51 protein-coding genes (1 of these 51 running past the window's edge) are annotated in these 57,671 nt (G+C 38.7%); 25 read left to right on the top strand and 26 right to left on the bottom strand.

The genetic code is table 11. The features are described from left to right. Window positions 1-211, bottom strand: partial view of an RNA polymerase sigma factor gene (locus AC27E9_RS16360; RefSeq protein WP_487132021.1) — the beginning only. 281 nt of this gene lie to the left of the window's left edge; the window shows 211 of its 492 coding nt (coding positions 1-211); the start codon lies at window positions 209-211; its stop codon lies beyond the left edge, outside the window. A 103-nt stretch (window positions 212-314) separates the two neighbouring features. Continuing rightward, entirely contained in the window at window positions 315-1,046 is a 732-nt protein-coding gene (locus AC27E9_RS16355; protein WP_487132019.1) for an SDR family oxidoreductase, read from the bottom strand. 262 nt (window positions 1,047-1,308) lie between these two features. Between AC27E9_RS16355 and AC27E9_RS16350 the strand changes: the two genes are divergently transcribed. From AC27E9_RS16350 to AC27E9_RS16325, 6 genes are all read left to right on the top strand, one after another. Beyond that, window positions 1,309-1,770 carry a c-type cytochrome biogenesis protein CcmI/CycH gene (locus AC27E9_RS16350; protein WP_487132017.1) on the top strand — a complete coding sequence of 154 codons (462 nt, stop codon included), beginning with the start codon at window positions 1,309-1,311 and terminating at the stop codon, window positions 1,768-1,770. 160 nt (window positions 1,771-1,930) lie between these two features. After that, window positions 1,931-3,277 carry a TolC family protein gene (locus AC27E9_RS16345; protein ID WP_487132016.1) on the top strand — a complete coding sequence of 449 codons (1,347 nt, stop codon included), beginning with the start codon at window positions 1,931-1,933 and terminating at the stop codon, window positions 3,275-3,277. Window positions 3,278-3,279: 2 nt separating this feature from the next. Continuing rightward, the gene (locus tag AC27E9_RS16340; protein WP_487132014.1) at window positions 3,280-4,452 is read left to right on the top strand and encodes an efflux RND transporter periplasmic adaptor subunit; all 1,173 of its coding nucleotides are present in this window, start codon (window positions 3,280-3,282) and stop codon (window positions 4,450-4,452) included. Continuing rightward, on the top strand, window positions 4,452-7,616 hold the full coding sequence (locus AC27E9_RS16335; protein ID WP_487132012.1) for an efflux RND transporter permease subunit: 3,165 nt from the start codon (window positions 4,452-4,454) through the stop codon (window positions 7,614-7,616). The genes AC27E9_RS16340 and AC27E9_RS16335 overlap by 1 nt, the downstream gene beginning before the upstream one ends. Then, window positions 7,606-8,283 carry a response regulator transcription factor gene (locus AC27E9_RS16330; RefSeq protein ID WP_487132011.1) on the top strand — a complete coding sequence of 226 codons (678 nt, stop codon included), beginning with the start codon at window positions 7,606-7,608 and terminating at the stop codon, window positions 8,281-8,283. The genes AC27E9_RS16335 and AC27E9_RS16330 overlap by 11 nt, the downstream gene beginning before the upstream one ends. A gap of 17 nt (window positions 8,284-8,300) precedes the next feature. Beyond that, window positions 8,301-9,572 carry a sensor histidine kinase gene (locus AC27E9_RS16325; protein ID WP_487132009.1) on the top strand — a complete coding sequence of 424 codons (1,272 nt, stop codon included), beginning with the start codon at window positions 8,301-8,303 and terminating at the stop codon, window positions 9,570-9,572. A gap of 58 nt (window positions 9,573-9,630) precedes the next feature. Here AC27E9_RS16325 and AC27E9_RS16320 read toward each other — a convergent pair whose 3' ends face one another. From AC27E9_RS16320 to AC27E9_RS16300, 5 genes are all read right to left on the bottom strand, one after another. Beyond that, window positions 9,631-9,975, bottom strand: coding sequence for a hypothetical protein (locus AC27E9_RS16320; RefSeq protein ID WP_487132007.1), 345 nt, complete (start codon window positions 9,973-9,975; stop codon window positions 9,631-9,633). Window positions 9,976-10,097: 122 nt separating this feature from the next. Further along, complete coding sequence (locus tag AC27E9_RS16315) at window positions 10,098-11,585, bottom strand: methyl-accepting chemotaxis protein (protein ID WP_487132005.1); 1,488 nt, start codon at window positions 11,583-11,585, stop codon at window positions 10,098-10,100. A gap of 268 nt (window positions 11,586-11,853) precedes the next feature. Next, window positions 11,854-12,519 (bottom strand): esterase/lipase family protein, encoded by a 666-nt coding sequence (locus tag AC27E9_RS16310; RefSeq protein WP_487132003.1) that lies wholly within the window; start codon window positions 12,517-12,519, stop codon window positions 11,854-11,856. Window positions 12,520-12,543: 24 nt separating this feature from the next. After that, window positions 12,544-14,115: a phospholipase D family protein gene (locus AC27E9_RS16305; RefSeq protein WP_487132001.1), complete on the bottom strand. Its 1,572-nt coding sequence runs from the start codon at window positions 14,113-14,115 to the stop codon at window positions 12,544-12,546. 31 nt (window positions 14,116-14,146) lie between these two features. Beyond that, a complete protein-coding gene (locus AC27E9_RS16300; protein ID WP_487131999.1) occupies window positions 14,147-14,884 on the bottom strand; it encodes a helix-turn-helix domain-containing protein in 738 nt (245 codons plus the stop codon). Window positions 14,885-15,012: 128 nt separating this feature from the next. On the opposite strand from AC27E9_RS16300, the gene AC27E9_RS16295 reads away from it, so the two are divergent. Both AC27E9_RS16295 and AC27E9_RS16290 read left to right on the top strand, forming a co-directional pair. Further along, the gene (locus AC27E9_RS16295) at window positions 15,013-15,345 is read left to right on the top strand and encodes a hypothetical protein (protein ID WP_487131997.1); all 333 of its coding nucleotides are present in this window, start codon (window positions 15,013-15,015) and stop codon (window positions 15,343-15,345) included. A 1-nt stretch (window position 15,346) separates the two neighbouring features. After that, window positions 15,347-16,150, top strand: a complete 804-nt coding sequence (locus AC27E9_RS16290; protein ID WP_487131995.1) for a DUF2145 domain-containing protein — start codon at window positions 15,347-15,349, stop codon at window positions 16,148-16,150. Between the two features lie 43 nt (window positions 16,151-16,193). Here the strand turns inward: AC27E9_RS16290 and AC27E9_RS16285 are convergent, their stop codons facing one another. Beyond that, complete coding sequence (locus tag AC27E9_RS16285; RefSeq protein ID WP_487131993.1) at window positions 16,194-17,159, bottom strand: carbon-nitrogen hydrolase family protein; 966 nt, start codon at window positions 17,157-17,159, stop codon at window positions 16,194-16,196. Between the two features lie 87 nt (window positions 17,160-17,246). Next, window positions 17,247-18,203, bottom strand: a complete 957-nt coding sequence (locus AC27E9_RS16280) for a catalase (RefSeq protein WP_487131991.1) — start codon at window positions 18,201-18,203, stop codon at window positions 17,247-17,249. Window positions 18,204-18,345: 142 nt separating this feature from the next. On the opposite strand from AC27E9_RS16280, the gene AC27E9_RS16275 reads away from it, so the two are divergent. Further along, window positions 18,346-18,771, top strand: coding sequence for a MarR family winged helix-turn-helix transcriptional regulator (locus tag AC27E9_RS16275; RefSeq protein WP_487131989.1), 426 nt, complete (start codon window positions 18,346-18,348; stop codon window positions 18,769-18,771). A gap of 99 nt (window positions 18,772-18,870) precedes the next feature. Then, window positions 18,871-19,101, top strand: a complete 231-nt coding sequence (locus AC27E9_RS16270; RefSeq protein WP_487131987.1) for a hexameric tyrosine-coordinated heme protein — start codon at window positions 18,871-18,873, stop codon at window positions 19,099-19,101. A gap of 71 nt (window positions 19,102-19,172) precedes the next feature. On the opposite strand, the gene AC27E9_RS16265 is transcribed toward AC27E9_RS16270, so the two are convergent. Beyond that, complete coding sequence (locus AC27E9_RS16265; protein WP_487131985.1) at window positions 19,173-20,072, bottom strand: endonuclease/exonuclease/phosphatase family protein; 900 nt, start codon at window positions 20,070-20,072, stop codon at window positions 19,173-19,175. A 174-nt stretch (window positions 20,073-20,246) separates the two neighbouring features. Between AC27E9_RS16265 and AC27E9_RS16260 the strand changes: the two genes are divergently transcribed. The 5 genes from AC27E9_RS16260 (at window position 20,247) to AC27E9_RS16240 (ending at window position 25,081) form a co-directional block, all read left to right on the top strand. Continuing rightward, window positions 20,247-20,522 (top strand): hypothetical protein, encoded by a 276-nt coding sequence (locus AC27E9_RS16260; protein WP_487131983.1) that lies wholly within the window; start codon window positions 20,247-20,249, stop codon window positions 20,520-20,522. A gap of 337 nt (window positions 20,523-20,859) precedes the next feature. Continuing rightward, window positions 20,860-21,474 (top strand): TonB family protein, encoded by a 615-nt coding sequence (locus AC27E9_RS16255; RefSeq protein ID WP_487131981.1) that lies wholly within the window; start codon window positions 20,860-20,862, stop codon window positions 21,472-21,474. Window positions 21,475-21,504: 30 nt separating this feature from the next. Next, a complete protein-coding gene (locus AC27E9_RS16250) occupies window positions 21,505-22,071 on the top strand; it encodes a sigma-70 family RNA polymerase sigma factor (RefSeq protein ID WP_487131979.1) in 567 nt (188 codons plus the stop codon). Next, window positions 22,068-22,781 carry a TonB family protein gene (locus AC27E9_RS16245; protein WP_487131977.1) on the top strand — a complete coding sequence of 238 codons (714 nt, stop codon included), beginning with the start codon at window positions 22,068-22,070 and terminating at the stop codon, window positions 22,779-22,781. Before AC27E9_RS16250 ends, AC27E9_RS16245 begins: the two co-directional genes overlap by 4 nt. Window positions 22,782-23,047: 266 nt before the next feature. After that, window positions 23,048-25,081, top strand: coding sequence for a M13 family metallopeptidase (locus AC27E9_RS16240; RefSeq protein ID WP_487131975.1), 2,034 nt, complete (start codon window positions 23,048-23,050; stop codon window positions 25,079-25,081). Between the two features lie 118 nt (window positions 25,082-25,199). Here AC27E9_RS16240 and AC27E9_RS16235 read toward each other — a convergent pair whose 3' ends face one another. From AC27E9_RS16235 to AC27E9_RS16190, 10 genes are all read right to left on the bottom strand, one after another. After that, window positions 25,200-26,717: a serine hydrolase domain-containing protein gene (locus AC27E9_RS16235; RefSeq protein ID WP_487131973.1), complete on the bottom strand. Its 1,518-nt coding sequence runs from the start codon at window positions 26,715-26,717 to the stop codon at window positions 25,200-25,202. 75 nt (window positions 26,718-26,792) lie between these two features. Then, window positions 26,793-27,098 carry a hypothetical protein gene (locus tag AC27E9_RS16230; protein WP_487131971.1) on the bottom strand — a complete coding sequence of 102 codons (306 nt, stop codon included), beginning with the start codon at window positions 27,096-27,098 and terminating at the stop codon, window positions 26,793-26,795. After that, window positions 27,091-27,636, bottom strand: coding sequence for an RNA polymerase sigma factor (locus AC27E9_RS16225; protein ID WP_487131969.1), 546 nt, complete (start codon window positions 27,634-27,636; stop codon window positions 27,091-27,093). Before AC27E9_RS16225 ends, AC27E9_RS16230 begins: the two co-directional genes overlap by 8 nt. Beyond that, window positions 27,636-28,001 (bottom strand): DUF6249 domain-containing protein, encoded by a 366-nt coding sequence (locus tag AC27E9_RS16220; RefSeq protein ID WP_487131967.1) that lies wholly within the window; start codon window positions 27,999-28,001, stop codon window positions 27,636-27,638. Before AC27E9_RS16220 ends, AC27E9_RS16225 begins: the two co-directional genes overlap by 1 nt. Before the next feature lie 192 nt (window positions 28,002-28,193). Next, complete coding sequence (locus AC27E9_RS16215; RefSeq protein WP_487131966.1) at window positions 28,194-28,922, bottom strand: PepSY domain-containing protein; 729 nt, start codon at window positions 28,920-28,922, stop codon at window positions 28,194-28,196. Next, window positions 28,919-29,722 carry a PepSY domain-containing protein gene (locus tag AC27E9_RS16210; RefSeq protein ID WP_487131964.1) on the bottom strand — a complete coding sequence of 268 codons (804 nt, stop codon included), beginning with the start codon at window positions 29,720-29,722 and terminating at the stop codon, window positions 28,919-28,921. Before AC27E9_RS16210 ends, AC27E9_RS16215 begins: the two co-directional genes overlap by 4 nt. Further along, window positions 29,695-32,817 carry an efflux RND transporter permease subunit gene (locus tag AC27E9_RS16205; RefSeq protein WP_487131962.1) on the bottom strand — a complete coding sequence of 1,041 codons (3,123 nt, stop codon included), beginning with the start codon at window positions 32,815-32,817 and terminating at the stop codon, window positions 29,695-29,697. Before AC27E9_RS16205 ends, AC27E9_RS16210 begins: the two co-directional genes overlap by 28 nt. 21 nt (window positions 32,818-32,838) lie before the next feature. Then, complete coding sequence (locus AC27E9_RS16200; RefSeq protein WP_487131961.1) at window positions 32,839-34,380, bottom strand: efflux RND transporter periplasmic adaptor subunit; 1,542 nt, start codon at window positions 34,378-34,380, stop codon at window positions 32,839-32,841. A gap of 15 nt (window positions 34,381-34,395) precedes the next feature. Continuing rightward, entirely contained in the window at window positions 34,396-35,847 is a 1,452-nt protein-coding gene (locus AC27E9_RS16195) for a TolC family protein (RefSeq protein WP_487131959.1), read from the bottom strand. Window positions 35,848-35,983: 136 nt separating this feature from the next. Continuing rightward, the gene (locus tag AC27E9_RS16190; protein ID WP_487131958.1) at window positions 35,984-36,364 is read right to left on the bottom strand and encodes a hypothetical protein; all 381 of its coding nucleotides are present in this window, start codon (window positions 36,362-36,364) and stop codon (window positions 35,984-35,986) included. 197 nt (window positions 36,365-36,561) lie between these two features. On the opposite strand from AC27E9_RS16190, the gene AC27E9_RS16185 reads away from it, so the two are divergent. The 3 genes from AC27E9_RS16185 to AC27E9_RS16175 all read left to right on the top strand — a co-directional run bounded on the left by AC27E9_RS16185 (window position 36,562) and on the right by AC27E9_RS16175 (window position 40,047). Further along, window positions 36,562-36,984, top strand: a complete 423-nt coding sequence (locus tag AC27E9_RS16185; protein ID WP_487131956.1) for a hypothetical protein — start codon at window positions 36,562-36,564, stop codon at window positions 36,982-36,984. A gap of 501 nt (window positions 36,985-37,485) precedes the next feature. Beyond that, the gene (locus tag AC27E9_RS16180) at window positions 37,486-39,546 is read left to right on the top strand and encodes a CapA family protein (protein WP_487131954.1); all 2,061 of its coding nucleotides are present in this window, start codon (window positions 37,486-37,488) and stop codon (window positions 39,544-39,546) included. A gap of 36 nt (window positions 39,547-39,582) precedes the next feature. After that, entirely contained in the window at window positions 39,583-40,047 is a 465-nt protein-coding gene (locus AC27E9_RS16175) for an arginine repressor (protein WP_487131953.1), read from the top strand. Between the two features lie 160 nt (window positions 40,048-40,207). Here AC27E9_RS16175 and dgcA read toward each other — a convergent pair whose 3' ends face one another. The 4 genes from dgcA to gltS all read right to left on the bottom strand — a co-directional run bounded on the left by dgcA (window position 40,208) and on the right by gltS (window position 44,494). Then, complete coding sequence (dgcA, locus tag AC27E9_RS16170; RefSeq protein ID WP_487131951.1) at window positions 40,208-41,230, bottom strand: N-acetyl-D-Glu racemase DgcA; 1,023 nt, start codon at window positions 41,228-41,230, stop codon at window positions 40,208-40,210. 11 nt (window positions 41,231-41,241) lie between these two features. Beyond that, window positions 41,242-42,240, bottom strand: coding sequence for an N-acetyltransferase DgcN (gene dgcN, locus AC27E9_RS16165; RefSeq protein ID WP_487131949.1), 999 nt, complete (start codon window positions 42,238-42,240; stop codon window positions 41,242-41,244). Window positions 42,241-42,363: 123 nt separating this feature from the next. Then, window positions 42,364-43,248 (bottom strand): LysR family transcriptional regulator, encoded by an 885-nt coding sequence (locus tag AC27E9_RS16160; RefSeq protein WP_487131947.1) that lies wholly within the window; start codon window positions 43,246-43,248, stop codon window positions 42,364-42,366. 31 nt (window positions 43,249-43,279) lie between these two features. Continuing rightward, entirely contained in the window at window positions 43,280-44,494 is a 1,215-nt protein-coding gene (gene gltS / locus AC27E9_RS16155) for a sodium/glutamate symporter (RefSeq protein WP_487131946.1), read from the bottom strand. A gap of 402 nt (window positions 44,495-44,896) precedes the next feature. Between gltS and AC27E9_RS16150 the strand changes: the two genes are divergently transcribed. The 4 genes from AC27E9_RS16150 to AC27E9_RS16135 all read left to right on the top strand — a co-directional run bounded on the left by AC27E9_RS16150 (window position 44,897) and on the right by AC27E9_RS16135 (window position 51,433). Beyond that, entirely contained in the window at window positions 44,897-47,746 is a 2,850-nt protein-coding gene (locus AC27E9_RS16150) for a TonB-dependent receptor domain-containing protein (protein WP_487131944.1), read from the top strand. A gap of 93 nt (window positions 47,747-47,839) precedes the next feature. Beyond that, window positions 47,840-49,024, top strand: coding sequence for a M14 family metallopeptidase (locus tag AC27E9_RS16145; protein ID WP_487131942.1), 1,185 nt, complete (start codon window positions 47,840-47,842; stop codon window positions 49,022-49,024). A gap of 8 nt (window positions 49,025-49,032) precedes the next feature. Further along, window positions 49,033-50,616 (top strand): N-acyl-D-amino-acid deacylase family protein, encoded by a 1,584-nt coding sequence (locus tag AC27E9_RS16140; RefSeq protein WP_487131941.1) that lies wholly within the window; start codon window positions 49,033-49,035, stop codon window positions 50,614-50,616. 70 nt (window positions 50,617-50,686) lie between these two features. Beyond that, window positions 50,687-51,433 (top strand): substrate-binding periplasmic protein, encoded by a 747-nt coding sequence (locus tag AC27E9_RS16135; RefSeq protein WP_487131939.1) that lies wholly within the window; start codon window positions 50,687-50,689, stop codon window positions 51,431-51,433. Between the two features lie 42 nt (window positions 51,434-51,475). Here the strand turns inward: AC27E9_RS16135 and AC27E9_RS16130 are convergent, their stop codons facing one another. Then, window positions 51,476-51,655, bottom strand: coding sequence for a hypothetical protein (locus AC27E9_RS16130; RefSeq protein WP_487131937.1), 180 nt, complete (start codon window positions 51,653-51,655; stop codon window positions 51,476-51,478). Window positions 51,656-51,887: 232 nt separating this feature from the next. On the opposite strand from AC27E9_RS16130, the gene ahpC reads away from it, so the two are divergent. Continuing rightward, window positions 51,888-52,457, top strand: a complete 570-nt coding sequence (ahpC, locus tag AC27E9_RS16125) for an alkyl hydroperoxide reductase subunit C (RefSeq protein WP_487131936.1) — start codon at window positions 51,888-51,890, stop codon at window positions 52,455-52,457. 101 nt (window positions 52,458-52,558) lie between these two features. Then, window positions 52,559-54,160 (top strand): alkyl hydroperoxide reductase subunit F, encoded by a 1,602-nt coding sequence (ahpF, locus tag AC27E9_RS16120; protein ID WP_487131934.1) that lies wholly within the window; start codon window positions 52,559-52,561, stop codon window positions 54,158-54,160. A gap of 93 nt (window positions 54,161-54,253) precedes the next feature. Here ahpF and oxyR read toward each other — a convergent pair whose 3' ends face one another. Next, window positions 54,254-55,156 carry a DNA-binding transcriptional regulator OxyR gene (gene oxyR / locus AC27E9_RS16115; protein WP_487131932.1) on the bottom strand — a complete coding sequence of 301 codons (903 nt, stop codon included), beginning with the start codon at window positions 55,154-55,156 and terminating at the stop codon, window positions 54,254-54,256. Between the two features lie 216 nt (window positions 55,157-55,372). On the opposite strand from oxyR, the gene AC27E9_RS16110 reads away from it, so the two are divergent. Beyond that, entirely contained in the window at window positions 55,373-57,217 is a 1,845-nt protein-coding gene (locus AC27E9_RS16110; protein ID WP_487131930.1) for a methyl-accepting chemotaxis protein, read from the top strand. Window positions 57,218-57,671: the final 454 nt, after the last annotated feature.

Raw genomic sequence — 57,671 nt, 5'->3', positions numbered from 1 at the left:
AGTAGGTTAAACAAACGTTTAAGGAGATTTTATAAACCCAAGTAGACCATTGTGATTTTTCTTGAAAATTGTCGCGGCTACGCCAAATTTGCAGGCAGACCTCTTGGTAATAATCTTCAAAATCTTCTTGTGAATTGGTATATGCACGACAGATTTTAATTATAATTCCAGCATAAGGCAGTATGAATGCCGTATAAAAATCACTTCCCATGTTTTAAGTTCTCACCCTAATTCGATTGTTATTTTTACTTATAATCAGTTAGTGGTAAAAAACTGAAAACATTACACTGGCAGTGAAATTATTTTTTAATTACTTACTTGCCACCGGCGATATCGATGAATGTACCTGTGATATAAGAGGCCTCGGTAGATAGAAGCCAAGCAATACTGTTAGCAACTTCTGCTGCTGTGCCACCTCTTTTTAAAGGGATTTGTGGGCTTAGACGTTGTATTCTATTTGGTTCGCCGCCATCAGCATGCATTTCAGTATCAATAAACCCTGGTCGTACAGCATTTACACGGATATTACGTTCAGCTAATTCTAACGACAAACCCTTAGTAAGAGAGTCCATGGCTCCTTTAGAAGCGGCATAATCTATATACTCGTTCGGTGCTCCTATTCTAGATGCTGCAGATGAAACATTAACAATTGCGCCGCCACTTGGCATCTGTTTTATCGCTTCTTTACAACATAGAAAGCAGCTAGTGACATTGGTGATTAATACCTTATTAAACCGCTCGACAGATAAGTCAGCCAAGGTAGATTGGGTAAATAAAATACCGGCGTTATTCACTAAATGCGTTACCTTACCGTATTGTTTATTAATCGCTTGAAAAAGTTGGATAACTTCATTTTCTTGCGATACGTCAGCAGCAAAAGCGAATGCAGTTCCTCCTTGAGCTTCAATTTCAGCAACTACTTGCTGAGCAGTTTCAGCGTTTGTATGGTAGTTAACACAAACTTTATAATCCTGCTTTGCAAGTAATTTTGCTGTGGCAGCACCTATACCTCTTCCAGCGCCGGTAACTAATGCGACTTTGTTCATCTATTTATCCAATGAAAATATAAAGCATTAGCGTATGTGAGATTTTAATCGTTTACTAGCTTTACCGCATTTTGATAAGTGCTAAAAATTTTACAATATTGAGGTAAGTCACATTTTGTTCAGAAATGTATTGTAATACGTGGTATTTTCTTGCGCTTATTTGTTCGGCAGTTAAGAATTAGCAAAGGAAAAATTAAACAGTGCAACTCAGTTACAAGTTTAGCTTCGTTGTGATGTCAGTTACTATTTTAAGGTAATAGTTATGAGAATATGTATAAGTTTTTGTTTTCTGTTCTGGTCAATTATTGGACTCTCTACTGCGGCCAATGCACAAGAACAAACAGCGGATAAGCCAGCCAGAAAAGTAACAGTACAAGTTAATATTTCTCCTGAGTTAATGCCTAATGACGCGGATGACTGGGTGTTATATGTTTATGCATCTAAGCCTGGCGCACGTTTACCTTTGGCAAACTTTAAAGGTAAATTATCGCAGCTGCCTAGTGAAGTCGTGCTACACCAAAGCATGTACTTATTGCCACATTTAACCTTACAACAAGCTGAAAATGTGGTGATTGTTGCTAAAGCAACTAAGAGTAAAAATCCACATCAAAAAAGTTCTGATGACATCATTGGTTATTCTACACCGGTTAACTTCGCAACTGGTCCGCATCAGTCGGTAACTATGAGCATAGATCAACACGATAAAGCGCTACCGAAGAAATAACAAAGCAATAGATCGCTCAGTAAATATTGTATAGCGAGGCAAAATACTTAGCTTTGCTATGCAATAAATTGACAAAAATGAAATCTTAGCCCAGTTCTTAACCTCGCTTTAACGCCTCACTCGCTACACTTTCGCCATATTTTTAATTATGGGGCGAATTGTGAAGTTTTCACCAGTATTTATTATCTCGCTAAGTTTTTGTTTTGTTAGCGCATGTTCAACATTCGAAGATGTAACTTTTGATCAACAAGCAAGCAATCAACTAAAAGATTTAGCGCAAACTAGCATTGACGTTAGCAACGAGCCACAAGCTATCGCCTTATCTGAGTTACTTGCTATTGATGAAGCTAATGCCTTAATTGCTAGCGCTATGGCAAATAACCCGAGTTTACAACAAACCTTGTTGACCCTAAAAACCGCAGAGCAACAATTAACGGTTACTTCGTCATCGCAATGGCCAAATATTTCAGCAGGCCTAAATGCCAATAAATCTGAGGCGAGCACGGCAAACTATAGCGCTAGCGTTGATGTTGCTTGGACCCTTGATATTTGGCAGCAACTTGCTAATGCCAATAGTGCTGAACAAGCGAATGTTGCCGCCAGTGCGTATGCCTATCAAGGTGCGAAAGATTTACTTGCTGCTAATGTGATGCAAGCCTATTTAGGCTTAGTACAAACTAGCCAGTTAATCGCCATCGAGACAGCGCGCGTTAAGGCTTATCAAACCAATGAACAAGTGATTATTGATCGCTATCGCAAAGGATTAATTGAGTTAAATGAGCTTGATACCGCCAAATCGTCAACACAAAGTAGTCAAGCCACATTGGTTGATTATCAAGCACAATATCAACAAGCATTAAGAAACATCGCGCTTTTAACCGGTGTCACTGAAAATTTACTTAATTATCGTGAAGTTTACCCTGAAGTAATGATGCCGCTAGAGAAAGTTTCAGAGCAAAGCTTAGGTCGACGCCCTGATTTACAGCAGGCGTATCAAAATATTATTGCCAGCCAGTATCAACATAAAGTGGCATATAAAGCGTTATTACCTAGCTTGTCGCTAACAGGCTCTATTACCAATAGTGATGCTAACTTACACGACGCGCTTTTTGGTAGTAATGCTTGGCAATTACTTGGGCAATTATCTGCACCAATTTTTAATGCTGGCAAGCTGACCAGTGAAGTAGAAATTGCAAAGTTTTCTGCTGAAAAAAGCTACTGGAATTTCCAAGAAAAGTTACTTTCAGCGGTTAATGAGGTCGATAATGCTGTTGCTCAAGAACAAGCAGTCAGCAAACGGTTAGTGCTAACTAAATCAGCGCTTGCGAGCGCTAAGCGCAGCGAACAAACGTATACCTCACGATATCGCCAAGGCACAGTGTCGTTAATCGACCTGCTACAAATTCAGCAACAAACATTTTCATTACAAGCACAAGTTACGCAATTAACTTACGAGTTATTAAACAACCGCATTACCTTAGGGCTTGCGTTAGGCTTAGGAGTATAGGAATGCCAATTATCAATAAAAAATCACTTGCTACTGTGGCAGGGTTAATCAGTATTTTTCTTGCAATTACGATCAATGGTGCCTTGTCTGCCAATCAGCAAAAAACACCACCACCAAAAGTAGCACCACAATATCCAGTGGTGTCGGTGACAGCAGTTGCCCCTATTAGCCAACGGGCTTCTGTTACCGCTTATGGTGAAGTTAAATCACGTAACCAATTAGCATTAACTTCGCAGGTTAGTGGTCAAGTCACGTATTTATCAGACAAGTTCTTAACCGGTAACACCTTTAAAAAAGGCGAGTTGCTAGCGGAAATTGAACCTATTGTTTATCAACAAGCATTGGCAAATGCGCAAGCGAATTTGGCGGATGCTAAATTAGCCTTAGCACAAGAGCAGCTTAATAGCAGCCAAGCGGAAGAAGAATGGCAACAGTCTGGTTTAGCTGGCGAACAAGCATCAGATTTAGTACTGCGTAAGCCACAATTAGCTGCCGCGAAAGCAAAGTACACTATGTCAGTTAAAGAAATGGAAAAAGCACAATATGACTTAGCACAAACGAAACTACGTGCACCATTCGATGCCTTGGTGGTTTCTAAACAAATACAAGTGGGCAGTAATGTGCAAACAGGCACAACCCTAGCGGATCTTTATGATATTTCATTATTTGAAGTGGCTTTGCCGTTATCAGCCCAACAATGGCAATTATTGCCTAATATTCAAAATGACCCACAACAATTGACGGGTATTGAAATTCAATTAACGGATGAGTCAACACAAAAACAATGGCCAGCCTTGGTTGATCGCGTTGAACAGCATATTGACGCGCAAAGTCGTCAGCGTTCGCTGGTTGCTGTTGTTAAAAAACCAATTGCCTTAGCAGAGCCGCTATTTCCAGGTTCATTTGTTAAAGCCAGTATTCACGGGGAACAAATAGAGCAACTATGGCAATTACCCGCATCGGCATTAGTAGACAGTAATACTGTTTGGCAGGTTAATGATGAAGGCCTGCTTAATTACTTATCGGTAAAGGTGATGTTTTCACAAAACAATGCCGTTTTTGTGCAACCGATTGACACCGCAGCTATAAGTAAGTCAGCAAAAATTGTAAATCGGCCACTGGCTAGTTATTTAAAGAATATGAAGGTAGAAGCTAAAGTAGAGGAGTTACTGTAATGACACCTGCACACCACCAACGCGGTATAATCGCTTGGTTTGCTGGTAATTCAGTTGCCGCAAACTTGCTGATGTTATCCATCATCTTTCTTGGCTTAATGTCGTTTAATCAATTGCGCAAAGAGGCATTTCCACCTTGGGCGACTGACTCTATTCGTATTTCTATGACTTACGATAGTGGCGATGCCAAGCTTTCTGAGGAAGGTATTGCAATAAAAATTGAGGAAGCACTAGCGACAGTACAAGGTATCAAGCGTGTTACGTCAACTTCGAATGCTAACGGCAGTAATGTTACCGTAGAAGCAACGTCTAGCTACGATCTTGATATTTTATTGCGTGATGTAAAAGCCAAAGTAGATGCGATTTATAACTTTCCTGCGGCAGCGGAAAAGCCAAGCATAGAGAAGATGACGCAATTGAATCATGCTTATTCTATTAAGATTTTTGGCGATAGTGATCGCACAGCATTGCAAGCCATTGCCGAACGCTTAAAAGTTGATTTATTAGCACAACCTTCCATTTCAAATGTGTCGATAAAAGGCAAAGCTGAGCCGATGATGTCGATTGAGCTAGACGAGCAAAAGCTACAAGCTTATAACTTATCGTTTTCGGATGTTGCTGATGTGGTTAACAGTGAGTCAGCCACCGCCATTTCTACCAGCTTACGTAACGCAGATAAAGTGGTACGTTTAAAAGTTGCCGAACAGGCTTATCAGCAAAAAGAGTTTGCCAATATTCCCTTAGTTACTTTGGCTGATGGTAGTCAAATTCGTTTAGGTGATGTTGCGAAAGTTAACGATGATTTTGCTGATGATGTTTTTGTCGTCGGTCGTTACAACGGTAAACCTGGTATTGGTGTAGAAATTAATGTCGACGATAATGGCGATGTTTTAAAAATAGTTGAGCAGGCCAATAACATTGTCAGTAAATGGCAAGAAAGTGCATTACTACCACAAAATGTTGTGATGGAAACTTGGAACGATGGCGGCACTTTAATTCGAGATCGTTTAGCGCTATTGGTTAAAAATGCTTTATCAGGTATTGCGCTAGTTTTCATTGTTTTAGCAATATTTCTAAACTTACGCGTGGCATTTTGGGTAACAGCAGGTTTGCCTTTTATTTTCTGTGGTACGTTATTTTTCATGACCGACAGCTTTACTGGCATGACGATTAATGAAATGACTACTTTTGGTTTTATTCTCGCACTCGGTATTGTTGTAGACGATGCAGTGGTGGTCGGCGAAAGTATTTACGCAACTCGAAAAGCACAGGGCGATTCGATTAAAAGTACTGTGGTTGGCGCACAAAAAGTTGCAGTACCAACCATATTTGGTGTGTTAACCACAGTGGCGACTTTTATTGCCCTTGCTAATGTTGAAGGTGGTATGGGGCAGGTGTATTCACAATTTGCCGTTATTGTGACTATTTGTTTATTACTTTCAGTGGTGGAATCAAAGTTAATTCTACCGTCACATTTGGCACATTTAGATACTCATAGGAAAACAGGTACAGCGGGTTGGAAAAGTATTTGGCCACGTATTCAAGATGCTGCTGACAATGGTTTACAGTGGTTTAGCGATAAAGTTTACCAACCAGCAATTAAATTTGCGGTGAATTATCGCTATGGTGTGCTTTGTGGTTTTATCGCTATTTTTATTTTAGTGATTGGAATGCCGACTAATGGTGGTGTGCGGGTGGCATTCTTCCCAGATATTCCTGGTAGTGTTATTGAAGCGAATGTTTCAATGCAAAATGATGCCAGCTTTGGTCAAACCAATAAAAACCTGAATGCACTTGAACTTGCCGCGCAAAGCACCGACCAAGAGTTGATGGCGAAATATAGCCAGCAAGGGACGGGCATTGATACCATTGAAGTGATCGGCGAAAGTGACTTAGCAGGCTCTATTGTTGTTGAACTTGATGAAGCCGCACCTTATGGTTTAAATGAATTTGCTCGTGTGTGGAAAGCACAAGTGAAAATGCCAGAAGGGGTTCGAAAATTAGATATTCGTTCTGGTTTTGGTGGTGGTGATAACTTTAAAGTTGAATTGAAAGCTTGGAATACCGACACCATTCGTGCTGCAGGTCAGGAAATAAAATCGGCTATATCACAAGTGGCGGGTGTCAGTGGTATTGATGATAATTTTGACTCAGGCCAAGCACAATTGCGTTTTGAGTTAAATGAACAAGGTTTAGCGTTAGGGCTTACGACACAAGCTTTATCTCGTCAGGTGCTTCAAGCATTTGGTGGCGAAATTGTACAAAGTTATCAACGTGGTAAAGACGAAGTGAAAGTAAGAATTCGCTATCCTGAGAAGCAACGTCAAACCGTTGATGATGTAATGAAAGCCAATGTTCGATTAACTGATGGCCAAGTCGTGCCATTGGCATTAGTGGCAAAAGTAACCTCTGAATATCAACAAAATGACATTACCCGTATTTCTGGTTTACCGGCAGTATATGTCAGTGCACAAGTTGATAAAGACATTATTTCTTCTAATGAGTTAGTGCTTGAGCTGGAAAAAGAGCTTATTCCTCGCTTAGAAAATATGTACCCTGATCTGGCTATTCACTTTGCTGGTGAGGCAGAAGAGCAAGCTGAAACGACTAATTCGATGACGCGCTTATTTATTATGGCAATGGCGGCGATCTATATCTTATTGGCTATTCCATTACGTTCATACGTACAGCCTGTAATCATCATGATGGCTATCCCATTTGGCTTAGTTGGCGCTATTTTAGGTCATTGGTTAAATGATATGGTACTGAGTGTTTTATCATTTAATGGTATTGTGGCCTTAAGTGGTGTGGTGGTGAATGATAGCTTATTACTCGTTTCTCGTTTTAATGCGTTGAAGCAGCAAAAAGCTAAGGTGTCAGAAGCCATTATTGAAGCCTGTACAGGGCGATTACGTGCGGTATTGTTAACCTCAATAACAACTTATGCTGGCTTAATGCCATTGTTGAGTGAAACATCAACACAAGCGCAATTTATTATTCCTGCAGCAGCGTCATTAGGCTATGGTATTTTATTTGCGACCTTTATTACTTTGTTATTGGTGCCGTCATTATTAATGATGCATCAAGATGCAATAAACTTAATCGACCGCTTTAAACAAAAAATCAGTGGTAAACGTCGAGAGGAATTGGTGCATGAGCATTAATGTTTTATTAGTTGAAGATGATATCGATCTTGCATCGACAGTGGTTGATTACTTAGAAATTGAGAGTATTAACTGTGATCATGCCGCTAATGGGATTCAAGGTTTATCGTTAATTGAAGCTAATGATTATCAAGTTATTTTATTGGATTTGAATTTACCAAAACTTGATGGTTTATCGGTTTGCCAGAAGGTCAGAGAAAGCAGTAATGATACACCTATTTTGATGTTAACCGCGCGCGACTCACTTGGTGATAAAGTTGCAGGTTTTGACGCTGGTACAGATGATTATCTTGTTAAGCCATTTGAGATTGAAGAGCTACTGGTTCGTGTTATTGCCTTATCTAAACGACGCAGTGGCCAAGCAAGTACCTTAAATGTTGGCGAGCTAGCACTAGAGTTAAAAGCACGCAGCGCAAGTTATGCGGGTGATGCCATTAAGCTAACGCCAATCACGTTTAAGTTATTAGAAAAGTTAATGCGAGAAGCTGGGAAACCGGTCTCACGGGCAGCGTTAATGCAAGTGGTTTGGGGTGATGAGCAGCCAGATAGCAACAGTCTAAAGGTGCATATTCATCATCTGAGAAAACAACTTGAGAAGGTCGAGGCTGATTTGGCTATTGAAACAGAAACGGGTTTTGGCTTTGTTTTACGCGAAAAATCAGCTTAGGAAGTAGAGCGATAGAAATGAGTATTCGAACCTATATTTTTGCCTTACTAACCAGTTTTGTGCTGCTAATAGCGGTGATATTGTCTTATCAAAGTGCCCGGCTATTTATTGGCTCATTTGGTATGGTCATTGAAGATATGATGCTACAAATTGGTCAAGAATATCCCAACAATGGCGAAGTAGAACAAACCATTCTTGAATACCATGTCACCACCGATTGGCAAAAAGTTCCACAACCTGTCCGTAATTACTTTCCGGAAATTCCTGAGGAAACTGAAGAACTACATTCTAAATTTGTTGATTGGGCATATATTGCGCCGCCGAAAAAAATCTACTCATTGTTAGTGTTAAACAGAGATGGTAAACAGGTTTTTGTGTCACGCTTTAATGAAAATATTCATGATGAAATGGCGGCAGAGCATGAAGATGATTTTTTTATTGATCCCATGGTGATTATTATTTTGGTGGGCTTATCCGGTATCATCATTTTTATTTTAGTACTGCTTTATGTCTTTAAGAAAATTGCTGTGCCAGTTGAGTCATTGCAGGCGTGGGGGAAACAGTTAACCTTAGCTGATCTAGAAAATAACCAGCCTGATTTTAAGTTTAGAGAGTTAAATGAACTGGCTAATATTATTCATAATAATTTAGCGTCAGTGGCTGAATCAGTAAAACGTGAACAAGCTTTTTTAAGTTATGCTAGCCATGAGTTAAGAACACCTATTGCAGTATTAAGAAGTAATTCTGCTTTGCTGGAAAAAGTAAATTCGTCGCCATCAGACAAAGAGCGAGAAATTCGAAATCGTATTCAGCGGGCAAGTTTAACCATGAAGTCGATGACTGAAACATTGTTATGGTTAAGTCGAGAAGGCGATATTGATATGCCTATCGAAGATGTCAGCCTCGGCGATTTAATGCAAAATAGCCAAGCTGAATTACGTTATTTGTTAGCAGGTAAGTCAGTTGAAGTAAATATTTGTACAGACCAAAGCCTTGTTGCTATCGCTCAGGTGCCAACAATAATCGTGTTAAATAATTTAGTTCGAAATGCCTTTCAGCATACACAAAGTGGTCATGTTGATATTTTGCAGCGCGGCAATGAAGTGATTATTAACAATGTTGAACATGATACGCACGAGCTTGCAAATAGTGACGGAGAGTTAGGGTTTGGTTTAGGTATGCAGTTGGTTGAAAAACTCACCACGCAGTTTGGCTGGCCATTTACTGTTAGCCAAGGGAAAAGCGGTTACCATGTCAGCATCATTTTTGAAAACCATGTGGCTAACTGATTCAATAATCAGCTAATAATTTAGCCGATTATTGAATTATGTTACTTGCCATTTTAGATCACTTATAAGTGAAAGTTACTTTGTCCATTTCAGCAACAATGCCTTGATTTGAGGGTGTAAAAGTAACCCTTTGGGTTTTGGCAATTGCATTGACTAATATTATCTCAACATCACCCTCCATAACGGTTTTGCCTTTTTGAAAAGAGGCATGACTGGATTTTGTTGATAAATTGCCATTTGCAAAGGCAATTCTGACATTTCCCGAGTAGATATGCGATTTACTGTCTAGTGAGACTTTTTGTTCGTTGGCGGTAATTTCCATTTCATTTGCCGAGAGCTTATTGGTTAAAACAACACTTGATAAAATGACTGTGACGAGCGTTAACTGTTTAAATAATTTCATCTTGATTCCCTACCTAGATTAATTAAATACGACTTAAGCTTCATACACCATACTAAATTTATCATTGTTGGGTATAGTCAATTTTGCATTATCACAATAACTTCATAAAAATATTTCGGCGGTTATTGCGCTTTAAAGCCAATCCTAAAACCACCCCAATGTTTGCCATTAATGATGATCGGTACTGATACATCGTGCATGATTTCGCCGGTATCTCGTTTATAAGTCTGTAATAAAAATTTATTAGTATGTTGACCACAACGAATGCCTGTGGCGTCATCAAAAATTCGTTTAGTTCGATTATGAATAGTGTCTATTTCGACGTCACCAGTAAGCGGCTCTGAAAAGCAAAGGTTGTGTGTAGGGAAGTAACCATTGATATCAACAGCTCCAGCATAAATAACTTCGGAGTGATGTTGTAAAATAGGCTCTTGTATTTCAGGCAAATATTTATCAGTAAAACTGTCAAAAGGTGAATTATACTTTTGCGGGCTAGTATCAGTTATTTTGCTATAACTAAAATCAAATAATGCTTGTGTGCTTATTTCATTGCTTGCCATTTTCTCATTAAATAGAACTGAAACTTTCGTTGCAGACTCTATTGCGATAGTAGATATTTTCTCGATTAAAGAGCCGGTTTTAAATTCAGATAATTCAACAAATATTGATTCAGTATTTTGACAAAGCCCAGTGGCTTTCTTTGAGACTAAATGTGTCTCTTTACTCTTACCGACTAAAAACTCGTGTAAATTGGTAATTGCTGAAGATATTTCAGCACTAGTACTGGTTTGTTCTTGCAAAGCGCTATTAATATGATCGCTAGCATCTGCAGAGTCTGTCATTTGTTGTTTAATATCGCTAAGTGATATCGATAGTGTTCCCATACTTTCAACAATATGGCGGCTTTGTTCGACAACTTGTTCCATGACATTGGTGGTTGATTGTGATTCTTGATTAATTTGATTAAGCATGTTGCCTATTTGCTCAGTAGCTTCAGCAGTTTTTGAGGCTAAAGCTCTTACTTCATCGGCAACGACTGCAAAGCCACGTCCCTGTTCGCCAGCGCGAGCGGCTTCAATCGCGGCATTTAATGCCAGTAAATTAGTTTGTCCTGATATGCCATCGATAACATTAGTGATGTTTTGAATCTCAGCCGCTTTTTTTGAAAGCAGCGTAATCTTTTCTGCGGCACTAACAACATCGCTATTTAACTTATTAATGACGGTTACGTTATTGGTTAAATGTTGTGATCCATCAGCTGTTGCAGCCATCGCTTTGTTTGATTGTAATGACGCTATTTCTGCGTTGTCAGACATCACCTTAATGCTGTTTGACATTTGCTCTGCTGCACTAGCAAGTCTGTCAACGTCATTGCCTGATAGCTCGATTGCGTGACTCAATTTATCTAAAAAAAAGCTAACCTCCGCGGCATTAATGGCAAGTTCACTGGCTTTATTGTCGATATTTTTACCAACGGTTGCATGATGCTGTGCGTATTGATCTAGAGACTCTGCAAAAGTGCCTATGGTAGTTAATTGTAGCGAATTTGAAACTAGATTTTGTTGTCGTTGTTCACTATTTATGACCGTGTTTTTGATAAAAATCAGCAATAATATGCACGTAGTAATAAATGTTCCAAGCGCATGCCAGACCAACTGGCGAGTAAGTGATTCTAGTATGATTAAAACTATTGAGGTAATAGCTGCTAGAGTGCAGGCCGAAAGAAATAATTTTTGCTTGGAATTTAACATATGCTAACACCGCTTGTTTGTTAGAACGAATATCCGTATCGAACAATTACGGTAGTCAGCTAAGAGGGGCTTGGCAATCCTACTTTAGTCGTGAATTTAGTGATTAAACAGGCATGAGCCATTATGACTAAGTTGCATTATGTTGAAATTTTCCCTGTTGTAAATACTGAATAACTTGTGAAATTACGGCGTCATTTCGCATCATAAAAACATGAGTGGTTGGCATTTCTATATGATCATTCATACCGTCAACTTTAGTGCGTTCAACTGATACTTTACCGTCGTCAGTACTGGGGATCAACGATGATAAAACCAAGTTAATACTTTGTGTTCCTGCAATAACGCCAACGTCGAAATTAGCCTTGCCAAGTTGATTTGGTAAACTTAATGCCCCGGTACCTAACTGTGCACCAGCTTCGCCATTTACAAAACTAAAACCGGGCAGGTGACTCAGCTTATCAACAATTTCGGTGCCTTGATTAGGGGGCCCTAACATCACCACTCTATTGAGGTTATCGATACTGTGATTGCTGAGAAATTGTCGCACTAAAATACCGCCCATTGAATGAGTGACAAAGTTTACAGGTAAACCTTGGCATTGCTTTAAAGCATCTGAAATAGTTTGTTCAGCAAGCTCCTCAATAGGGTAAGATCTTGAGGGGTAATCGATATTTAGTACCTTATAGCCATGTTCAGTTAAACGAGCCGCCATCTTGTCCATTGAGTGTGCGGAACGAGCTAAACCATGCAATAAAATAACGTATTCAGATCCCTTGTTAATGTCACTAGCCATTATTCATTCCTATACGTTTAATAATTAAAGTATGCTTTTGGGTACAATGCGGCGCAGTTTTACTTTCATTCTTTTCATGAAGCCTTCTTCAGCATCAGGGTTCCAATCAAGCGTAATTCGCCAAGCATTTTCTGGCTGCATTTCTTCAAGCATGCCTTGTTTTACTTCACGGGTTATTTTCTTAGAAGGAATAATGACAAAATTTTCAGTATTTAAATTCGCGCTACGTGGGTCAACATTATAGGTGCCAATGACGGTTGTATGGTCATCAATAACCATCGATTTAGCATGTAAGCCAAAGATGGGAGCTTTAGTTAGCTGTTTATGCATAACTTCAGACATAATTTTTTGTCTTATTTGGGCATCAGGTTTAAATTCAAATACTTCCACGCCAGTGTTAAGTAGCGCTTTTCGATCACGCTGATAACCACTAAACGCTTCTAAATTATCGTTTGAGGCTAAGCTATTGGTGAGAATTTTAATATCAACACCTTTTTCGATAAGGTTGCGTAATATTGTTCGTGTTTGTTTTGTGGTTATTAAATAGGGCGTTTGTATAACAACTGATTTTTTGGCGGTATTAATGAGTTCAATAAGCTTTTCAGTGGCAATTCCGCTGCCAGCCAAAAACTTATTGGCATTATTCTTACCTGGAGCATCAGAAATATACTCGACTTTGTCTAACCATTGTAATTGTTGCTGCTTTTGAATTTCTTCAATGGCTATTGGCATATTGTTAATTTTAGCTCGAACTGAAGCCACAAAATTTTCTGGGTTGCAGGCGTATTGATGTAACGGGGTATAATCTGGCTGATAACCTTTTGGCTTACTATTTTTAACTAGGTCTTTAACATCAATACTTAGCTTACTTTGCCAGAATTGCTCGAATGAGGATTGAACTTTGTTAGTTATACCGCCAATTAGTAAAACGTCGCGGTCGCGAAAATTAAACTGATGATCATAACCAAAGTATTCATCGGCAACATTGCGGCCACCGGTTATCGTAACCTTACCGTCAACAGTAAATGTTTTGTTATGCATACGTTGATTTAACTGATGAAAGTTGGTGGTTAAATTAACAACTTTATCGATAATGTTCTTACCGATATTGGCCATCGGATTATAAATTTTGATGTCGATATTTTTATGAGCAGCTAAGGTTAATAACTCGTCACCACTAGCTTCTACCATAATGTCATCCACTAACACGCGCACTTTTACACCACGCTCGGCAGCTTTTACTAAATAATCGGTTGCGATTAAACCAATATTATCAGTAGAGAAAATAAAATATTGTACGTCGATCGTGTGTTCAGCGTGTTCGGTTAACCAAGCCCGTGAAAGCATAGCTTCAATGCCTTGCTCCAAAACATAAACACCAGTTTGATTACGCATTTTTTTAGTTACTGGCGTTAAATAATGAGAAAGCGTTTTGTTATTGGCAGTAGGAATTTCAGCACAGTAATCATGAATCGGCTCAGGTATTCGATCAGTTTGCGCACTACAGGCGAATAAGGTTGCGCTTAACATCAAGCAGCCTAAGGCTTTGCCAATAACATGCTGCGGATACTTAATAGCGATAGATAAATATGACAATGGTAAATTCCTTATAAATACATAATATGCTTTACTCAACCCGTCTGAGCTTTTGAAAAAGTGGCAGTTCCCAAGGGCGCATTGCCAATAGTAACCCAACATGTTGACGATTTTCTAACGGTAGCGCCGCATCTTCTTGATTTAACAGTGCGACTTCTTTTTTAAGCTGATTAAGTTTGCGCTTAATAATATCAATAGAAGTTTGACTATAAGTACCACGAATGTAAAAGCGAAAGCTATTTTCTTCAGTAAATGGTGTTGCAAGAAACGTTGAAATGCCGTCTTTAGTCATAAACTGCTCAAGTGGACCATGTGGGATCCATTGAAAGTCTTGTGCAATTAGCACTTTATACTGATTATTTGGCAGTAATTGAATCATCTTCAAGCGATCTAACTTTGCTAGAAGTTGAATACATTCAAATTTATCAATTTGATAATGGGTGATAATATCGTCAAAAGACCAGCCATCGCGCACGCAAGCTGCGACAAGAATCAATTTAACATCATTTACCAGCTCCAGTTCTTGCTCTACTGTTAATTGGCTGAGCTTTTTTTTCTGTTGTTCAACTAAGACAAATAAATCTGAAAGTGAAATAGTTAATACCTGACAAATCTCTTCAAGCCGAGCCAAAGTAAACTGTTTTAGTGAGAACATACGTTTTACATTGGCTTCACTCATCGCTAGTTGGCTAGCAAGTGCCTTATAGGTAATTTGCTGCTGTTTCAGTAAGCCTTTTAATGTGATGCACACGTCTTCTAACTGACTCAAAGTATTATATTCCTATACCTTTGGTATTGATTGTTAATACATTACACAGCTTGGTTTATTTATACAATCCAATGGTCATAATCAGTGTTGTTTTTAACCGATACTTTAATTGATAGGTAGGATGCAAAATGAAAACATTTAATAAAGTTTTAATGACGATATTAGCGGTTACAAGTACGCAATCTTTCGCCAATAGTGGTGCGTCGGAAAATGGTAGTGCTGCCAGTAAACATTCAACTCTCGCAGCTTCTCATGGAGCAGCGGCGAGTGCAAAAATTGGTAGCGCAGTGGTCGCAGTACCGCTGATAGTTGCTGGTTCTGTTGGTCAGGTATCTCAGCACATGGGCACTAAATTAATGGAAGCAGCAGTGAATGATGCACCATTAACAATTACCGATAAAACAATTACCGCAGCACCATCACCAAAACAGATCATGGCGGCAACACAAGAGGAGTTATAACATGCGTATGATTTATACTTTTATAATCGCTTTAAGTGCTTTGCATTGGTCAGTTGCTCATGCGGGCAGCGCACAAGATAACGCCATAAAATTGCCCATTGAGCAAGTAGAAATATTTGCCAAACAAGTTGAAAAGTTTGCCGCAGCAGAAGGTGCACGAGCTTTTATTATTGCTCGAATTGGTAGGCCTGAAAAAGAGTTACCTAAAGGCATAAGTTTTACCCATACAGCGATTGCATTATATTCGGAAATTACCTTAGACAATAGGGAAAAGGTTAATGGCTATGCTATACATAACCTTTATCAAAAGCAGAATCAGGCGGATAAAAGTGAGCTCGTGATTGATTATCCTGTTGATTTTTTTTGGGGAGTGAATGCTCTTAAGGCTGGCATAATTATCCCTACCCCAGCAGTTCAACAACGTATTATTACTGTCATTGCAAATGGCCAAGATAAGCAAATTCACAATGAAAATTACTCGGTGATAGCTAACCCGTTTAATAATACATTTCAAAACTGTACGGAGCATACTTTGAATATTATTAATGCAGGTATTTATCAAACTACGGATATTGCCGAACTAAAAAGTAATGCAAAGCAGCACTTTCAAGCACAGCGGGTGAAAATAAATCCAGTAAAACTACTCTTAGGTAACTTATTTGTTGATGATGTATCTACCAAAGATCACCGTGGAAAAGTTAAAACCACAACGTTTACGATGATTGGTAAGTATTTAAAAGAAAATGATTTATTGGCTAAAGCCGTGGTGTTGGAAAGTAATGGCGAAATTAACGAGTTGTTATAAACCAAAGCAGCGATAGTGATGCAACAATTGCTGCTTTTTACGTTTAATCTTTAATGTGAACCGTTGATTGTCGAGTTCTATCTACGTGTAATTGAGTGACATCAGGACGTGAGTAATGACCTACGGGATCAAAATTTTGCCGTTCTTCACGTACTTTTTTATGATCAATTATTGCTGTGTATAAACCTTCCTCACCAATCTGTGGTTCAATCAACCATTCACCATCGGGGCCTGCTAAGCATGACGCGCCATTAGCAAGATGCGATTTATTAATGCTAGCTAAAATTTCTTTTAAATATGGAGTATCAGCTGGAAAGTCTTCAGGGCGCATTAAACCGCTCGCAGACATTACAAAGCTGCGACCTTCTTTGGCAATAAAGCGTGTTATATCATGAGTATTATGTTCACCACCTGGCCAGATAGCGACATGTAAGTCTTCACCTTGGCCATATAATGCGGCACGAGGCAGCGGCATCCAGTTCTCCCAGCAATTTAAACCTCCTACCGTAAATTCACCGAGCGAGTGCACGCGCAAGCCATGGCCATCACCAGGTGCCCACGTTAATCTTTCTTCATAAGTCGGCATTAATTTGCGGTGCACTGAACCAATTTCACCAAGTTTATTGATATAAACCATCGAACAATACAGACTATGGCCACCACGGTCATCCGCACGTTCAATAATGCCTAAATAGATTGCGACATTAGCATTTTTTGCGGCAGTACAAATACTCTCTAAATGCCCAGAGGATATTGAAACCGCTTGCTTCATGTAGTGTGCATGCAAAGCTTTTTGGTCGGGGGCATTAAACCTTGCACCGCCCGTTAGCTCAATCCAAAAGGGATAACCAGGTAATAAGGCCTCACCAAAAGCGATTAAGTCACACTGTGCTTCACCAGCATTGGCTACTTGTTGAATTATCTTTTCAGTGGTTGCTTCGCGGTTAAGCCATACTGGCGCTATCTGTGCTAAGCCGATTTTCAATGATTCGCAATGCGCTTTTGTCATAGGAGGTGTTTCCTTGGATGAACTATGCTTGATTAAAAAATCTACTATAAATCATCGGCTAATGAAACAATTGCCTGTAGAAATAAGTTATTTCTCAGCTATGCGTCGGCCAAATGCAACAGCGTAGGCATTACGCCTTGCTTGTAAAAGTGGATCGGCGGATGGTGCAAAGCCTACTGATAAAACCAAAGGGTCAAAGTTTATTAAATCACATGTTCCGTCTTGCTCTGATTGAATACCATCTATAGTAAGTTCAGCAGCAACAATTTGCTGGTGCTTGCCTTGCCAAGCAATGGCGGCATTATTAACATCATCTTCTGGGTTTGCCACAGTAATCACCATATTCCAGCTGACAGTATTGTTAGTGAGATTTTGTTGTAAGTTTTGAAAGAAAAAATTTTGTGATGGCGTTACAACTATTGCTTGCTGACGTTGTGGTACAAAAGACCAACGAACTGCTGTTTTCTTACCTTTACTGCTAACTAAATAAAAGCTGTTTACACTATTGAATGTGTTTGCTTCATAAGGTTTAAGGTTATTAACTTTGCTTGCTTGATGAGCTTTAAAGCGCTGAAGATCCGTATTTTTACTTTTAAAAGCTTTTACTGCCGCTGAACCAGCTACTTTTGCACGCATGAGTTCTGCGAAGGCTTCTGGTGTTGCGACGGGAAAAAAGTCTAATGTGTTCATCGACATTAGATGATTTTCATTATTAGATGTAGTGATCGCTAGACCCATACCATATTCTCCAGGTTTACTATCAGCAGCCTGATGATTTCCACCTTTGTGTGATAATCGCCCAATAACCTTAGCGCTGTTTGTAAATAAATTACTGCTGCTATATTTTTGAATTTCATCACCTTTTGGCGTCAATGTTGCGCTAAAGCAAAAGCCTTTAGTGTGGTTTCGGCGCTTTCCTTCTGTTATCCCAAATAGTTGCTCAAAGCTGTTAATACCATTTTTCGCTACCTCAATATTTTCCGCAAATACAACAGGTGCTGTGGTTAATAACAACGCCAAAGTGGCTATTTTTGATTTCATCATTTTCGTTACTCTTGAGTTATAGTGGCTTTTATATTATTGTACGTACACGAACTGTTAGTCAACTAATGGTTGTCAGTGGAATAATATGCAGGCAAAATTGATAGTGCTATTAAGTGTATCTATTTTGAATTAGGAGAGTTTTTTGTCTGTAGCCCAATTAAATGAACAACTATGTTTTGCGTTGTATTCAGCGTCGAATCATCTAACCAGTATTTATCGACCTTTATTAGAGCCTCTCGGCTTAACGTATACACAGTTCATAGTACTAATGGCACTGTGGGAAAAGGACAACATTTCGATTAGTGAATTAGCTAAAAGAACAAAATTAAGTAAGGCAACAATGACGCCACTGTTGAAACGTTTAGAGCAAAAAGAGCTTATTGAAAGGCAAATGTTAGCAGGCAATGAACGACAAAAAAATATTGCCTTAACGGTAAGCGGCAGAGAGTTATCAAAGAAAAGTTTAAAGATTACCGAACAGGCGTTTTGTATGAGCAAGCTTTCAAAAGAGCAAGCACAAACAGTTATCGATATTTGCCAGCAGCTAGTCAACCCTGAGTCCGATTAATCAAGGCTTGGTATTGCTACTAACGTCAAATCGTCAGCTACTATTAATAACCTAAGTGATAGTAGATTTTACATTTCAAATAAAATAGAGGAATGAAAGATGTCAGAGCAATGGTTAACAAGCTTAATTACAAAAACGCCACAAGAAGGCTATGAACTGGCAATAAAGCTATCGAGAATGGGCGTTAAGTATACGCAACCGTCAGATGCGGTACGAAGTAAACTTAGGCCAGACTATAGTGAAAATTCAGAAAACTTAATTGCTTCTTCGCAAGTTATCGCGACTAATTTTCAAACTGTGTCTGCCGCTAATAATTATTGGCGAGACTAGATTTTTGTTAAAACAAGCCCATTATTAGTGTTCAATAATGGGCTTTATTTGATTCAATTATGCCTGTAAAACTACAGTGCTAATTCTACGGAAATAGGGCAGTGATCACTTAACTTTTGACTGATCTCACGAGTATATTTTGGCTCAAATACAATTTGGTCAAATGAATTTTCTACGTAACGAGCTCTTGCTTTAGGGTCAAAAACAATATGGTCAATATAGTCTTTATAGTAGCCACCCCAACATTTTGATTCAGCTTTAATAGTAGGTGCCCATAGAGACTCTGCACCTTCATCGTCAATAGCTTGCCATAGCCCTTGAATTTCACTGTGGTTTAATGAAATATCACGAACAAAACGACGGTTAAAATCACCTAACAGAATAAACGGAGTATCTTCTTTGGCTCGAGCATCAACCCATGCTTCTAATGGTATTGCTTGTTTTGCAAGTTCTGCACAGGCTGTTTTTGCATATACTTCTTTGTCATTACTGCTTGGCATTTTCGCAATGCTGGCTTGATCTAGTGCTTTATCAAAACAGCCTGACTTCATGTGTACAGCCAGTAATCTTAGTGATTTATCACCTTTGGTTAACGTTACATCCATACCACGACGAGCTAAACCTTGGTCAAGCTCAACGTACTCAATGGCACTGGCTTTATAGCCGCTAGTTTTTCTTACTGCGACACCAACCCGTTGTACCCAGTCTTTGGTCGTGAAAAAGTATTCATATTCATCGCCTAATACTTTCGTGGCCCACTTAGCACTTTCAACTTCTTGCAGGGCAATTACATCTGCGTTTAACTGCTTTGCGTAGCGAGTAAGGTCTTTATAATCAGCTTCATCGCGTTGGTTATACTCATGCGAGCCAAGCCATGCGATATTCCATGAAGCAACTTTTAAAGTTTCGGCAAAGGCGCTTGTAGTGATAAAGGCGGCAATTAAGGTAAATAGGCTAATTCGTTTTGTCATAACATCTTTCTTGATAATACATCGGCCAACTAGTGTAACCATTGATTGAGTGAATTCAAGTACAAAGAAAGCAATATGAGGTTAAGTCGCCTGATCTTCGCAGAAACCTGCAGATAAATAAGGTAATATATTACATGTATGTTTTATGGATTTTGACTGTGAAAAGGTAAATATATGTACAATCGCTTGCCATTAAGCAAAATCTCAATGTTTAGCGCCATAACCGGTGTAGTTATTGGCCTTATCGCATTTATTGTTAACTACAACTTTATAACGTTCTCCTTTCCCGGTTATCAAATCTTTACTGCCCCTGCGCGTTTTGCCTTAAGTTTTTTCAGTGAGGAAACAGCATTTTGGCCAAAAATGGTAATATTTCTGCTTGGGCAATTTGCTGGCTATTTTATTTTTGGTTATTTACTGAAAGTAACAATTAGCAAAATAAAACAATGAGTTAGTGTTTTTGTTGAATTCTCATAAACTATTCAAGTTGCTCAAATTAAAAAATTTAAATTTTTTTAACCCCTTTTCTAATTCCCCATCGTTTTACTAATACCAGTTCTATTAAGTTTGTGGACTTGTTGTGCATAGGAAAAACAATTCAAAGCAAAGCGCTTGATTGACCAATAGTTAGCTATTGGGATTGAGAGCAACGAAGCTTTGATGTGTTTCAATCTGCACAAGTGGGCAATAACTTAATTGAATTGGTATCGAAAGTCAGAAATTGGCCGCTGACTTAGCGTGTGATCACACCTCTTAAATCAAAACTATTGAACATTGAGGAACGACGATGAAAAAAATGATAATGATATTCTCTCTTGCAGGCACAACTACCTTTGGCTTATTTGCTTTTATGGCATTTTTGGTTAATAACGACCAAGTAGCACCGGCAGAAGCAGTACCAACGCCAGTGATTGAGTTCGCTCAAATTCCTGATGAAAAGCCAGCAGTTGAGCGAGTGCGTTTTAAGAATAATCCGCCACCAGCGCCTAAGCCAATGCCACGAACAATTGAAACACCAGTAGAAAATATTGTTGAAGGTGGCCTTCATTATGAAGCCCCAGGTATTAAAGTTGTTAGTACAAGCCCTAGCTTAAGCATGGGTAGTGGCGGGCGTGACAGTGATGCTCGGCCAATAGTGCGTATTAACCCTAAATATCCCATCGCTGCCGCACGTGATGGTATTGAAGGATGGGTAAAACTACGTTTTGATATCAATGAAATTGGTGGGGTAACTAACATAGAAGTGATTGACGCAGAGCCCAAGCGCGTATTTAATAAAGCTGCTAGACAAGCGTTAAGAAAATGGAAATATCGAGCGAAATCAGAAGACGGTAAAACTATCGTGCAACAAGGCTTAACCGTACAACTTGATTTCAATATGAATCAACAAAGCTCAATATAATTTAAGCATCAGTGTAGTTAGGATGATAATTTGCAGTTACCGTCAATGATCAAAGGCTGGTACAACCCCAACACTAGCCCAGAAAAATTGCTGGCAAGCTATATCTCAACCGGTAAAAACAAGTATTTGTCTTTGCTGGTTGAGCAATTTAATTTGTCGCTTTATCACTATTTATTGAGCCAATCGAATAAAGAGCTGGCAGAAGACGTGGTACAAACTACATGGTTAAAAGTAATGAAAACCAACGGTATCAGTCAGCAGCAAGCTAATGTTAAAAGCTGGCTATTTACCATTGCTCGCAATACTTTAATCGATGAGTTTAGACGCCAAAAAAAATGGCAAACTCAATTATTGGATGAAAATAAAATGCTGACAGTAAATTTAGAAAAATCACTGCAAGCAGCTGACAGAATTACCCAATTTAATGCCGCGCTACTACAGTTACCCTTTTTACAACGTGAAGCATTCATTTTTCAGCAAGAAGGGTTTTCAGTAAATGAAATTGCTGAATTAACTGGCGATAGTTTTGAAACCATTAAAAGTCGCTTACGTTACGCCCGTAATAATTTAAGCCATTTGTTAGGAACACCATCATGAGTGCCGATAAATTTGATAAAGAACTCGCAGATCTTTATCAACAACGTAAACAACAAATCGATGCGCCAACGGTTGATTTAGAAAATACTACTATGCCTGTAAAATCAAGTCGTTCACCATGGCACATGTTAGCTTTATTACTAACGGGTGGCGCAGCTTCATTTGGCGTCATGGCTATTATCACCTACTTTGCTGAACCGGATGTGCATGGTGCAAAGCAACAATTTAAGCAGCATTCGGTTCGTGTGGTTGAGATAACAGAAGTGAAACCTAAACAGGTTATTTTAGCGCCGCCACCACCAACACCGCCGTTACCACCAAAACCGATAAGTAATGCGCCGAAAGCGATTAGTGAAATACCTCCAGAAACAAGCAGCATTGCTAAACCTGAGCTCGCATTGAATAAGCCAACGGCTGATGCGGTAAGTGTGCCATCATTTAATCAACCTGCAACCGCTATGGAGCCGATTCATAGAGTGATGCCTGAATATCCAAAATCAGCACTTTACTCACGTAAAGCTGGTAAGGTAAAACTGCAATATCGAATTTCCTATTCAGGAAAAGTGATAGATATTAGCGGCTCAAATAACCATGCTAATCGACTGTTAGAACGCTCAGCTAAGAAGGCCTTAAGTCAATGGCGCTATCCTGAAGCAGCCGGTGGTGAAAAGTTCTTAGAAATAGAGTTTGAGTTTAATTTGGATAAATGATTATTTTTACTGAGCGGAGAGTGAGTTAGTTAGCTTGGATAAACACTCATTTCCGCTTAGTGAATTATAAAATAAATGGCCTGCTACGCCATTATTGTGATTGTTCGTTGTTTTACTTTGAGTGTTATTCATATACCACGAATAGTTGCCTATTAAGGGAGCCTTAATCATTGAAAAAATGATTAAGATTATGAGACTGTTAATCGTTATTATAGACAATCCCTTCTAATATATTACAGAAAAACAATATTAAATGGACTTATGAATTGAAGAAACTATATATATTCACAATACTAGTACTCCTACTAACAGGATGTTATGAACACACTCTTTCAACAAGTACACTTCAAAAAAAATCAGGTATTTTGATTGATGGAATGAATACATCAATCAAACCGGGTGATGATTTTGACACATATGTAAATGGTAATTGGGTTGAGCAAACAAAAATTCCAGAAGACAAATCTAAGTATGGCTTGTACACAAAACTCAAAGAAGATGCACAGGCTAACGTAAAAGTAATTATTGAGAAGTCGGCAAAAGGTAACTTTGAGAAAGGTAGTGATGAACAAAAAGTCGGTGATTTATATCTATCGTTTATGGATATAAAGACAAGAAATGCTATTGGCATCAAGCCATTAAAAAGACACTTTAAAGCTATTGATGCGGTCGAAAATCATGAGCAGTTGGCTATTCTTATTGCTAAGTTTAACGTATTGAAATACGGCGGACCTTTTGGCGTCCATCAATACGTAGACTTTAAAAATCCAAATACTTATATGATCTACAGTTGGCAAGAGGGGCTTGGTCTTCCTGATCGAGAATATTACTTTAATAAAGGTGATTCAGCGGAATACATAAGAAGTGCTTATAAACAGCACATAGAAACTATGTTGGCATTAGTAGAAATCGATACACCTAAAATTACGGCAAAAGTTATTTATGAAATAGAGGAAAAACTTGCTCAAAACCAAATGAAAAAAGAGCAGACCCTAGATTTGGCAGCCATCTATCATAAAGTCCCAATTGATAAGCTAGGCCAGGTCATGCCTGATTTTAATTGGAATGGCTATTTGAGAGAATTACAATTATCCGATTTAGATGGGTTAGTTATTACCCAAATAGAATATATGAAGGCACTGAATGATATTTTTAGATCTACGCCTATTGCAGACTGGAAGTCATACATGAAATGGCGCATAACAACTGCTAGTGCAAAGCAGTTGACGGAAGCTGTAGATGAGCTTCATTTTCAATTTTATAGTAAAATATTACATGGTGTTGAAGTACAAGAGCCGATGTGGAGGAAAGGAGTAAATATAGTTAACGAGAATATTGGTGAGATTGTTGGAAAAGTATATGTCAAAAAGCACTTCTCTAGTGTAGCGAAACAAAAGATGAAATATCTTGTCAACAATTTGCTTTTAGCTTATGAAGATTCGATTAAAAACCTTGATTGGATGACAAATGAAACCAAGATACAAGCATTAGATAAATTGTCTAAGTTGACTGCCAAAATTGGCTACCCTGAAAAATGGACAGACTATACCGCGCTCGATATAGATAAAACCGATTATTTTGGTAACTTGGAACGTTCAGCTAAAATAATGCATCAGCAAAAAATTGAAAAACTGAAAGGCCCTGTACAAAAGTATGAGTGGAGTATGAAGCCACAAACTGTAAATGCTTATTATAACCCGCCGCGTAATGAAATCGTTTTTCCTGCGGCTATATTACAACCACCATTTTTTGATTTAAACGCAGAGAATGCAATTAACTATGGCGCAATAGGTACTATTATTGGTCACGAAATTGGACATGGTTTTGATGCTACTGGTAGCGCGTTTGATGGTGATGGAGTACTTCGAAATTGGTGGACTGATAAAGATAAAAGCGAGTTTAAAAAACGAATTGCTTCTCTAGCCGACCAATATAGTTCTTTCGCGCCGTTTGATGATTTGAATGTAAATGGTGAGCTTACCCTCGACGAGAATATTGGTGATTTAAGCGGTATTAGCATTGCATTAAAAGCTTATAAGTTATCACTCAACGGAAAATCTGCACCCGTAATTGATGGTTATACTGGTGAACAACGTGTATTTATTGGTTATGCTCAAGTTTGGCGAAATAAGTATCGTGAAAAAGCCTTACGTAAAAAAATACAAACCGACGAGCATGCACCTTCAATGTATAGAATAAATGGTGCGGTAAGAAATGTACCTGAATTTTATACTGCATTTGATGTACAAGAAGGTGAAGACTTATATCTTGCACCTAAATATAGAGTTAAAATTTGGTAAAAGCTCCTTGTTTAGTAAAAGTCGACTAAGGAGCTAATTTAATGTTTACTTTGAATCTATCGCTGTTTTTTAGTGATGGTTACTAAAATAGCCTAATGATGCATTTCTTCTAGCTTTACTATTCATTGTTAACCTTAACGAACCTAATACCGCTATAAACTAATGTCGTAGGTTTACCAGCAACCATTTCAAACTGAACTTTTTGTCCGTTAGAGGGGCGAAATTTAACTCGCATTTGGTCTTTTTCTCGTAGCGGTGTTGCAATAGTTTTTAAATTTCCCCAGGTTAATTCGAACTTATCACCGTTAAAAGTAACCTTGATATCGCCAGCTAGCGGATGATGATATTTGCCAACGTAATGCTGTTTTCTAGCGCTTAACTGCCAAGGTTTTAAAGTGTAGCTCTTATCTTTGCTGACAATTTTATCGCGATACTTATATGCCATGGTCTTTAGTTTTGCCATTTTGCTATCGATTCGAGATTCAACTCCTTCTTTATTTAATAACTTACTGTAAATAAAGTCTGCGATTAGATCGGTGAGTTTGTCATTTAACATACCTTCGTTGTTTAATATCACTAAACCTAACTTTTCTTCTGGCATAAATGATAAATGTGGTCGAAAGCCGTCGAATGAACCGAAATGATGATAGGTTAAATGGTTCTTGTAGTTACCCGTGTACCAACCATATGCATAAGCATTGCGCTCAAAATCTCCACGACTACTTGAAAGTTTTGCAACTGTTTTCTGTGAGCGTTTGATCAATTTAGGCGTAATAATGTGTGAGTCGTTAGTTGCTTTGGCGTTTAATTGCAACTTTAGAAATTTCGCCATATCGTTCGATGATGAAATAACGCCACCACCTGCATGCATGGTATTGTCTTGCTTGGTTAAATATAAGGCTTTATTAGGGGTAGCGCTGAAGAATGAGTAAGGTTTAGCAATGCGCCACTTTTTATGCTCGGCTTCACTGACTATAGCGGTGCTATGACTCATGTTTAATGGCTTAAATAAGGTTTTCTCAAGCGCTTCTTGCCAAGTGATATTGAAGGTTTTTTCATACCAAATACTGACAATATTGTAGCCTAGGTTAGTGTAATCAAATTCACCGTGCTTACTTTCTTCACTGGCAAAAATGTTGGCTAACATGAGCTGTTTACTTTTTTTGTTATGAATACCAGAAGTCGAAACGGCGGTAGCTAAAAAATTATCGTCTAAGCCTGAAGTATGCGCCAGTAAGTCTTGAATCGTGATTTTGTCTGCGGGTATTTCTTTGGCGAAGTGAATTTCTGGAAACATTTCCTGTAACGATAATGATGTATCGTATTTTGAATTTTCCAACGTTTGTAAAACTGTTAAGGCAAGTAATGGTTTGGTTATTGAAGCAATATAAAAGGCGGTATCGTTGGTAGCGGGTTGTTGGTTTTCTATATCGGCATAACCAAATGATTGTTGATAAATAACATTGTCGCCTTTAACAACTGCAATAGAGGTTGCTGACTTAATCTCAAATTCTTTAATTAATGTTGACATAAAACCGTCAACACTTTGCTTGAAAGTTAATGTTTCTGAGGCTTTGGTAGAGGTGGCAATAAGAAATATTATTGTGACGAATATTTTGATTATCCTGTTAACCATGTTAATTCCCTGTGTTGTTATTATTTAAAGATATTAAGTTAGAGCGCACTAAATGGGTTTTTGGATGCAAATAATTTATTTTTCTTCGATTAATAACCAAAAACAGTTACCGACAAAGCAGAACAACAAAAGACTGACTACATAAACGGAATGCTGTGAAAATAAGGTAACAAAAGTACTTTCAAGATTTAAAAAGCTGAATAGAGCCAAAGACAGCATCATTGCAAGTATTGAGAATAGTGCGATTATTTTTTTACGTTGCTTGGCAGATTTTTCGATTTGTTGCATCAATTGTGGCGTAAAATTTTCTTGGCTCAAATCATCGTGAAATTGCAATATTGACTCGATTGATTGGCTATTGTTATTGGCTGTCTTATGCATGTTTTTCTCCGGCGATTTTTGAGCTTGCAACGAAACTTTTCAGTTTTTGTTGTGCGCGGTTTAAATGTGATTTTACTGTGCCTAATGGAAAGTCAGTCACTTGGCTGATTTCAACATGGCTCATGCCAACACTGATTGATAACGTGATGCAAGTGCGCTCAGGTAGTGAAAGTTGTTGCATGAGTTTTTCAATCACTAAGTCTTTATCTGCGTTATGTGGACTTTTTTCAAAGTCAGCAAGGTTGCATTCCGTTTGCTCATACTTTTTGTACGCTTTTTGTTGTGACTTTAAAAAGTGGTTGTAGGCAATTTTATGTAACCAAGTGTTTAGTGCTGAATCGCCACGAAATGACTTTATTTTTTTATATAAGGTGAGAAAAGTTTCTTGGGCTAGGTCATCTGCAAGGTGGTGATCGCCAGCTGTTAATCGACGCAATAGCTGCCGAATGCCTGATTGATATTTAGCGACAAGACAGCGAAATGCGTGATGATCATCACGGCTGACAATTCTGGCGATGAGTTCCGTATCATTAATCATTACTGATTATTTGCTTGTTCTTCGTTTATGCTTATTTTCCAAAGTAATAAAAATGCACTGGCGAGCGTAATAGGGAATGCTGCAATAGCAAATGCGGCATTTAGAACATTTAGTAATGAACCAGCAATAATAATGGCGATACCTAGCGCTAGTAAGGTAACTGCTCGGCGTAAATCGATGGTGTGAGCATGTTTAACAACGCCAATCTTATCCAGTACATCAGTAGATAGGTGTTCACCATTTTCGAGCGCTTTACGAATGGTCAGTTGAATTTGTGCTTTATTTTTATATTCCAGCCATAAGCGAGCAATGGCGATAACACTGATAGAAATACAAATGGTAATGGGTATCCAATAATCAGACATAGTGTTTCTCAAGTTTATGTTTAGGTTATTAAGTTAGATACTGACAGATGTTGAATTGGATGCAAATAGTAAAATATTTTTAATTTAAGTTGCAATAATCTGAATTTTAAAGGGATTTTATAGGTGTGATTTATAAGAAAAGCACCTAGTACGATGCTTTTTACGATTTATTATTAAGAAAACAGAATTACCTTAGCGAGAAGTTTTTAGCCGATATTTGCCATTTCTCAACATATACACGGTCCAAATCATGCCAGATAATGCTAACCACAATGTGACAAAGGCAAACAGCATAATTTGAATATTGTTGAAGCTTCCTTCATCGCCGTAATCCATAAAATGCAGCATAAAGAAAAAACCAGCAAAGCGTTTATCACTATTACTGTGGCCAACGATGCGGCCTGAGTCTTGTTCAACATAAACACTGGTGTCTAAATCATCACTAAAATTAACTTGCCACGTTGGGTTTTTTTGCTTGAGATAATCTGGAATATTCGTGGTGAATAGGTTTGTCGACGTTACATCTCCTGGGCCGTTGTAACTGGCTTTTGCAATGTTTAGTGCCAGTTTTTCATCAACTTTGGTTAATTCACCTGTAATCGCATTTACTAGTAAAAAGCGGTTAGTAAAGTGACGATATAAACCTTGTTCTTGTGTTAGCAAGTAATACGGTTTTGCTAACAGTTTTGTTTGCGTTAATTCAATTGTTTCAGGGTAAGCTTTTAAAATGGTTTCAACGGGCAGCAAATCTTTTTCCGCTATTAAATGTTCAGAAACGGTCGGCGCTTGACGATACGCATTGCCACGTGCCTTTTTATGGTCAATGACATTGAACACTAAGCCACTAAATACCCAAATAAATAATTGCAAACCAATCAGCAGAGAAGCCCACTTATGTATTTTCCTCACCCAGAACATCATGGTTGATCTCCGGTTGGGACATTCATTTTGGCCTGGGGTGATTGGTTATCAAAATCACTATTTTTACGTTTGCTAAACATTGGTTTAATCATTTTGTAGTAGGTTAGTACTAAACCACTGAATGCTGCGAATAATGCCAGTAGTGCAATAATAAATAAAAACCAATTGCTGACATTACCGCCGTCGTCATAGTCCATAACATGAAAACGAAACATCCAATCAAATATGCGCCAAAATTCGTGACGCTTAGTAACAACTTTGCCATTAGTAGCTGAGATATATAAAGCCGGGCTACCAAAATTATCGAAATTAACTCGCCATGTCGGTAAGTGTCGAGAACTCAATTCGAAAGGTGGATTTTCAATAATTAATTCGGCGTTAATTACTTCGCCATCATCTGCATAAAAGTGTTTTGCTACGGCGATAGCTGACTGTTCATCTATTGGTGATAGTAATTTACCGTTGCTTGCATCAAGCATAAAAGCTTGTTTATCAATATTAAAACGATAAACCTCGCGATTAACCAACATGCCAACACTTAAATCTTCAGCCTGTGGGTATTGCTGAAATAATGCTTGTGTTGGGTAGGTTAAATTTTCGGGCTTTATTTTAGTTTGATGATTAATGATCAGGCTGTCACCGTGAATATAGTCGATATCGAAAAAGACCATATAAGCACCGGTAACAGACCAAATAACAAATTGTGCACCAATAAATAACATCAGCCATTTGTGGAGTTTATGGCTGAGTTTAAATAACTTTTTTGGCTTTCTTACAGTTTTAATTGTGACTTTCTCCACAAAAGATAAACGGCTGGCAACACAAGTAAGGTTAATATTATTGCACTGACCATACCGCCGACCATAGGTGCAGCAATACGACTCATAACTTCTGAACCCGTTCCTTTGCCATATAGTATCGGCAATAATCCAATAATAACAGTGGCAACTGTCATCATTACTGGCCGAACACGCATGCCAGCGCCTTGTAGAATAGCATGAGTTAATTCCTTCATAGTAAAAGGAATATTGTTAGTTTGATGTTGCTCAATACTTTCTTTAAAAGCTTGGTTTAAATACACGAGCATTATCACGCCAATTTCTACCGCAACCCCAGCTAGAGCAATAAAACCAACGCCGACAGCAACCGAAAAATTGAAACCTTCGAGGTACATTAACCAAATGCCGCCGATCATCGCTAAAGGCAAGGTGGCAATGATAATGGCAACTTCAACCAAGTTACGAAAATTTAAGTACAACAAAATAACAATAATTGCCAAAGTTAATGGTAATACGTAAGTTAACTTGGCTTTTGCTCGTTCCATATATTCATATTGTCCCGCCCATGTAATTGAATAACCAGTAGGTAAGGTTAATTCTTCTGCTAAACGTTTTTTTGCCCGTTCAACATAGGTGCCAACATCAATACCTTCAATATCAATTAAGCTCCAGCCATTAATGCGTGCATTTTCACTTTTAATACTTGGAGGACCATCCTCAACATATACATTAGCTACGTCGGCCAATGAAATTCGTTGTCCAGTTGGTGTAACTATGGGCAGCAATTGTAACTGTTCGGGTGAGTCGCGGTAATCTTGTGGGTAGCGTAAATTAACTGGGTAACGCTCTAGGCCTTCCACTGTTTGTGTTACATTCATACCACCAATAGCAGTCGCAACCACTTGTTGGACATCAGCAATATTTAAACCATAACGCGCCGCTTTATTTCGGTTAATATCAACTTTAATATAACGACCACCAGCAACTCGCTCGGAATAAACTGAGGCCGTACCTGGTTGGTCTTTGAGAATACTTTCAATATCTAAGCCGATATTTTGAATAACCTTCAAATCACTACCAGCGATTTTTATACCGACTGGAGTTTTAATTCCTGTTGCTAGCATATCTATACGGGTTTTGATTGGCATCACCCAAGCGTTGGTTAATCCCGGAAACTTAACGATGGCATCAAGCTCTTTACGTAATTCATCGGTAGTGAGTCCAGTTCGCCATTGTGATTTTGGTTTAAGTTGAATAAAGGTTTCGATCATAGTTAATGGCGCTGGATCGGTTGCTGTTTCAGCCCGACCAACTTTACCAAAAACCGAATTTACCTCAGGAATTGTGCGAATAAGTTTATCCGTTTGTTGCAGTATTTCCCGTGCTTTACCTATTGATATGCCTGGGTAAGTGGTCGGCATATACATTAAGTCACCTTCATCAAGCGGTGGGATAAATTCACTGCCAATTTTGTTAACGGGAGAAAAGCCAATCAAAGTTACAAACAAAGCACCAAGTAGAGTGGTTTTTGGGAAGCGTAAAACGGATTTTAATAATGGCATGTAGCCTGCAATTAAAGCTCTGTTGACTGGGTTCTTACGCTCAGAAATAACTTTGCCACGAATGAAGTAGCCCATTAATACCGGCACTAAGGTAATAGCTAAACCGGCTGATGCCGCCATTGCATAGGTTTTTGTATAAGCGAGCGGACTAAACATGCGGCCTTCTTGTGCTTCTAGAATAAACACTGGCATAAAGCTTACGGTAATAATCAGCAAGCTAAAAAATAGTGCTGGGCCAACTTCAGAGGCTGATTTAGCAACAATTTGCCAACGATTTTGTTCGGTTAACGGTGTTTTCTCCATATGTTTATGCATATTTTCTATCATAACTATGGCGCCGTCAGTCATGGCTCCAATGGCAATCGCGATACCACCAAGTGACATGATGTTGGCATTAATACCTTGAAAATACATAATGATAAATGACACTAAAATACCGAGCGGTAAGCTAATTACTGCTACTATTGAAGAGCGAACATGGAATAAGAACACCACGCAAACAATGGCAACAACTGCTAATTCTTCAATAAGCTTCGACCATAGGTTATCAACGGCGCGTTCAATTAAACCAGAACGATCATAAACTGTGACAACCTCAACACCTGCAGGTAAACCTTGTTGAAGGCTTTTAAGTTTTTCTTTAACACCTGCAATAGTCTGCTGGGCATTAGCACCAAAACGCATTACTACCACACCGCCAACGGTTTCTCCTTCACCATTTAATTCGGCGATACCACGGCGCATTTGTGGCCCTAAATTTATATCGGCAACATCTTTAAGTTGTAATGGTACGCCTTTAGCATTCATTCCTAATGGGATTGCTGATAAGTCATCAATGCTTTTTATATAACCTGAAGCGGTGACCATATATTCTGCTTCGGCCATTTCTACCACAGAGGCACCTACTTCTTGATTGCCTTGTTTAATAGCGGTTTGAATTAAGCTTAATGGAATACCATAGGCGCGCAACTTATCCGGGTTGACGGAAATTTGATATTGCTTAACCATGCCGCCAATTGCGGCGACTTCAGAAACACCAGCTACGGTTTGTAGTTCAAACTTTAGAAACCAATCTTGAATTGAGCGCAGCTGACTAATGTCGTGCTGGCCGGTTTTATCAACTAATGCATAAAGGTAAACCCAACCAACTCCTGTGGCGTCTGGACCTAGCTGTGGCTTGGCATTACTTGGCAAGTCAGCAGCAACTTGTGATAAATACTCTAATACTCGGCTACGCGCCCAGTATAAGTCTGTGTCATCATCAAAAATTACATAGACATAAGAGTCGCCGAAAAATGAATAACCACGTACGGTGCGGGCACCGGGTACGGAAAGCATCGCCGTTGTTAGTGGGTAGGTGACTTGGTCTTCCACCACTTGTGGCGCTTGTCCAGGATAACTGGTTTTAATAATTACCTGTACATCCGATAAATCCGGAATGGCATCTATTGGTGTATTTTTAAAAGCGAATATACCGGCACCAACAATGAGCAAGGTGATTAGTAAGACAAAAAATCGATTAAAGACCGACCAATGAATAATACGTTCTATCATAATAAATTCCTTGGTCTGTGATTAATGTGTATCAGTCGTTGAATGAATAGTGATTACCGTGAATTCGCCATTTTCAACTGCAAAGGTGAAGTCAATTTCATCACCTACTTTGAACGGCAAAAGATCAATATTGCTGGCGATAAAGAAGTCTAAAGTAGCAGCAGGGCGTTGCCATTTCTCGATAGCACCACGGCTAATATTTATGATGCGGTTGTCTAGATCTATCTGGTTAATTATGCCGCTAACTTGCGCATGAGCAACAGCTTGAACACTATTTTCCATATCCATATCCATATCCATATCCATATCCATATCCATATCCATATCCGTATCCATATCCATGGCAGACATACGTTTGAAGTCAGAGGTTTTACTGGACTCGGAATCAAGTAGAAATTGTGCTGAAGTAACTATGGTATCGCTAGCAGTTAAACCTGAAAGTACTTCAATTTGCTTGCCATCACTGCGGCCAACATCGACAGCAATTGATTTAAATTGTCCATCCCCGATGGCGAGTACCACACGGTCTTGAGTTCCCGTACGTATTAATGCTTCTTTTGGAATAACAATGGTTTCCGCGCTAGGTTTTCCGTCAATAATGACTTGTGCAAACATATTAGGCTTTAAGGCAAGATCTTGGTTATCAAAACGTAAACGTACTTTCATGGTACGGGTTTGGCTGTCTAAAGTTGGATAAATATAATCAACATCGCCTTGCCAAATTTTGCCCGGTAAGAAATCAAGTGTCATCGCAACTTTGTCTCCAAAAAAAACAAAACCAGCTTGGCGCTCTAAAATTTCAGCTTCCACCCAAACTTCTGTCAAATCGCCAATTGAGAACAACATGGTGCCGGGTTGTACATAGAAGCCTTCACGCACGGATAAGTTTTCAACTACGCCAGATTGTGGCGCATAGAAAGTCACCTGCTGCTGTACTTCGCGACTGCGTTGCAATTCTTCAATCGCGCTTTGTGGAATATTCAGCGCCAATAAGCGGTTTTTAGCAGCATTAACTAATCGTTTATTTTTACGAGTGAGTGCCAGTACAAATTCTTCCTGTGCGTTAACCAATTCAGGAGAATATAAAGAATAGATTGCCTGCCCTTTTTCAACCGTGTCACCGACTGAATTAATATTCAATGTTTCTATCCAGCCTTTTACTCGTGGGTGAATATGCACTAATTTATCTTGATTGTAATTCACATAACCAACGGTTTTTATTTGCGTTTGTAGTTTAGAATGACGAACATTTTCTGTACGAACGCCAATGTTATTAATCACACTTGGATTTATTTTTACCGTGCCTGCTTCTGCGTCCATAGCACCATCATTTGCATATACAGGGACCAACTCCATGCCCATTGGTGAAAGGCCAGGTTTATCTTTGCGAAAGTTAGCATCCATAGGAGCCACCCAATAAAGTGGTTCATCGGCACCTGAGTCGGTCATGGTGCTATTGTTATTGTCGAGACTGTAAAAGTTCAAACTGAGCCAAGCACCGAATAAAATGCTCGGTATTGTGATAATGGCAACTTTGAAAATTTGTTTGGTATTTATTGTCATGTGTAATTCCTGTGGCTATTTAGTCAAAGTAGCTTGGTTAGTCGACGGTGCAGAATGCGCTTTGCTAAAAACGTAATTGAGTTCTAAATGTAATTTTTGTTGGGCAACTTTAATCGTTAAGTGATCAATAGTAGCGTCTAGTTCATCTATGCGGGCGCGAACAATTTCGCCAAAATCGCCGCTGTCATTGGTATAGGCGTTTAAGGCAATTTCAGCTTGTTGATGAAATTGTGGTAAAAGTTTTTCTTCGTAAAGTTTTTGGCGTTTGTTAAGTTGTAATAACCGTCCTTTAGCAGATGAAAAAGCTCCCAGAAGTTGCCGTAAGCGCAACTGTTTTTCGGTTTTAACGGCTTCGGTTTTTGATACTGCAGCTTTTAACTGTTGGTCTTGCTTGTTTTCAGTGAATAGAGGTACGTCGAAAGTTACACCAACGGAAAAAAGATCAGCTCGATTATTGTTTTGTGCGTCATTGCCGCGGTAACCATAGCTGGCATTGATACCCCATTCAGGTTGATATTGTTGCTTCGCAATAGACTGCTCAAAGCGAACCGATTTAATCTTATTGTCTAATGCGACAACACTTGGATGACTGCTGAACTTATTAACCAGTTCAGCATTGGAGTAATAGCGCTTAGCCATAACATAGGCTTTGTTTTGCAGGTCAATAATTGGCAATTCTTTGCTTAATACCAAGTTATTATTCAACCTTGTTCTTGATGTCTCTTTTTGTTGCTCTACAGCCATTAGCCATTGGTTTAATTGTCCAAGGTAAGCATTTTTTTGCTGAGAAAATTGTACTAATTTATCGTCAATTCGACTTAATTCCAGCTCGGCACGAATAATGTCTTGCTGTTGAGCTTGGCCAATAGTGGCTGAGTAACGCGCTTCTGCTACGGCAATTAGTTGTGAGAACAGGCTTTTATTTTCTTCAATGAGCGCAATACTTTGCTGCATTTGATACGCGTTGAGCCATAACATGCCAACGGTTAGTGTTACTTGTTCTCTGCGATCTTGGCGTAGAAAAGGATATTGTTCACTGTCTGATTTTAGTTGCTGCCTACGTAAGTTGAGGGTATCTCCACGTGGAAATAATTGGCTTACACCTACTTTTAGTTGCGTCATAGGCTCTTGCCCAAAACGTAATGTGTCGCTCGCTAGGTTTGCGACACCAATTGATACTTTAGGATCGGGTAAAGTATCTGCTGCAATACTCAATGACTCTAATGCACGTTGTTGATGACGATTGCCTGTTAACCATGGATCGACAGCTTGTGCTTGTTGAATCGCACTGCGTAAACTTAATGATTGGTCTGCGCTGAACTGATTGTTTGTTTGACTTGCCACCGACACAAACGTACTGATGGACAGTGAACATGTCAGCACAGCTAAAAACTTAATGACTAGTTGTTTAATAAAAACACGACTTACTTTTTGCTGATGTTGGCAAAATATAATTAAAGCTTGCATGGTTTTTCTCAAATTGTTGCTATGAAATTGCGTTTATCGGTAACAGTAAAGTGAGCCACATAGCGAGATTACTGAAGATAAACACTGAATGTTATTTGGCAGTTTGCCTAAATTTAGACGCACTGATCCTAGGAAGCTAAGAAATAGGGGGTTTGAATAGATAACTTAGAAATTGTACTTGCGGTAAGGCAATATTTAATCGAATATTTTCTTGTTGTAACGGAGCAACGGTTAATGAAGCTAAACCATTGGTGGCCGAACTAGGGTTGCAACTGGCTGTTGCACAATCACAGTTCTCTTGGCAGCAATCTGACATCATAGTTGTTGATGATTCGTCATTCATCATAGGCATGTTCATTGCCATATCGTGATCTGAAGTCATCATTTCATGTGACATTGGCATATCAGACATATTCATCATATCGCAAGACATCATCATGCTGGCAGATGATTGGCCAATAAGGCTAAACATTACCATAATGATTAATATAAATTGTTTGCTGAAAAATGATTTCACAATAATTCTAAAATACCTAATTAATACGACAATACTACTTTATGTATGCGTTTGCTAGCTTAAGCAATAACCTTCAAAATGCAAGCCATTAGCCGAGTAAATCGCGATTGAACTGTATTATACAAGGCTTTAATATTAGTAAGTATACTACATTTTCTTTTCGTGAAAACGCGGTACCTATCGCAAAGGTTGCATCTATGGACATTATGACCGAACAACTGCCTATTTCTATTCATGTCAGTGATAGTTTAGTTAGCCAAATTAAAAATATTGCCGCTATAACTAATAAACTTGAAGCACAGTTAAATTTTCACACTATGACTGCTAACTGGTATGGGGAAGAAGAAAATATATTGTTGACTAATTTTTATCTTGTGTGCGGTGCCGAGTTTGATAGTAGTAATGAAAGTGAAGAGCAGGCAGTTAAAAAAGACTTTCTCGCTGACGATGTTTTTTTACTTTCGTCAGCAAACAATTTATTAAATTGCCATGTAGCGATAACGGCGTCGGAATTATTACTTTTGCAGCAAACGCCAAAGTTGCTATCAGGGTATCTTGGCAAAAAGTTAACCAAAGTATTAAATTTAATTGCTAATCAACAAGGCTTTGAAAATATTTAACTGATTTATATTTGCTTGTAGAGTACTGAATTTGGGGGTTCTAAATAGTTTTTAAATTTTATCTCAATTAATTTTAAATAAAATTGAACTAACAACTACGAAGGCACTCATACTTAGCAAGAGATTCTCCCTCGGTTTTTGTTTTATTAAATTGCATTTTATTTATGTTATACGCTCCTCAATTGAGGGGCGTTTTTTTTGTCTGCAAATTCTGCTGAGCTACGGCTAAAAATTATTTGATATTTTTCAAAACAAATTTGAACTTATTGTAAATACAAGGCTCTGACTTAATAAGAGATTCTCCCCCTCGGTTTTGTTTTAAAAGTTTTTATGTTTTGTTTTATATTTTGTATGTGCTCCTCAAATGAGGGGCATTTTTTTTGCCCGTAATTAAGTAATTTTAAAGCCATACCTTGAAGTTATACTTGCCATCTATTTAGGAATGAAAATAGTTTTAGGAAAGCGATATACTGGAACAAATACTTTGGATTTGGATACCTTATGTTGCGGACGTTTCTTTGTGCTTTTTTGGTTTTTTGTAGTCATCATGTTATTGCGTTTGAGCAATATACCTTGCAAGGTAAAATTACTAACGAACAGGCCGTGGCTTTAACTGAGGCTACAATTGTCGTTAATGGCACAACTCAGCATACAGACGCGAGTGGTCAGTTCACCATTGAACTGCCAGTGGCAGATATTTACCAATTAACGATCAGCAAAAAAGGTTACTTTCCTACCATCCAAACATTTAGTCATTATGAACTTTCACAAAATGCGGCGACTATTGCGGATATAACACTAGTTAAAAAGACTAAGAAACGCGTGATGCTAGCGTTTGGTGGTGATGTCATGATGGGGCGCCGCTACTATAAACCTTACTTTGGTGATGATGTACTTATTGAGCCGGAAGATAAACTTACCGGTAGTAAAGCCATTGTAGAGCACATTAAGCCTTATATGAGTTTGGCTGATTACGCTGCGGTAAATTTAGAAACGCAAATAGCGGAAGAAAAGCCAACTGAGCGTGCGCCAAAGTCAGTGACTTTCTACTCGCAGCCGGAAACATTAGATGCGTTAACGTGGGCAGGTATTGATTATGTGTCTTTAGGGAATAATCACACTTATGATTATATGGATTCGGGTCTGCATTCCACATTAGCATTTTTAGATGATAGTCCTTTAGCGTATTCAGGTGCGGGCGTTAACGAAGAAACTGCGTTAAAAGCACATACTGAAACAATCAAAGGCACCGACTTTTCAATGTTAGGTTATGTTGGTTGGGAAGGAAGTGCTAATCCAACACAAACTGCTAATCACCAGCATGGTGGTGCGGCTTATGGTTCGATGGAAAATATCCTCAGCTCTGTTGCTAAACAAGTTGAAGAAGACAAGGTTAGCATAGTGCAATATCATGGCAGCCAGGAATATGCCAACAACCCAACGGGTGTTACAGAGCAAAGGTTAAAGTCAGCACTTGATGCTGGCGCTGCACTGGCAATAGCGCATCATCCTCATGTTACCCAAGGGTTAGAGCTATATGACAATAAGCTTATTGCCTATTCGATGGGTAATTTTATTTTTGACCAAAATTTTAGTGCTACACAGCATAGTTTAATACTTTACGTATGGCTTGATGATGGAAAGTTTCATCGTGCTGAAATTGTGCCTTTATATGTGAAAGGATACAAACCAACGCCAGCGACAGGAACCAATCGTTATACCGTTATGAAACGCTTAACAGAGCTATCTAAACAACGTAATACTAAAATTACCATGTCGGGTGGTCACGGTGTTATTCAAGCTGAAGATTCCGCAACAAAATCAGTGGCTGATAACAAGAAAGTTACTCTGGCAATCGACATTGCCGATAATGAAAAAGTCACGCCGCTTTATCAATTGCCGTGGCATAAAACCATTCAGCAGATAAATATGTCAAATACTGATGTCTCATATCGCTTGGGTACCAATCTCATTAATGGTAGTGATTTTGAGAGCTTTGCGCTTTTTAATAGCCCTGAACGTGGTTGGTTATTTGATAGAGCAGCAACGTCTTTAAATGATTTTGGCGCAAGTGGTCGCCATAGTTTAGCAGTGAAATTAACCGCTGACACCGTGAGCACCTTTGGTATGCAAAGCTTTAGACGCGTGTATAAGCCAAGCAGTGCAATGACCATTAAAGCGAAATTCAATGTTGAAGAGCCAGTAAAAGTTAGCTTTTTTTGGCAAGGACGAAAGAAGCGTCAAAAGCTGTTTGATGCTTTTAAAAATAGTCCAAAGCATTTAATTGATAGCATTGAGTTATCGCCAAATAGCGACTGGCAAAATGTTGAACTTGATTTTAATTCACCGCGTATTGGCTATAAGAGTTTTCGCGTATTAGCAGAATTAGAGTCACTCAATGGTGAAGTTACTACGGTTAACATTGATGATTTTGCTCTGGTTGAATGGCAAAGTGCATTTAGTAAAAACCTTAAACCTAATTTTTATAATACCTTGAGTTATCAAGCAGCATATTTAGGTGTAAACAAAGCCGTTTCGAAGCCAGTTATGCTGACATTCTAATAATAGCCAATATGTTGATAGGAAGTGATTAAGTAAATGAGTGTTGCTGAACCTGAATTGATAGATACTTTTAAATCATTATTGCAAGACCAGCGATTTGGTTCGCAATTGCAACTAGCAAGAGCACTGTCGCTGCGTGGTTTTGAAAATGTTACCCAAACGCGTGTTTCGCGCATGCTAAATAAGGTAGGAGCAATAAAAATTCGCAATCATAATAATGATGCTGTTTATCGTTTACCTGAGAAACAGCACATTCCTAGAGGACAGCAGGCGATTGATTCAGTTGTTCTTGATGTAAAACACAATCATATGCAAATTATCATTAAAACCGTGATTGGTGCCGCAACGTTAATCTCCAAGATGATTGAAAATATGGGTGAGCAAGCGGGTATTTTAGGTTGTATGGCAAGTGATAATACTATCCTTATAATCCCGGCTGATGTTGGACAAATACAGCAGACAATGACCACGATTATTGAACACCTCGATGTTAATCTTTAACACAGTAATCATTATACTTGTGCCTGCTTAGCAGGCATTTTTATATCTGGAAGTTAAAATAATATTTCTTGTAAAATCAGGTCTTGGATAAAAAAATGCCCTGCAAGCAGGGCAAGACATTGATAAGTGCATGTCAAAGGGAAATTCAGAGAGAAAATAGCTAATCAGTGATGCTTGTTGCTGCCAAGAATGTTTTACTTCCACCCCACAGTACTTCAGATAGTGGTTGCATAACTCCTTGCTCAAACTCAAAACCATGTTGACGATCATCACTAATTAGCAGCGGGCCATCTAAATCAACAAACTTGGCGTCATTGACTAGTAATGCCACGGGCGCCATAGCTAATGAACTAGCAACCATACAACCTAGCATAAGCTCAAAACCTTGTGCTTTGGCTGCTTGCGCTAATAAAACTGCTTCTGTTAATCCACCGGTTTTATCAAGTTTAATATTCACTACTTGATAACGATCTTTTAAATATTCAAGTTCGGCACGGGTATGACAAGACTCATCTGCGCACAGCGGCACAGGAGAAGAGAAGTTAATTAAATCTTGATCTTGGCCAGCAGGCAAGGGTTGCTCAATAAGTACCACATTTAGTGCTTTTAATTGCTGACAGCATTGTCTTAAATCATTAATCGTCCAACCTTCATTTGCGTCAACAATAAACTCACTGTTAGGAGCTGCTTGTTGAATAGCGGTCATCTTCTTGATGATATCTTGGTTATCAAGTTTCACTTTCACTAATGGCGGATTATTGAGTTTAGTTACCGCTTTTGCCATTGCTTCTGGTGTATCAATACTTAATGTTTGTGCTGTAATACAAGGTTTTGCGGCAGCTAGCTTTAATAGTTTTGTAACTGATGTTTGCTGTTGTTTGGCCTGTAAGTCCCACCAAGCACAGTCAAGTGCGTTGCGTGCTGCCCCTGAAGGTAAAGCCGCGATATAGTCATTGATATTTTCACTACTAATACCTTGTTCGGTTAGTGAATGTATTTGCTGACTAACACTTTCGACTGATTCTTGATAACGTGCGTATGGTACAGCTTCAGCCCAGCCGGTATTTTTGCCATCAGTGATACTGACGACAATGACTTCTGCTCGTGTTTTTGCGCCACGGGCTATACGGAAAATATTCTGTAATGGTAACTGTTGATGGACAACTTTAATGGTTAATTTCATTGTGAGCTTGCCTATGCCAAGGTTGTAACGATACTGTCGGTACCGTCACGCAATGGGTCAACACAAGGTAAAGAAAATTGTTCACTCAGCTGCGCACAAATGCGTTGGCCTTCATCAACGCTAACGCTTGAGGTATTAACGGTAATGCCAACCACCTTAGCATTTGGGTTGGTTAGTTTAGCTGCTTGTAAGTTCAATGTTATGGTTGCTTCAATACTAGGAAACTGGCTGTCAGGTAGTCCACGCATATGGCTACGGTTTAGGTCATGACAAACCACTAATGCATCAGGTTGAGAGCCATGCAATAAACCTAAACTTACACCGGCAAAAGCAGGGTGTGATAAGGAGCCTTGGCCTTCAATAATATCCCAATGATCGCTATTATTATTTGGAGAGAGTGATTCGGTAGCCCCTGATAAAAAGTCAGAAATAACACAGTCAATAGCGATACCTTGCCCAGCGATTAGAATTCCGCATTGTCCTGTGGCACGAAAATCTACATCGAAATCGAACTTTTTCATAGACTTTTCAAGACTTAACGAGGTATACATTTTTCCTACCGAGCAATCAGTACCAACGGTAAGTAAACGTTTACCAGAGCGTTTAACGCCAGTACCCGTAATAAATTCGGCTTTTGGATGACGAATATCGAGTAATTGGCGTTGAGTTTGTTGTGCTTTTTCTACTAATTCAGGAAAGTCGCTCAGTTTATCATGTAAACCTGAAACGATATCCATGCCATTGTCGAGTGCTTCTAAAATGTAAGGTAGCCACTTTTTATCCAGCACACCGCCGCTATTGGCAAAGCCCAATATAAAAGATTTAGCGCCTTGCTTTGCTGCCTGTGTAATATCCATTTTTTCAATGCCAGTGGTTACTGTACAGCCATCAACACTGTATTCGCCAACACAAAGCTCTGGACGCCAATCTGCAGCGCCGCGTGCCATTTTAATCGAAAGTTGATCTGTGGCATCACCAATAAATAGGAGGTAAGGAGAAGCAATTTGCATAATGATGTTCCTAAATTTAATCGCTGGAATAGCAGGATTTTTCTTATTCCGAGCTTAACTTAGTGACCAAACATTAAAAGTACGAAGGCTTCTATTGGTCATAACCTAGGGTTATGATTTAATTTAAGTTGTTGAAATTCCGTTAGTTAGATAAGGTATGAATTCATCTATGACTTTTGATTTTGTCCGGTTTTCCAAATGTACGGCGTTGATGTTAAAAGTCAGTGCTGGCTCGAATGAAGCAATAGCAACGTTCTCAGTTAAATTGCCTTCAGCGGTGTAGCGATCAACAACACAAACCCCTAAACCTCTTGCCACTAGGCGAGCGGCAATAAAATAAGTTTGCACCTTGATTGACGAGGTAAATGCAATATCTTCCTCCATTATTCTTGCCCACAGCATATCTGCCAGAGGCCCGCTGTCACTAATATCGATAAACTCTGAATCGCTGACCTCATTTAAGGTGAGTTTTTTAGGTGCATTAGGAAATTTGTCTTTTGGATAGACAATTACCAATTCGGATTCCGCCAGTGGAATAGAGGTAATGCCCGGCATGCTATGTGGTGAAAATAGTATTGCCAAATCACACTTATGTTCCAGTAAAGACTGCATTACTGCATCGTTGTGAATAGTTTGAATATCAAAGGTGACGTTGGGATAGTCTTGGTGGTAATTAGCGATAACATTTGGAATGGCATCGAAGCCCAATGCAGGTGTCACGCCAAGTGCTATGCTACCAAATTCTGATTTCTTAATGTTTTGCGCTGTATTTTTTATCGAGCGCATTTGCTGGTAAATTTTGTCAACTTCATCGAAAAGCATTTCGGCTTCTTCGGTTGGAATGAGTCGGCCCTTCACGCGTTCAAAAAGATTAAAGCCGAGCTGTAGCTCGGCATGTGACAATACTTTACTGACCGAAGGTTGAGATACATGCAAAATTTTTGCAGCATTGGTAATAGAGCCTGTCGTGTAAATGGCGTGAAAAATTTCTATATGTCGTAAGCGCATTTAACGTCCTCAGTAAAGTATGTTGGTTTGTTTAACCACTAACAAATGGCAAGCTTAAATATAACTGTATAATCAAAGCATTGGTGATATCAATAAAAAATGCGCCGACTAATGGCACAACGAGAAACGCTTGTGGTGACGGTCCATGGCGAGAAACTAAAGACTCCATGTTAGCAACTGCTGTTGGTGTTGCGCCTAAACCAAAACCGCAATGGCCACCCGCCATGATCGCGGCATTATAATTTTTACCCATAATTCTGAAGGTAATAAAGTAAGCAAATAACATTAGCGTAACCGCTTGTATTAAAATCATAAAAATCATCGGGCCAGCAAGACTGACTAATTCCCATATTTTTAATGACATTAGCGCCATGGCAAGGAATATTGATAACGCCATGGTACCCCATAAATCAATACAAGCGCGGCTGACTTTATAAATCTTGGTAAATTCGGTTAAGTTAGTGATTACAACGCCGAATAATAATGGGATTAAAAACGCAGGAAGAACAATATCAATAGCTTGTAATGCTTCATATCCCATGCGTCCTAAATACATACATAATAAAATAACAAACAAGGTTTCCATCATTTTCTTTGGTGTTACTAAGTCATGATCTTCCGGGTCAAAGGTAATGGTGTCGTCTAATTCTTCATGGTATGAAGTATCAGCCTTTAGGTTATATTTTTTAATCAATTTTTTACTGACAGGCCCGCCCGCTAAACCACCTAGAATTAACCCTAAGGTTGCCGCTGCCATAGCTAGCTCAAACACACTACTGTGCATACCATATTCATTAATAAATAAGTCGGCATAAGTTGCGCCATTACCGTGTCCACCAGAAAGTGTTACCGAACCACCAATAAGCCCCATCAAAGGCTCCATACCTGTTGCTGCGGCGATAGAAACACCTACTGCGTTTTGTACCAGTAAGTATAATGTTGCGACCCCTAAAAATAGCGCAACTTTCGGACCGCCTTTTAACAATAAGGTGAAACTTGCACCTAATCCGACAGTGGTAAAAAACACTGTCATTAATGGATTTTTAAAGGCCATATCAAATTCAAAATTAATATCAAAGTAGACATGTGCAATTGCTGAAAGGATAGAAAAAGCTATGCCTCCTACCACAGGCTCTGGAATGTTATTGTTTTTTAGAAAGGCGATTTTGCTATTAAGGTAATAACCAGCAAAAAGAATGATAAGTGAAACAAGTAACGTTTCAGCAGTAGATATTTCTATATTCATATGAGCATTTAACCTTTTTCTATTTGGCGTTTTTTCGTTATCGCATGATTCTTATATGGACAATGCATCGAAATTCGATTGTAAAGAGATAATCGAGAGATCAGCAGTTCAAAAATTTAAGAGTGTCATAACCAAAAGCTTTACATTGCTCACTTGGCGTATGGCCGTTGTGTGAAGCAAAATTTGCGCGGGAGCTTAGCATAGAAATATCTGGCATTGGGTGATTGCCATCAAAAATTGGCTGAATATGTAACTTTGCTATAACTTTAGGTTATGGGTTGTAAACGAACAGTCAATGGTATTGCTTTCTGTAATTCGGCATGGTGAACCTAACAACAAGAAACGAATAAAAAATATTCGACAAATAAAACATAATAAATGCAACTTATGATGGTGAGAGTGATGAAACAACAAGCGATGTATAAGCATAAGTTAAAGCGTCTAAGTCTATGTGTATTAGCCGCCTTAACAGCCCAGACAACTATTATTCAACAAGCGAATGCAGAAGAAACTACAGCTAAAGAAGAAGAGATTGAAAGAATTAGCATTGTTGGCTCGAATATTAAACGTGCTTCTGATATTGGCGCATTACCAGTAACCGCATTAACCGAGAAAGATATTGAAAATACCGGCGCTATGTCAGGTGATGAACTTTTACGCTCAATACCGCAAATTGGCGCGGTGAATTTTGGTGCTGCCACAGGTAACGGTGGTGTAAATGACGCGCGTGGTGATGTAGCGTCAATTAACTTACGTGGCGTAGGTTCAGGTAATACCTTAACTTTATTAAATGGACGCCGACTGGTAACTCACCCAGGGACACAATCAGAAAACTTTGTTCCTGTTTCAACATCAAATTCTAATACTCTGCCTGTTTCAGGCTTACGATCTTTGCAAGTTCTGCGTGATGGCGCTGCAGCTATTTACGGTTCTGATGCCGTAGCTGGCGTAGTCAACTATCAACTTAAAGATGACTTTGAAGGCAATCAAGTTAAATTATCGTATGGTGGCTCTGAAGGCACATCATTAGATGAAACTACTTTTAGTTATTTAACAGGGTTTGATTTAAATGAAGGTCGTTCTCACTTAACCGCGTCATTTAGTTACTATGATCGCAATGGTATGATGGCAAGTGAACGTCCTTATTCAGCAAGCCATGACTTACGTGAATATCCAGGTTTACCGGAAGAGTTTATTGGTGATACTCAATTAGATAATCGTTCTACGGCAACCCCGTGGGGTGACTTTCAGTCAGACGCTTTAGGTCGTTTCCATTTGCAGCCAGATACCAGTTCAGGTTGTGTGGTGAATTTGGATGGTGGTATTTGTGCTGATAGTGGCAGTTTCCCAAGAGATCAACGTTTTGACCGAGGCACTACTCGTTCATTAGTTTCTGATGTAAGACGATTAAATTTTTATAGTTATTTTACGCATGAGATTAATAGTGATTTAGATTTCTTCTCAGAAGTCACCTATTACAATGCAAAAGCTGAACGAACTCGAGAGCAAACGCATAATCTAACGGCACAACGCTTCCGTATTTCTGCCGATGCTGCCCATAATCCATTCGGTGAAGAAGTTCTATTACGTAGTTACCGCGCAATTGACACTGGTCCTCGAAATGTCGAAGTTGATGATACTAGCTATCGTATATTAGGTGGCTTAAAAGGTACGTATAACGATTGGGATTGGGAAACTGCAGCATTTTATACCGCTGCGGAAACTAATGATTCTGCAAATCGTATTCAAGCAAGCAAGTTTCAGGCATCAATCAATAGCACAGATCCAACATTAGCATATAACATCTTTACTGGTGGTGATGTCAATAATCCAAATAGTGGTGATTCAACATTAAACCCACAAAGTGTGATTGACCAATTTATGGTGAACGTTAATCGTGATTCTAAAACTAGCTTAGCTTCAGTTGATTTTAAAGTGACTAATGGTGCGCTTTGGACATTACCAGCAGGTGATGTTGGTATTGCTATGGGGGTAGAATTTAGACGTGAAACTTTTGAAGATGATCGTGACCCATTACTTGATGGCAGCAATCCTTTTGTTGATGCAATCACAGGGGTTGAGTTATCAGGAAGTGATGTTTTAGGTAGTAGTCCAACACCAGACTCAAAAGCATCTCGCAATGTTACCTCAGCTTATGCAGAGTTTTTAGTACCGCTTGTTGATTCCGGTTCGCATTACGTTGAATTACAAGTGGCTGGTCGTTATGAAAACTTTTCTGATGTTGGCAGTGCAGTAAAACCTAAGGTTGCTTTATTCTGGGAGCCAGCAGACTGGATAAGCTTCCGCGCTTCATATGCTGGAGGTTTCCGAGCACCAGGTTTACCACAAGTATCGGCAGAAGGTGTGCCGCGTTCAAACAGTTTGTATGACCCTGTACTTGATTCAACCTATGGCATTGTTGATATTCGTAGTGGCACGACAGATTTAAAACCAGAAGATGATGAAAATACTTCATTTGGCTTAATATTTGAACCAACTGAAAATCTAACGTTTACACTAGATACTTGGAAGATTAAGCAAAAAGATCTTGTGGGTATTTTACCCGGCTCATCTCATTTACTTTATGATTCATTACTGAGAAGTGAAGGTTCAAGCAATAGTGCCGTTATTCGAGATCCTAGTACCAATGAAGTGATTCAAATAAATAATGATTATTTGAATTTAGGTGTGAGAAACATCGAAGGTATTGATTTTAGCTTAATTTACGATTGGGAAACTGATTTCGGTGATTTTGAATTTACCGCAAATGCTGCGAAGCTGAGAAAGTTCGAACAAGAAGCTGATTCAATTTCAGCACAACTTATTGCCGCTCAAGAAGCCGGAAACCCAGCCGTACCAGCTGATAGAACAGTTGCTGGCGCAGGTGATTTGATTAAGCAAAATGGTCGTCCAGAATGGCGAGCGCGAGTTTCACTTGATTGGGATTATGAGCAATGGGGGGCTGGTATTAATGCTAATTACGTAAGTGAAGTTATTGATACCAGTACAACAGCAACGGTTAATGATGAAGTTATTATGTTGCCAGTAGATAGCTTCACTCGCGTGAATGTTTATGCGGACTATCGCTTTGGCGATGATAGTGCCTTAGATGGTACTAAAATCCGTTTTGGTATTAGAAATATTGCCGATGAAGAACCGCCATTAGCAGATGAATTAGCACATGGTTACTTTGGAGCCTTACATTCGAACCGTGGTCGTTATTTCTATATGAGTTTAAGAAAAGATTTTTAAGCTCATCATGACATGAGTTGGCAACGGAGGCTCGACTGCAATGCTAGTCGAGCCTTATTTTTCTGAAATTTATTTAATTTTTAAGATGTTATTATGAAAAAATCACTACTAATTTGCTCATGGTTATTTTCAACTCTCTTTCTTACTTCGTGCGCGGAAACAGTAGTTGCAACAAAAAGTAACAATGCGCAAGCGTGTAATATTGGCCCTGTGCGTTTGCTTGCTGATTTTGAGGCTAGCAGAATGGATGAATGTAAGAATGTAGGTGCTAATAATTTCCAAATTGTTATCAAACCCGAAAATTCGCCAATAAACCCAAGTCCTTGGTATGCCTTTAAAGTATTGGCAGAACAGCCTACAGCAGTACGAATTTCTATAAAAATTGCAGGTAAAAGAGAAAATCGCTACTTACCCAAAATAAGTGACGATATGAAGTCTTGGCAGGTACATGATTACCGGTACCGTAAAAAAACCTTAACTATTAATGTTAATGCTACCCCAAAACCAACATATATTGCTGCTCAAGAGATTATTAACAATCAATATTACGTTGATTGGGCAAAACACTTAGCAGCTATTAGCCAAGTGAAGCAAAGTAAACTAGGTGAATCAATACAGGGTAGGCCAATTTACAAAATTGAAAGTAAAGGCAATAGTGATGAGTGGTTGGTGGTTCTTGGCCGTTTGCACCCACCAGAAATTACTGGGGCATTAGCATTGTTTCCATTTGTTGAAACCTTACTAGCAAATAATTCATTTGCCGAGAGTTTTCGCAAAAAATACAACCTACTTATTATTCCAAATTTAAACCCTGATGGAGTTGCCATGGGGAATTGGCGTCATAATGCCAATGGTGTTGATTTAAATCGTGATTGGATTACCTTTAAACAACCTGAAACTACCCAAGTGCATCAATACTTGCAAGCGCTTGTTGCTAGTGGTCAAAAGATAAAGTTTGCGGTTGATTTTCACTCTACTCAACATGATGTTTTTTATACTATGCCTGTCGACTACGGCGTTGAAGAGCGTTATTTTGTAAAGCATTGGTTAGGCGCTTTAAATCAAGCTATGCCTAATTTTGAGGTCATTCAAAAGCCAGGAAATCGACCTAATAATGGTGTGTCTAAACAATATTTTGCCGATAACTACCAAGTACACGCCATTACCTATGAAATGGGCGATGAAACAAATCGTGATAATATTAAAGTTATTGCTAATAATGCCGCGGTCACATTAATGCAGACACTGATGTCTGGTGCAGATCATAACAAAGAGTAAGTTTATCTATGAGTTCTTTAAATCGTATTGCTGTCATAGGCTTGGTGATACCAAGTCTATTAATACTGAACGCTTGTTCTGAGCATAAGTCTACAGCTGGAATAATCCCAGTACTTGTTGATACTTTGATTATTAACGGTACTGTGTATAACGGTATTGATGTAGAACCTCAGGCAGTAGATGTTGCGATATGTGGCAGTGAAATATGTGGTATTTATCAACAAGATCAATATGACATAAAAGCACAAAAAACTATTGATGCCAGTGGTAAAATTGTCAGCCCAGGCTTTATAGATCCTCATACTCATACTTTAGAAGAACTATACAGTAGCGACAAAAACCATAATCTTAATTATCTAACGCAAGGGGTTACGACCGTTGTAAATGGTAATGATGGTGAAGGGCCTGTTGATGTTGCAAGAACTGCGCAAGAACTTGAAGCTAATGGCATTGGCACAAATGTCGCCTTGTTGGTTGGTCATGGTAGCGTTCGAGAGCAAGTGATGGGGCGAGCACAGCGTTATGCTAGCACTGAAGAGTTAACACAAATGTCGACGTTATTAACTCAAGCTATGGAAGCTGGTGCTTTAGGTTTATCAACAGGTTTGTATTATGTGCCGGGCAGTTTTGCCAATACAGAAGAAGTGGTGACATTAGCAAAAATAGCCAGTAAATATAATGGCATTTATGACACGCATTTACGTGATGAAAGCACATTCAATATCGGTTTTATAGCAGCTTTAGAGGAAGCTATTCACATAGCTGACGCCGCTGATATTCATTTGCATCTCGCGCATATCAAAGCACTAGGTGTTGACGTTTGGGGGCAAAGTGATATTGCCATTGAAAAAATTAACCAAGCGCAGGTGAAAGGAATCTCAATTTCGGCTGACCAGTATCCATGGCTTGCCTCTGGCACTAAACTGCGTAGTGCTGTCATGCCGAAATGGGCAATGGCAGATTCACAGCAAGCTTTTCATAACCGTTTAAATGATGCCAGCTTAGCCAATAAATTAAGAGTCGAAATTCAAGAAAATATTCGCCGCCGTGGTGGAGCAAAATCACTGTTAATTACTGCATTTAAAATACCAGAACTGATTGGGCTAAATTTGTCTGAAGTTGCTGAACGTCGACAACAAGATGCAGTGACTACAGCTATTGAGCTTGTGCAAGAAGGCGAAGTACGCGTGGCGTCATTCAATATGTCACCTACCGATGTTGAAGCTTTTATGGTGCAACCATGGGTAGTAACGTCATCAGATGGCACCAATGGCCATCCACGAAAGTTTGCTAGCTTCCCACAAAAATATCAGCAATATGTTGTTAATAAAGGGCTATTAACTCTAGGAGAGTTTATTAGCAAAAGCTCGGGCCAAACCGCACAGGTTTTGGGTTTGAAGAAACGTGGCCAACTTACTAAAGGCTATAAAGCCGATATTATTATTTTTGATGCAGAAAATTTTTCAGCCAATGCTGATTTTTCAGCTTGGAATAAATATTCATCAGGTATCGAGCAAGTTTGGCTTAATGGCCAATATGTAATTCAAGATGGAAAATATCAAAAGCAACTTGCAGGTAAGTTTGTTCATTGATTAAAGCTGGAAAATCGCCAGTTTTCGCCCATAGTTAAGTTATTAAGGTATCGAGAAAGCAGTAAAGCTAATGAAATGTCTTCTTTTCGTCATAGCTTTATTTTTCTGTGAGCAATCATATGGGAATCAAGGAACGAAACCTGTCATTAAGGCTGCGGTTGCAGAAGAATTCAGACATGGCCTGCACAGCAAATATTTACAATACTTTGCCGATAAATTGAATGTAAGGTTGGAATTATCAACCATGCCATTTGCCCGGCGTTTATTACAAATTGAAAATGGTCAATTAGATTTAATTGTTGGTATTCAAAAAACAGAAGAGCGGCAAGATGAGTTTATTTATATTTTTCCGCATTATGAATCACTTTCACATCGTATATTTACGCTCAAAGAGAACCATCATAGCATTAAAAGTTATAGTGATTTAGCTGGAAAGTATATTGGTGTTAATCGATATTCTAAGTACTTTCAACCATTTGATAGCGATGAAAAAATTAATAAGTTTCGTGCATCAGGCGTCGTACAAAATATTGAATTATTGCTAAGAGGGCGCATTGATGCTTTTATGCATTATGAAGAAAGTACATTACCATTGCTTATTAAATTGGGTGAGACAAATAAAATAGCTAAATCTCTCTATCAACCTGCGTATGAAACACGACATTATCTTGCTATTTCTAGTCATTCAAAACTTATTGCTCGTCAGGAAGAGTTAAAGTTAATCGTTGAAAGAGCTGTTAGGAATAATGACTTGCTTAATATCCGCCTTAACCATTATGCTGATATTCATGCAAACGATGCAGCATTAATGCAGTAACGAAAGCTCATTTTAAGCTCATGGCCGTCAATTGACTTTAATTTAGTTGTAGCCTAATACATGGTTAGATGTACTATCTTCCAATAGCTCTAGTATTTTATCCATTATCGCTTCATTACTTTTTGTTGTTTGCTTGCTTTGTTTAGCAATACTTTTTCGAGTGATGTAATTAAATTCATCTTCTTGTTGCTCGATATTTTCTTGTGTGTGGCTAATATTCATTTTTCTCTCCTCGCTAAGCTTTGAACACTATACTGTTACGTACCATGCATTTTTAAAAGTGGTAAAGTTTTTGTCTCCTATAGCGCAAAGTTATGTCTATGTGTTTCGGTTTATATTGATAGGTTTTTTCTATTGTAATTATAAAATTAAACGATTGTATCTATTTTTAAATTAACCTTAATATTATCTCAACTTAAACAGCACAAGCTTTTACAAACAAGTGGAGATAAGCATGTACCAATCAATTATTAATTCAACAATTAAGCCTTTCAACGCGACAGCATTTAGCAACGGTGAATTCATCGAAGTTTCAGAAGCAGATGTTGCCGGTAAATGGTCAGTATTCTTTTTCTACCCTGCCGATTTTACTTTTGTATGTCCTACTGAGTTAGGTGACATGGCAGATCACTATCAACAACTTCAAGAGATGGGTGTTGAAGTTTATTCAGTCTCAACTGATACACACTTTACTCATAAAGCATGGCATGACAGTTCAGATACCATAGGCAAAATTCAATACCCTATGATTGGTGACCCGACAGGTACTATTACTCGTAATTTCGGTGTGATGATAGAAGAAGATGGTTTAGCACTTCGCGGTACGTTCCTAGTAAACCCTGAAGGGGAAATCAAAGTTGCTGAAGTACATGACTTAGGTATTGGCCGTTCAGCAAAAGAGTTAGTACGTAAGATTCAAGCAGCACAATACGTAGCCGAGCATGACGGTGAAGTATGTCCTGCGGCATGGCAACCAGGTGCAGAAACATTAGCACCATCATTAGACTTAGTTGGCAAAATCTAAAGACCAACTTAAATAACGCCGCAACATATAAATAGCTGTTGCGGCTGTATTCCCACACTACTAAAAAACTTGCTACTCAAACTATATCCAAGGAATAAACCATGTTAGATACGAACTTAAAGCAACAACTAAAGGCCTACTTGCAGAATTTAACCTCGGCTGTTGAGTTGTCGGTCTTTTTAGATGATGACGTAAAATCTCAAGAGTTAAACGCACTCGTAACTGAAATCGCACAGATGTCACCTTTAGTGTCGATTGTTGCAAGTGACGCGCAGAATGAACGTGTGCCGTCAATGTTAGTAAAATCAGTCAATACCGGCAGTGAAATGCGTTTTGCTGGTGTGCCTATGGGACACGAATTTACATCACTTGTGCTGGCATTACTGCACAGTGGTGGTCACCCAATTAAATTGGATGAGGAAGTTATTAAACAAGTAGCTGAGTTAGAAGGTGAATATAGTTTTGAAACCTTTATTTCTTTGAGCTGCCAAAATTGTCCTGACGTGGTACAGGCGTTAAACATGATGTCTGCTATTAACCCGCAAATAAACCACGTTATGGTCGACGGTGCATTATTCCAGGAAGAAGTATATCAGCGCGATATTTTATCTGTACCAGCGGTTTATCTTAATGGCAAAGCGTTTGGTCAAGGCAGAATGACCATTACTGAAATTTTGAATAAAGTTGATAGTAATGCTGGCGCTCGACAAGCAGAAAGTATCAATCAAAAAGAAGCGTTTGACTTACTTGTGATTGGTGGTGGACCAGCAGGTGCCGCATCAGCAATATATAGTGCACGTAAGGGTATTCGTACTGGCATAGTTGCCGATAGATTTGGCGGTCAAGTTCAAGATACTATGGCGATTGAAAACTTTATTTCAGTGAGTGCCACAGAGGGTCCTAAATTAGTCGCCAGCCTTGAAGCACATGTAAAAGATTATGATGTTGATATTATGAATGATCAACGTGTAAAGAATATTATTGAAAGTGATGTTGAAGGTGGTTTGATTACTGTTGAATTGGAAAACGGCGCTAGTTTGCAAACTCGCTCTACTATAATTGCAACTGGGGCTCGTTGGAGAGAAATGAATGTACCTGGCGAGCAAGAATACCGTGGTAAAGGTGTAGCTTATTGTCCACATTGTGACGGGCCGCTGTTTAAAGGCAAATCTGTCGCTGTTATTGGCGGCGGTAACTCAGGTATTGAAGCGGCGATTGATTTAGCCGGTATTGTTGAACACGTAACTGTATTAGAGTTTGATTCAATATTACGAGCGGACGCCGTATTGCAAAATAAAGCTCGCTCACTTAACAATATCGACATTATCGTCAATGCTCAAACCACAGAGGTGTTAGGTAATGGCAAACACGTGACAAGTTTGAATTACATAAATCGAGCGACAGATGAGCAAGAAAGTATCGAACTTGCGGGGGTATTTGTACAAATTGGGCTGGTACCGAACTCTCAATTTTTAAAGGGGACAGTTGGTTTAACACAGCGCGGTGAAGTTATTGCCAATCAGAAAGGTGAAACTAATGTTGCAGGAGTATATGCTGCAGGTGATGTGACGGACTCTCCTTATAAACAAATTATTATTGCTATGGGTAGTGGTGCTACCGCAGCACTTGGTGCATTTGATTACTTAATCCGTACTCCAAATCCAATTGATACTTTAGAAGAAAATGAAGAGGCTGCCGCTTAAGACATTTATTTGTGAAATATCTTATTTAAAAAGCGCACCCTATTGAGGTGCGCTTTTTTGTTAACGACAGTCGTTGCTATTAAGTTATTAGGATTATGCTGTAAATAACGGAGTAATTGAGTTTCTAACAGAAGTTGCAACAGCCCTAACACAATCCATTCTTGGGTAACCTCTTCGACATAGTAGTGATATTTCTCGTGTAGGCTGTGGTTGTGCAAAAGGGATATAATTAATATCTTGGTTAGATAGTGGGTTTAGTGTCGCTAACTTAGGTAGTAAAGTAATGCCCATGTTACTTGCTACCATATAACGCAATGTTTCAAGACTAGTGGCCCTGAAACTGTGATCCTCTTCTGCTCCAGCACTAAAGCAATAGCCCATAGCTTGATCTCTTAAGCAATGACCATCCTCTAATGTGAGGATTTTTTGATTTTGTAAGTTATCAAAACTAACTTGTGCTTTAGCTGTAAATGAATGTTGTTGCGATGTCGCCATAACCAAAGGCTCCTCAAATAGATTGTAACGCTCAAAACGCTCCATTTCAGGTAACCAAGGCAATATTAAAATGTCTAATTTCCCATCGTCTAACTGCTGTAATAAATCTTGGGTTCTATTTTCGTGCAAGTAAAAATTTATTTTTGGCAAAGTACTATTTAGTGTTGGCATTATGTGTGGCAACAGATACGGCGCCAATGTTGGGATTAAACCTATATGTAAGTCGCCAGAAAGAGGATCAAGTAATGCTTTTGCTGCCTCTTCAAAGTTAGTTGCGGCGGTAAGAACATCTCTTGCCTCTTTAATCAGTTTTTCACCAGCAGGCGTTAGCATAACATTACGAGTTTGCCGTTCGATTAAGGTTAACTTCAATCTCTGTTCGAGCTTTTGTATTTGTCCGCTTAGTGTCGGCTGACTAACAAAACAAGCTTCTGCAGCACGGCCGAAATGTTTTTGCTCAGCAATAGCCAATAAGTATTCTAAATCACGAATTTTTATCATAGGTAAAACTAATCGATATAGTTAATACAATTGTTTTTATATTAACTTATGAGATTTCCTTTCTCCAGTTCTTGTCCTATATTGATATTGTTCATTCGTGTAACTGTATTGTTTCTATTTGATTTTAAGCAAGATTGATGAATTCAATTATGGCTTAGTAATCAAATAAATTTTATAATACGTTTCCTTTCGTAATTGTTCTAATCAGGATGTTGTATGAAATTTACCATTAAGCAAAAACTTTATGTAATCGTATCTTTGGTTATTCTAGGTTTATTGGGGTTGTATCTTGAAAATGCTTCAAATCAAAACAAAACGGCTAATTTAACTGCAATAAAATCTGAACTAAAAGATTTGCAAGTAGCAATGTTGCAATTACGTCGCAGTGAGAAAGACTTTTTGCTGCGTAAAGACATTAAATATAGAAAAAAATTCGACACTACATATAAAGAGGCTTTGTATCTATTTTCAGATATGGAGCAGCGCTTAGTTGCTGCAGACATTTCTGTTGCAGAGTTATTAGTTATTAAAAGAAGTTTGGAAAACTACCAACAGTCTTTCGAGAAGCTATTGGCAACATCAATTGAAAAAGGCTTAGACAAAGATTCTGGAGTTTATGGTAGATTGCGAGCTGCGACACATGCTCTTGAATCAAGTATTGAAGCGATGGGAGATTTTGAGTCTCACACCTTGTTACTTAACCTTAGACGTCACGAAAAAGATTTTATTCTTCGTGATGATAAAAAATATGTAGAGCGCTTGGTCAGTGTAGCAGATCAATTAAATCGTAGATTACCTAACGCAAATACCCAAGAGTTACTTGAAACTTACGTCAGTGAGTTTAACAAGTTTGTTAATATATCTGCAGACATTGGCCTTGATTCTAAGTCAGGTATTCGCGGTAGTATGCGTGCGGCTGTGCATAAAGTTGAGACAGAACTTAGCAAAGAGATAGAATTACTTAACGGTTATATCAATGACGGGATAGAACGAAGTCATTTGCAACATTTAATTGTAACCTTAATTGTTTCCATAATTATTACCGGCTTTATCATCATAGTAGCGAGACAAGTTATCGCGCCTTTGAGCAACTTCTCTATAAGAATATCGGAAATAAGAAAAGGTAATGATCTAACCCAAAGAACCGAAGAGCGTCATGATGAAATTGGTGTGATTTCAAAAGAATTTAATATTTTCATGGAGCATTTTCAGGAACTCATTAAAAGTATAAACCAAACGGTTGACTCACTAAGTGAGTCGTCCAACATTGTTTCTGGTAGTGTTTCAAAAACAACTGAAGGTATTGTCAATCAATCGCAGCAAAGTGACATGGTAGCAACAGCGGTAACAGAAATGGGAATTGTTGCTGGTGAAATTGCAGATAATGCGCGCTTAACTAAAGAGCGTACAGATGAAGCTTCAATAAAAGCAGTTGAAGGAAAAGATAAACTAGATAGTACAGTAGTTAATATCAATCAATTATCTGAGCAATTAATCAGTGCTGGTGATGAAATTGTTCAGTTGCAAGAAAAGAGTAATGGCATTACCTCTGTGCTTGAGGTGATTAAAGGTATTGCAGAGCAAACTAATTTATTAGCGTTAAATGCTGCAATTGAGGCCGCAAGGGCTGGTGAACAAGGGCGTGGCTTCGCTGTTGTTGCTGATGAAGTAAGAACACTTGCCGTAAGAACTCAAGATTCCACAGCAGAAATCACAGCCATTATTAGCGAGCTGCAAGCGACAACATCCGAAATTGTTAATACAGTTGGGATGTGTAAGGAGCAAGGGCTAAATAGTGTTACGCAAGCACAAGAAACAGAAGAAGTGCTTAACGAAATCATTACTGATGTTAATTCTATTGCAGAAATGACAGTTCTTGTTGCGACCGCTGTTGAACAGCAAGCGATAGTTGTTAAAGATGTAGATGAAAATATTATCCGTATACGTGATATTGGTGAACAGGTTGCCAGCGATTCACAAGAGAACTCTCGAGCGAGTGATGATGTCGCAGCGTTAGCAAGCGAATTACACGATGAGGCCAGTATCTTCAAAATTAAGTAATACTGGTTAGCTATTATGAATAAAAGCCTGATGACGATAATTCGCTATCAGGCTTTTTAGTATTCATCAGATGCTATTTACGGTGTTTCGTTAAGTAAAGTACTAAACATAAATTTATTGTTTATTGATGAACCACTCGTTTTTGGGCTAGTTTGAAACTCTCAGTTGATATTTTATTCACGTTAAGCGCAATAAAACCACGGTCTGTACAAATAAAACGCAAACAAACAGTTTTCTGCAAATTAAATGCATTTAGCGGTTGACGGCGAGCCAAAAATCTCTAAAATGCGCTCCACTTCTTCGGGGCAACCCAAGAAGCTTGTTTTAAAGGGTTATCTCAGGTGGTTTCGGCCAGTTTGGTTAACTTAACGTTTTAAAGTAGGCTTTTGAACCTTCTGCAAAGAAAGTTCAAAAAAACGAAAAAAAATGTTGACTTTAAAACACGGTTGCGTAG

The organism is Colwellia meonggei (genome assembly GCF_057537295.1).
Note: the sequence above shows the minus strand (reverse complement) of the source record. Positions and strands in the feature narration are given on the sequence as shown.

Excerpts from the sequence above, each read along its gene's own strand:
- AC27E9_RS16220 (WP_487131967.1), bottom strand. The coding sequence starts at position 28,001 with ATGTCTGATTATTGGATACCCATTACCATTTGTATTTCTATCAGTGTT.
- AC27E9_RS16355 (WP_487132019.1), bottom strand. The coding sequence starts at position 1,046 with ATGAACAAAGTCGCATTAGTTACCGGCGCTGGAAGAGGTATAGGTGCT.
- AC27E9_RS16160 (WP_487131947.1), bottom strand. The coding sequence starts at position 43,248 with ATGCGCTTACGACATATAGAAATTTTTCACGCCATTTACACGACAGGC.
- ahpF (WP_487131934.1), top strand. The coding sequence starts at position 52,559 with ATGTTAGATACGAACTTAAAGCAACAACTAAAGGCCTACTTGCAGAAT.
- AC27E9_RS16135 (WP_487131939.1), top strand. The coding sequence starts at position 50,687 with ATGAAATGTCTTCTTTTCGTCATAGCTTTATTTTTCTGTGAGCAATCA.
- AC27E9_RS16145 (WP_487131942.1), top strand. The coding sequence starts at position 47,840 with ATGAAAAAATCACTACTAATTTGCTCATGGTTATTTTCAACTCTCTTT.
- oxyR (WP_487131932.1), bottom strand. The coding sequence starts at position 55,156 with ATGATAAAAATTCGTGATTTAGAATACTTATTGGCTATTGCTGAGCAA.
- AC27E9_RS16260 (WP_487131983.1), top strand. The coding sequence starts at position 20,247 with ATGTACAATCGCTTGCCATTAAGCAAAATCTCAATGTTTAGCGCCATA.
- AC27E9_RS16265 (WP_487131985.1), bottom strand. The coding sequence starts at position 20,072 with ATGACAAAACGAATTAGCCTATTTACCTTAATTGCCGCCTTTATCACT.
- dgcA (WP_487131951.1), bottom strand. The coding sequence starts at position 41,230 with ATGAAATTAACCATTAAAGTTGTCCATCAACAGTTACCATTACAGAAT.
- AC27E9_RS16205 (WP_487131962.1), bottom strand. The coding sequence starts at position 32,817 with ATGATAGAACGTATTATTCATTGGTCGGTCTTTAATCGATTTTTTGTC.
- AC27E9_RS16110 (WP_487131930.1), top strand. The coding sequence starts at position 55,373 with ATGAAATTTACCATTAAGCAAAAACTTTATGTAATCGTATCTTTGGTT.
- AC27E9_RS16185 (WP_487131956.1), top strand. The coding sequence starts at position 36,562 with ATGGACATTATGACCGAACAACTGCCTATTTCTATTCATGTCAGTGAT.
- AC27E9_RS16330 (WP_487132011.1), top strand. The coding sequence starts at position 7,606 with ATGAGCATTAATGTTTTATTAGTTGAAGATGATATCGATCTTGCATCG.
- AC27E9_RS16285 (WP_487131993.1), bottom strand. The coding sequence starts at position 17,159 with ATGACAAAAGCGCATTGCGAATCATTGAAAATCGGCTTAGCACAGATA.
- AC27E9_RS16140 (WP_487131941.1), top strand. The coding sequence starts at position 49,033 with ATGAGTTCTTTAAATCGTATTGCTGTCATAGGCTTGGTGATACCAAGT.
- AC27E9_RS16215 (WP_487131966.1), bottom strand. The coding sequence starts at position 28,922 with ATGATGTTCTGGGTGAGGAAAATACATAAGTGGGCTTCTCTGCTGATT.
- AC27E9_RS16200 (WP_487131961.1), bottom strand. The coding sequence starts at position 34,380 with ATGACAATAAATACCAAACAAATTTTCAAAGTTGCCATTATCACAATA.
- AC27E9_RS16350 (WP_487132017.1), top strand. The coding sequence starts at position 1,309 with ATGAGAATATGTATAAGTTTTTGTTTTCTGTTCTGGTCAATTATTGGA.
- AC27E9_RS16195 (WP_487131959.1), bottom strand. The coding sequence starts at position 35,847 with ATGCAAGCTTTAATTATATTTTGCCAACATCAGCAAAAAGTAAGTCGT.
- AC27E9_RS16230 (WP_487131971.1), bottom strand. The coding sequence starts at position 27,098 with ATGCATAAGACAGCCAATAACAATAGCCAATCAATCGAGTCAATATTG.
- AC27E9_RS16270 (WP_487131987.1), top strand. The coding sequence starts at position 18,871 with ATGTCAGAGCAATGGTTAACAAGCTTAATTACAAAAACGCCACAAGAA.
- AC27E9_RS16180 (WP_487131954.1), top strand. The coding sequence starts at position 37,486 with ATGTTGCGGACGTTTCTTTGTGCTTTTTTGGTTTTTTGTAGTCATCAT.
- AC27E9_RS16295 (WP_487131997.1), top strand. The coding sequence starts at position 15,013 with ATGAAAACATTTAATAAAGTTTTAATGACGATATTAGCGGTTACAAGT.
- AC27E9_RS16280 (WP_487131991.1), bottom strand. The coding sequence starts at position 18,203 with ATGATGAAATCAAAAATAGCCACTTTGGCGTTGTTATTAACCACAGCA.
- AC27E9_RS16340 (WP_487132014.1), top strand. The coding sequence starts at position 3,280 with ATGCCAATTATCAATAAAAAATCACTTGCTACTGTGGCAGGGTTAATC.
- dgcN (WP_487131949.1), bottom strand. The coding sequence starts at position 42,240 with ATGCAAATTGCTTCTCCTTACCTCCTATTTATTGGTGATGCCACAGAT.
- AC27E9_RS16245 (WP_487131977.1), top strand. The coding sequence starts at position 22,068 with ATGAGTGCCGATAAATTTGATAAAGAACTCGCAGATCTTTATCAACAA.
- AC27E9_RS16310 (WP_487132003.1), bottom strand. The coding sequence starts at position 12,519 with ATGGCTAGTGACATTAACAAGGGATCTGAATACGTTATTTTATTGCAT.
- gltS (WP_487131946.1), bottom strand. The coding sequence starts at position 44,494 with ATGAATATAGAAATATCTACTGCTGAAACGTTACTTGTTTCACTTATC.
- AC27E9_RS16130 (WP_487131937.1), bottom strand. The coding sequence starts at position 51,655 with ATGAATATTAGCCACACACAAGAAAATATCGAGCAACAAGAAGATGAA.
- AC27E9_RS16325 (WP_487132009.1), top strand. The coding sequence starts at position 8,301 with ATGAGTATTCGAACCTATATTTTTGCCTTACTAACCAGTTTTGTGCTG.
- AC27E9_RS16255 (WP_487131981.1), top strand. The coding sequence starts at position 20,860 with ATGAAAAAAATGATAATGATATTCTCTCTTGCAGGCACAACTACCTTT.
- AC27E9_RS16320 (WP_487132007.1), bottom strand. The coding sequence starts at position 9,975 with ATGAAATTATTTAAACAGTTAACGCTCGTCACAGTCATTTTATCAAGT.
- AC27E9_RS16335 (WP_487132012.1), top strand. The coding sequence starts at position 4,452 with ATGACACCTGCACACCACCAACGCGGTATAATCGCTTGGTTTGCTGGT.
- AC27E9_RS16290 (WP_487131995.1), top strand. The coding sequence starts at position 15,347 with ATGCGTATGATTTATACTTTTATAATCGCTTTAAGTGCTTTGCATTGG.
- AC27E9_RS16175 (WP_487131953.1), top strand. The coding sequence starts at position 39,583 with ATGAGTGTTGCTGAACCTGAATTGATAGATACTTTTAAATCATTATTG.
- AC27E9_RS16225 (WP_487131969.1), bottom strand. The coding sequence starts at position 27,636 with ATGATTAATGATACGGAACTCATCGCCAGAATTGTCAGCCGTGATGAT.
- AC27E9_RS16150 (WP_487131944.1), top strand. The coding sequence starts at position 44,897 with ATGAAACAACAAGCGATGTATAAGCATAAGTTAAAGCGTCTAAGTCTA.
- ahpC (WP_487131936.1), top strand. The coding sequence starts at position 51,888 with ATGTACCAATCAATTATTAATTCAACAATTAAGCCTTTCAACGCGACA.
- AC27E9_RS16235 (WP_487131973.1), bottom strand. The coding sequence starts at position 26,717 with ATGGTTAACAGGATAATCAAAATATTCGTCACAATAATATTTCTTATT.